The organism is Pseudomonas sp. LBUM1678 (assembly GCF_059695575.1).
In genome coordinates this window covers 3779471-3837141 of sequence record NZ_CP166775.1, presented here as the reverse complement: position 1 = coordinate 3837141, position 57671 = coordinate 3779471, and the positions used below count along the sequence as shown (strand labels likewise).

Annotated in this window: 46 protein-coding genes and 15 pseudogenes (2 of these 61 running past the window's edge); 43 read left to right on the top strand and 18 right to left on the bottom strand. The window is 55.7% G+C overall.

Annotated elements, in window-relative coordinates:
- The 6 genes from ACA070_RS17405 to ACA070_RS17380 all read left to right on the top strand — a co-directional run.
- On the top strand, nt 1-813 hold the 3' portion of the coding sequence (locus ACA070_RS17405) for an MFS transporter (protein WP_497447626.1). It extends 477 nt beyond the left edge of the window; only the last 813 of its 1290 coding nucleotides appear in the window; the start codon falls outside the window, past its left edge; its stop codon occupies nt 811-813.
- Between the two features lie 53 nt (nt 814-866).
- A complete protein-coding gene (locus ACA070_RS17400; RefSeq protein WP_497447625.1) occupies nt 867-1676 on the top strand; it encodes an NAD-dependent epimerase/dehydratase family protein in 810 nt (269 codons plus the stop codon).
- Nucleotides 1673-2764 (top strand): mandelate racemase/muconate lactonizing enzyme family protein, encoded by a 1092-nt coding sequence (locus ACA070_RS17395; protein WP_497447624.1) that lies wholly within the window; start codon nt 1673-1675, stop codon nt 2762-2764. Before ACA070_RS17400 ends, ACA070_RS17395 begins: the two co-directional genes overlap by 4 nt.
- Nucleotides 2765-2853: 89 nt before the next feature.
- Nucleotides 2854-3723 (top strand): aldose 1-epimerase, encoded by an 870-nt coding sequence (locus tag ACA070_RS17390; RefSeq protein ID WP_497447623.1) that lies wholly within the window; start codon nt 2854-2856, stop codon nt 3721-3723.
- A 49-nt stretch (nt 3724-3772) separates the two neighbouring features.
- Nucleotides 3773-5053 (top strand): OprD family porin, encoded by a 1281-nt coding sequence (locus tag ACA070_RS17385; protein WP_497447622.1) that lies wholly within the window; start codon nt 3773-3775, stop codon nt 5051-5053.
- A gap of 70 nt (nt 5054-5123) precedes the next feature.
- A complete protein-coding gene (locus tag ACA070_RS17380) occupies nt 5124-6050 on the top strand; it encodes an alpha/beta hydrolase (RefSeq protein ID WP_497447621.1) in 927 nt (308 codons plus the stop codon).
- A 136-nt stretch (nt 6051-6186) separates the two neighbouring features.
- Here the strand turns inward: ACA070_RS17380 and ACA070_RS17375 are convergent, their stop codons facing one another.
- A complete protein-coding gene (locus ACA070_RS17375; RefSeq protein WP_497447620.1) occupies nt 6187-7050 on the bottom strand; it encodes an SDR family oxidoreductase in 864 nt (287 codons plus the stop codon).
- 89 nt (nt 7051-7139) lie between these two features.
- On the opposite strand from ACA070_RS17375, the gene ACA070_RS17370 reads away from it, so the two are divergent.
- Entirely contained in the window at nt 7140-7550 is a 411-nt protein-coding gene (locus ACA070_RS17370; RefSeq protein ID WP_497447619.1) for a winged helix-turn-helix transcriptional regulator, read from the top strand.
- A 333-nt stretch (nt 7551-7883) separates the two neighbouring features.
- Here the strand turns inward: ACA070_RS17370 and ACA070_RS17365 are convergent.
- A pseudogene (locus ACA070_RS17365) lies at nt 7884-8012 on the bottom strand (GntR family transcriptional regulator); the annotation flags it as partial.
- Between the two features lie 43 nt (nt 8013-8055).
- Nucleotides 8056-8361: pseudogene (locus ACA070_RS17360) on the bottom strand (LysR substrate-binding domain-containing protein); the annotation flags it as partial.
- 187 nt (nt 8362-8548) lie between these two features.
- Here ACA070_RS17360 and ACA070_RS17355 point away from each other — a divergent pair.
- The 5 genes from ACA070_RS17355 (at nt 8549) to ACA070_RS17335 (ending at nt 13488) form a co-directional block, all read left to right on the top strand.
- A complete protein-coding gene (locus ACA070_RS17355) occupies nt 8549-9508 on the top strand; it encodes an AraC family transcriptional regulator (protein ID WP_497447618.1) in 960 nt (319 codons plus the stop codon).
- A gap of 168 nt (nt 9509-9676) precedes the next feature.
- Nucleotides 9677-11041 carry a benzoate 1,2-dioxygenase large subunit gene (gene benA / locus ACA070_RS17350; protein ID WP_497447617.1) on the top strand — a complete coding sequence of 455 codons (1365 nt, stop codon included), beginning with the start codon at nt 9677-9679 and terminating at the stop codon, nt 11039-11041.
- A complete protein-coding gene (gene benB / locus ACA070_RS17345) occupies nt 11038-11526 on the top strand; it encodes a benzoate 1,2-dioxygenase small subunit (protein ID WP_497266193.1) in 489 nt (162 codons plus the stop codon). Before benA ends, benB begins: the two co-directional genes overlap by 4 nt.
- 10 nt (nt 11527-11536) lie before the next feature.
- Nucleotides 11537-12550, top strand: coding sequence for a benzoate 1,2-dioxygenase electron transfer component BenC (gene benC / locus ACA070_RS17340; RefSeq protein WP_497447616.1), 1014 nt, complete (start codon nt 11537-11539; stop codon nt 12548-12550).
- Nucleotides 12551-12714: 164 nt separating this feature from the next.
- Nucleotides 12715-13488, top strand: coding sequence for a 1,6-dihydroxycyclohexa-2,4-diene-1-carboxylate dehydrogenase (locus tag ACA070_RS17335; RefSeq protein ID WP_497447615.1), 774 nt, complete (start codon nt 12715-12717; stop codon nt 13486-13488).
- 315 nt (nt 13489-13803) lie between these two features.
- On the opposite strand, the gene ACA070_RS17330 is transcribed toward ACA070_RS17335, so the two are convergent.
- Genes ACA070_RS17330 through ACA070_RS17320 form a run of 3 tightly spaced genes read right to left on the bottom strand, consistent with a single transcriptional unit; the run spans nt 13804 to nt 15771 of the window.
- A complete protein-coding gene (locus ACA070_RS17330; protein ID WP_497447614.1) occupies nt 13804-14712 on the bottom strand; it encodes a pirin family protein in 909 nt (302 codons plus the stop codon).
- Between the two features lie 16 nt (nt 14713-14728).
- The gene (locus tag ACA070_RS17325) at nt 14729-15136 is read right to left on the bottom strand and encodes a DoxX family protein (RefSeq protein ID WP_426119103.1); all 408 of its coding nucleotides are present in this window, start codon (nt 15134-15136) and stop codon (nt 14729-14731) included.
- A 26-nt stretch (nt 15137-15162) separates the two neighbouring features.
- On the bottom strand, nt 15163-15771 hold the full coding sequence (locus ACA070_RS17320) for an FMN-dependent NADH-azoreductase (RefSeq protein WP_426119101.1): 609 nt from the start codon (nt 15769-15771) through the stop codon (nt 15163-15165).
- 94 nt (nt 15772-15865) lie between these two features.
- Between ACA070_RS17320 and ACA070_RS17315 the strand changes: the two genes are divergently transcribed.
- Entirely contained in the window at nt 15866-16285 is a 420-nt protein-coding gene (locus ACA070_RS17315) for a winged helix-turn-helix transcriptional regulator (protein ID WP_426119100.1), read from the top strand.
- 74 nt (nt 16286-16359) lie between these two features.
- The gene (locus tag ACA070_RS17310) at nt 16360-16662 is read left to right on the top strand and encodes a winged helix DNA-binding protein (protein ID WP_497447613.1); all 303 of its coding nucleotides are present in this window, start codon (nt 16360-16362) and stop codon (nt 16660-16662) included.
- Between the two features lie 133 nt (nt 16663-16795).
- Here ACA070_RS17310 and ACA070_RS17305 read toward each other — a convergent pair whose 3' ends face one another.
- The 4 genes and pseudogenes from ACA070_RS17305 to ACA070_RS17290 all read right to left on the bottom strand — a co-directional run bounded on the left by ACA070_RS17305 (nt 16796) and on the right by ACA070_RS17290 (nt 20667).
- Complete coding sequence (locus ACA070_RS17305; RefSeq protein WP_497447612.1) at nt 16796-18265, bottom strand: amidase; 1470 nt, start codon at nt 18263-18265, stop codon at nt 16796-16798.
- 59 nt (nt 18266-18324) lie between these two features.
- Nucleotides 18325-18714, bottom strand: a complete 390-nt coding sequence (locus ACA070_RS17300; protein WP_497447611.1) for a YybH family protein — start codon at nt 18712-18714, stop codon at nt 18325-18327.
- 27 nt (nt 18715-18741) lie between these two features.
- Nucleotides 18742-19317, bottom strand: coding sequence for a transporter family protein (locus ACA070_RS17295; RefSeq protein ID WP_497447610.1), 576 nt, complete (start codon nt 19315-19317; stop codon nt 18742-18744).
- Between the two features lie 376 nt (nt 19318-19693).
- Nucleotides 19694-20667: pseudogene (locus ACA070_RS17290) on the bottom strand (IS5 family transposase).
- Nucleotides 20668-20997: 330 nt separating this feature from the next.
- Between ACA070_RS17290 and ACA070_RS17285 the strand changes: the two are divergent.
- The 5 genes and pseudogenes from ACA070_RS17285 to ACA070_RS17265 all read left to right on the top strand — a co-directional run bounded on the left by ACA070_RS17285 (nt 20998) and on the right by ACA070_RS17265 (nt 25761).
- Nucleotides 20998-21393: a PAS domain-containing protein gene (locus ACA070_RS17285; protein ID WP_497447609.1), complete on the top strand. Its 396-nt coding sequence runs from the start codon at nt 20998-21000 to the stop codon at nt 21391-21393.
- Between the two features lie 47 nt (nt 21394-21440).
- On the top strand, nt 21441-21818 hold the full coding sequence (locus ACA070_RS17280; RefSeq protein WP_497447608.1) for a PAS domain-containing protein: 378 nt from the start codon (nt 21441-21443) through the stop codon (nt 21816-21818).
- Between the two features lie 59 nt (nt 21819-21877).
- Nucleotides 21878-22069: pseudogene (locus tag ACA070_RS17275) on the top strand (methyl-accepting chemotaxis protein); the annotation flags it as partial.
- Between the two features lie 419 nt (nt 22070-22488).
- A complete protein-coding gene (locus tag ACA070_RS17270) occupies nt 22489-24315 on the top strand; it encodes an amidohydrolase (protein WP_497447607.1) in 1827 nt (608 codons plus the stop codon).
- A gap of 414 nt (nt 24316-24729) precedes the next feature.
- Nucleotides 24730-25761: a helix-turn-helix domain-containing protein gene (locus ACA070_RS17265; protein ID WP_497447606.1), complete on the top strand. Its 1032-nt coding sequence runs from the start codon at nt 24730-24732 to the stop codon at nt 25759-25761.
- Nucleotides 25762-25776: 15 nt separating this feature from the next.
- Here the strand turns inward: ACA070_RS17265 and ACA070_RS17260 are convergent, their stop codons facing one another.
- Complete coding sequence (locus ACA070_RS17260) at nt 25777-25950, bottom strand: hypothetical protein (RefSeq protein WP_426119704.1); 174 nt, start codon at nt 25948-25950, stop codon at nt 25777-25779.
- A gap of 350 nt (nt 25951-26300) precedes the next feature.
- Between ACA070_RS17260 and ACA070_RS17255 the strand changes: the two genes are divergently transcribed.
- The 4 genes and pseudogenes from ACA070_RS17255 to ACA070_RS17240 all read left to right on the top strand — a co-directional run bounded on the left by ACA070_RS17255 (nt 26301) and on the right by ACA070_RS17240 (nt 30429).
- On the top strand, nt 26301-27665 hold the full coding sequence (locus ACA070_RS17255) for a DUF1329 domain-containing protein (protein ID WP_497447605.1): 1365 nt from the start codon (nt 26301-26303) through the stop codon (nt 27663-27665).
- A 384-nt stretch (nt 27666-28049) separates the two neighbouring features.
- Nucleotides 28050-29099: pseudogene (locus ACA070_RS17250) on the top strand (methyl-accepting chemotaxis protein); the annotation flags it as partial.
- 24 nt (nt 29100-29123) lie between these two features.
- Nucleotides 29124-30005, top strand: a complete 882-nt coding sequence (locus tag ACA070_RS17245; RefSeq protein WP_497451970.1) for a methyl-accepting chemotaxis protein — start codon at nt 29124-29126, stop codon at nt 30003-30005.
- 130 nt (nt 30006-30135) lie between these two features.
- Nucleotides 30136-30429 carry a hypothetical protein gene (locus tag ACA070_RS17240; RefSeq protein WP_497447604.1) on the top strand — a complete coding sequence of 98 codons (294 nt, stop codon included), beginning with the start codon at nt 30136-30138 and terminating at the stop codon, nt 30427-30429.
- A 154-nt stretch (nt 30430-30583) separates the two neighbouring features.
- Here the strand turns inward: ACA070_RS17240 and ACA070_RS17235 are convergent, their stop codons facing one another.
- The 5 genes from ACA070_RS17235 to ACA070_RS17215 form a co-directional block, all read right to left on the bottom strand.
- On the bottom strand, nt 30584-31195 hold the full coding sequence (locus ACA070_RS17235; protein WP_497447603.1) for an IS4 family transposase: 612 nt from the start codon (nt 31193-31195) through the stop codon (nt 30584-30586).
- Nucleotides 31185-31754 (bottom strand): DUF4372 domain-containing protein, encoded by a 570-nt coding sequence (locus ACA070_RS17230; protein ID WP_497447602.1) that lies wholly within the window; start codon nt 31752-31754, stop codon nt 31185-31187. Before ACA070_RS17230 ends, ACA070_RS17235 begins: the two co-directional genes overlap by 11 nt.
- A 347-nt stretch (nt 31755-32101) precedes the next feature.
- Nucleotides 32102-32899, bottom strand: a complete 798-nt coding sequence (locus tag ACA070_RS17225; protein WP_497447601.1) for an SDR family oxidoreductase — start codon at nt 32897-32899, stop codon at nt 32102-32104.
- A gap of 61 nt (nt 32900-32960) precedes the next feature.
- Nucleotides 32961-34013: a phosphotransferase enzyme family protein gene (locus tag ACA070_RS17220; RefSeq protein WP_497447600.1), complete on the bottom strand. Its 1053-nt coding sequence runs from the start codon at nt 34011-34013 to the stop codon at nt 32961-32963.
- A 9-nt stretch (nt 34014-34022) separates the two neighbouring features.
- Nucleotides 34023-35300 (bottom strand): aspartate aminotransferase family protein, encoded by a 1278-nt coding sequence (locus tag ACA070_RS17215; protein ID WP_497447599.1) that lies wholly within the window; start codon nt 35298-35300, stop codon nt 34023-34025.
- 419 nt (nt 35301-35719) lie between these two features.
- On the opposite strand from ACA070_RS17215, the gene ACA070_RS17210 reads away from it, so the two are divergent.
- The 9 genes and pseudogenes from ACA070_RS17210 (at nt 35720) to tnpC (ending at nt 46361) form a co-directional block, all read left to right on the top strand.
- A complete protein-coding gene (locus tag ACA070_RS17210; RefSeq protein ID WP_497447598.1) occupies nt 35720-37342 on the top strand; it encodes a DUF1302 domain-containing protein in 1623 nt (540 codons plus the stop codon).
- Nucleotides 37343-37499: 157 nt separating this feature from the next.
- A complete protein-coding gene (locus tag ACA070_RS17205; RefSeq protein ID WP_497447597.1) occupies nt 37500-38570 on the top strand; it encodes a WD40/YVTN/BNR-like repeat-containing protein in 1071 nt (356 codons plus the stop codon).
- On the top strand, nt 38567-41032 hold the full coding sequence (locus tag ACA070_RS17200; protein ID WP_497447596.1) for an efflux RND transporter permease subunit: 2466 nt from the start codon (nt 38567-38569) through the stop codon (nt 41030-41032). Before ACA070_RS17205 ends, ACA070_RS17200 begins: the two co-directional genes overlap by 4 nt.
- A 132-nt stretch (nt 41033-41164) precedes the next feature.
- On the top strand, nt 41165-41563 hold the full coding sequence (locus ACA070_RS17195; protein WP_497447595.1) for an amidohydrolase family protein: 399 nt from the start codon (nt 41165-41167) through the stop codon (nt 41561-41563).
- Between the two features lie 26 nt (nt 41564-41589).
- On the top strand, nt 41590-42027 hold the full coding sequence (locus ACA070_RS17190) for an amidohydrolase family protein (protein ID WP_497447594.1): 438 nt from the start codon (nt 41590-41592) through the stop codon (nt 42025-42027).
- A gap of 89 nt (nt 42028-42116) precedes the next feature.
- Complete coding sequence (locus ACA070_RS17185) at nt 42117-43202, top strand: aromatic ring-hydroxylating dioxygenase subunit alpha (protein ID WP_497447593.1); 1086 nt, start codon at nt 42117-42119, stop codon at nt 43200-43202.
- A gap of 32 nt (nt 43203-43234) precedes the next feature.
- Nucleotides 43235-44182 carry a PDR/VanB family oxidoreductase gene (locus ACA070_RS17180; RefSeq protein WP_497447592.1) on the top strand — a complete coding sequence of 316 codons (948 nt, stop codon included), beginning with the start codon at nt 43235-43237 and terminating at the stop codon, nt 44180-44182.
- Between the two features lie 258 nt (nt 44183-44440).
- Complete coding sequence (tnpB, locus tag ACA070_RS17175; RefSeq protein ID WP_497447591.1) at nt 44441-44800, top strand: IS66 family insertion sequence element accessory protein TnpB; 360 nt, start codon at nt 44441-44443, stop codon at nt 44798-44800.
- Between the two features lie 16 nt (nt 44801-44816).
- A pseudogene (gene tnpC / locus ACA070_RS17170) lies at nt 44817-46361 on the top strand (IS66 family transposase).
- 535 nt (nt 46362-46896) lie between these two features.
- On the opposite strand, the pseudogene ACA070_RS17165 reads toward tnpC, so the two are convergent.
- A pseudogene (locus ACA070_RS17165) lies at nt 46897-47208 on the bottom strand (MaoC/PaaZ C-terminal domain-containing protein); the annotation flags it as partial.
- Between ACA070_RS17165 and ACA070_RS17160 the strand changes: the two are divergent.
- From ACA070_RS17160 to ACA070_RS17110, 11 genes and pseudogenes are all read left to right on the top strand, one after another.
- Nucleotides 47209-47280, top strand: a pseudogene (locus ACA070_RS17160) (hypothetical protein); the annotation flags it as partial.
- 4 nt (nt 47281-47284) lie between these two features.
- Nucleotides 47285-47462, top strand: a pseudogene (locus ACA070_RS17155) (PaaD-like zinc ribbon domain-containing protein); the annotation flags it as partial.
- A pseudogene (locus ACA070_RS17150) lies at nt 47454-47585 on the top strand (1,2-phenylacetyl-CoA epoxidase subunit PaaA); the annotation flags it as partial. The pseudogenes ACA070_RS17155 and ACA070_RS17150, both read left to right, overlap by 9 nt.
- A 28-nt stretch (nt 47586-47613) precedes the next feature.
- Nucleotides 47614-47895: a 1,2-phenylacetyl-CoA epoxidase subunit PaaB gene (gene paaB, locus ACA070_RS17145; protein ID WP_007943393.1), complete on the top strand. Its 282-nt coding sequence runs from the start codon at nt 47614-47616 to the stop codon at nt 47893-47895.
- Nucleotides 47896-47903: 8 nt separating this feature from the next.
- A pseudogene (paaC, locus tag ACA070_RS17140) lies at nt 47904-48427 on the top strand (1,2-phenylacetyl-CoA epoxidase subunit PaaC); the annotation flags it as partial.
- 57 nt (nt 48428-48484) lie between these two features.
- Nucleotides 48485-48673: pseudogene (locus ACA070_RS17135) on the top strand (transposase); the annotation flags it as partial.
- Between the two features lie 2 nt (nt 48674-48675).
- Nucleotides 48676-49008, top strand: a pseudogene (locus ACA070_RS17130) (helix-turn-helix transcriptional regulator); the annotation flags it as partial.
- Nucleotides 49009-49092: 84 nt separating this feature from the next.
- Nucleotides 49093-49532: pseudogene (locus tag ACA070_RS17125) on the top strand (IS5 family transposase); the annotation flags it as partial.
- A gap of 657 nt (nt 49533-50189) precedes the next feature.
- On the top strand, nt 50190-52022 hold the full coding sequence (locus ACA070_RS17120; RefSeq protein WP_497447590.1) for an amidohydrolase: 1833 nt from the start codon (nt 50190-50192) through the stop codon (nt 52020-52022).
- Nucleotides 52023-52807: 785 nt separating this feature from the next.
- A complete protein-coding gene (locus tag ACA070_RS17115) occupies nt 52808-56263 on the top strand; it encodes an adenylate/guanylate cyclase domain-containing protein (protein ID WP_497447589.1) in 3456 nt (1151 codons plus the stop codon).
- 7 nt (nt 56264-56270) lie between these two features.
- Entirely contained in the window at nt 56271-57302 is a 1032-nt protein-coding gene (locus tag ACA070_RS17110) for a patatin-like phospholipase family protein (RefSeq protein WP_497447588.1), read from the top strand.
- A gap of 67 nt (nt 57303-57369) precedes the next feature.
- Here the strand turns inward: ACA070_RS17110 and ACA070_RS17105 are convergent.
- Nucleotides 57370-57671 (bottom strand): annotated as a pseudogene (locus tag ACA070_RS17105) (IS66 family transposase); its annotated part runs 88 nt beyond the window's last position; the annotation flags it as partial.

Genomic DNA, 57671 nt, shown 5'->3' with positions numbered 1-57671 from the left:
TGGTTGGGCTGGCGCGTTGCCTTTGTGGTCATTGCCGTGATCGGCTTGGTCTGGGCGGTCGCCTGGTACCGGTTGGCCACGTCGACGCCGAACGAGCACCCTAAGGTCTCGCCCCAGGAACTGGCCGAGATCAACGAAGGCCGTGAGGCGCCCGTCTCCACCATAGAAAACGCGCCACGCACGCCTGTCTTGGAGATCATTCTGCAGCGTTCGGTGTTGGTCACTGGTGTTTCGCTGTTTTGCTACAACTACATCCTGTACTTCTTCATGACCTGGTTTCCCAGCTACCTGATCGACGCCAAGGGCATCGACCTCAAGGCCATGAGCATCGTTACCGCCTTGCCTTGGCTGGTGGGCACCGTTGGTTTTGTCTGCGGCGGCCTGCTCATTGACTGGGTGTTCAAGCGCACCGGCAAGCAGTTGTTCTCGCGCAAAGTGGTTCTCGTCACGTGCCTGTTGATTGCGGCGGTGTGTATCGGGTTGACCGGTCAGGTTCAGAGCGTGACAGCGACCGTGGCGGTAATGACCGTCGCCATCGGTTTCTTGATGCTCACCGCGCCGGCCTACTGGTCGCTGATCCAGGATGCGGTACCGGATCACCAGGTCGGCACAGCGGGTGGGTTCATGCATGGGCTGGCCAACCTGTCGGGCATTGTTGCGCCAACGGTCACTGGCTTTATCATCCAGTCCACCGGCACTTACAGCAGTGGTTTTGCCTTGGCCGGTGGCCTTGGCATCCTCGGTGCGCTGATCGTGGCGTTCTTTGTTGGCCAAAAGCCGCAGAAACGCGAAATGGCTATCGCCGCCGCCTGACCCTGTGAAACGCCGGCGAAAGTCGGCGACCGTAACGAATTTGGGAACTTGTCATGCCTACGCTGCTTATCACCGGCGCTGCCGGTATCGTCGGAACCGCGCTGCGGCCCTTTCTTCGTCAGCGCTATGCGCTACGCCTGCTTGATCGTAAACCTGTTGAAGGTCTGGTGGCAGGCGAGACGGCAGTGGTCGGTGACCTGACCGACCCGGCCTGTGTGCAACAGGCCGTCAATGGGGTAGATGGCATCCTGCATCTGGCCTGCGCTCACGGTACCGACATTGAGTTCATCAGCACGGTCGAGCCCAATTATCACGCCACCTTGTACCTGTTGGAGGCTGCGCTGCAGCATGACGTAAAGCGTTTTGTGTTCGCCAGCAGCCATCACGTGTTGGGCCAGCACCGCAGTGACGCCGCTGAGTACTTTGACGACATGCCTGTGGCGCCCGACAGTTACTACGCGTTGAGCAAGGTATTTGGCGAAGCGGCGTGCGCCATGACCTCCCAGCGCAATGACTTGGCCACGTTCATTGTGCGTATTGGTAATGCTGACCCTAAGGTGTCCGATGCCCGCCGTCTGCGCATGTGGACCAGCGCCCGCGACTTGGCGCAGTTGCTATTGATTGGCCTGGAGCACCCGGACGTGCATCAGGAAATCGTCTACGGCGTCTCCGAAAGCCCCAATCCGCTGTTCCACAACCGGCGCGCTCGCGCCTTGGGCTACACGCCGCTAGATAACGCCGGTGAACATCTTGCCGAGCATTATCTGCCCTACGAGGCCATGGCGCCCGAAGGGTCGGGCCGCGACCACGTGGGCGGTGCCTATGCGGGTGTGCCGCTGGCCAGTGTGTTGGAGCGTGTATGAAGATCGTCCGTGTCGATACGATAGTGGTGGAGATTCCGTTCCAGGATGGTGGCAAAGGGCAGGGCGGTACGCCTTCTACCTGGCGCACCCTGGAAAACGTACTGATCCGTCTTGAAGACGAGCAGGGCAATATCGGCTGGGGTGAAGCCTTCGGTTACTTCGTTGCCGACGCAACCAAGGCGCTGATCGATCGTCTGATTGCACCGCTGTTGCTGGCGCAAGACATCACTGATATCGCCGCATGGAACATGGATTTGCAGCGACGTCTGCACCTGTTTGGCCGTTATGGGTTGACGATGTTTGCCATCTCGGGGATCGACATCGCCCTGTGGGACCTGGCCGCCAGGCGGCAGGGCGTGCCGTTGCATCGACTGTTGGGGGAATCCTGTCGCGACCAGGTACCGGCGTATGCCAGCCTGGTGCGTTATGGCGATGACAAGATTGCTCCGGCTACCTGCGAAAAAGCGATGGCGATGGGCTTCACCGACCTCAAGCTGCACGAGGCCACCCTGCACGACATCGCCGCCTGCCGACGCGCCGTGGGCGATTCGGTGCCACTGGCCACCGATGTCAATTGTTCGTGGAGCGTGCAAGACACCCGCGATTGGCAGCCGGCGTTGGCGGATCTCAACCTGGCCTGGCTGGAAGAGCCAATCTTTCCGCCCGAAGACTTCGCCACGCTCGCCAGCCTGCGCGGTCAGGGAGTACCGATTTCCGCCGGGGAAAACTGGTGCACGGCGGTACAGTTCGAGGAGGCCTTGACGAGGGGCGCGGTCGATTCGATCCAGCCCAGTGTGACCAAGGTCGGAGGCATTTCCGAATGTTTGCGCATTGCCGAGTTAGCGCGCGAGCACGATGCCGTGGTACTGCCGCATTGTCCGTACTTTGGTCCCGGGTTGATCGCCACTCTGCACTTGGCGGCGGTCCAGCCTTGGGTTCCCCAAGTGGAGTACCTGTTTGTGGAACCGGCGGACTGGCTGTACCCGGTCGAGTCGCTACGCCAGGGCAACCAGTTACTGATTCCCCAGGATGCCGGGCTTGGCGTGGACATTGATCTGCAGGTGATCGAGCGTTTCCGGCGTAGTTGACGTTTCATCCTTTTGTGAATTGATAAACCGTCGTCGCCGCGCAACCGGCGGCCGGGTTTGCCGTGCCTGATCCAGGCGCAGGAGGTCCCATGCAACCTGTCGTACTGAGCAATGCCACTTGGACATTGAGTTTGCTGCCCGCCTGGGGCGGTCGTATCGCCGCCCTGCGCGCGAACGGGCTGGATGTGCTGGTGCCGATCGACAGCGAAGGTTTCGATCCGCTGAATTGGCCCAGGGCGGGCGCTTATCCACTGATGCCGTACTCCAACCGCCTGCGTAACGCGCAACTGAGTTTTAACGGTTGCGTGCACAGCTTGCCGGCCCATCCAGCGGCTGCCCCGCATACCTTGCACGGCGTGAGTCACACACTGGCCTGGGACGTGGTCAGCGCAGCTGCCGATCAGGTGCTGATTGCCTGTGATTATGAAGGTGAGCATTGGCCGTGGGCGTTTCGTGCCGAGCAGCATTTTGCCTTGTCCGGCAATTGCTTGCGTATCACGTTAGCGTTGACGAACAACGGCGAGCAACCCATGCCCGGCGGACTCGGTTTGCACCCGTATTTCCAGCGCCACCCCGGCCTGCGCGCGCACTATGCGGTCGGCCGTGATTGGGCCATTGATTGCGACTACCTCGTCACTGGCGAGTACCTCGACCAACCGCGCAACGTGGTGTTCGAGGCGGACGATGCGCGAGCACTGGCCCATTACCAGTCGCGTTGGGATGGGCATCTGCAATTGGCGTATGACAGCGGCCGGCTCGACCTGCATGCATCGGCACCGCTGAGTCATTTCGTCGCCTTCGCCCCGGCCAATGCCGACTACCTTTGCCTGGAGCCGGTGTCGCACCTTGCCGACGCCTTTAACCAGCCGCGTCCAACTTGGTACGACGTGGGCACTCATGAACTGGAACCAGGGCAAGGCCTGAGCGCAACCCTTGATTTCACCTGGCACGACACCTGACGTCATCCACTGACCGCTAAACCGAAACCCACCATCGAGAACAACAATAATGAAAAGATCCTCACATGAGGCGGGCTTCGCTCGCGCTGCAAAACCTTTGACACTGCTGCTCAGCCTTGGCCCCCTGGCGGCCCAGGCCGATCTGATCGATGATGCTCACGGCAACCTGACCTTGCGCAACTTCTACTACAACCATGACTTGCGGGACTCGATCAAGCCGGCACAGTCAAAGTTGGAGGAGTGGGCACAGGGTTTCATCTTCAAAGGCGGCTCGGGTTACACCGACGGCACTGTTGGCGTCGGTGTGGATGTCTACGCGGGCCTAGGGCTCAAGCTCGACTCGTCGCCCTCGCGCAGTGGCACCGGATTGCTGCCTGGCGCATACGACCGCGCCGGTGGTCCGCGCAATGCCGACCCGCGTTCGGTCGACAATTTTTCCGAGGCCACCGCTGCGCTCAAATTGAAGTATTCCAAGAGCGAACTGAAGGTGGGTGGCCTGTTTCCGAAAATTCCGCTGGTCACTTCCGGGGATTCCCGACTGCTGCCGCAGTTTTTTGAAGGCGCGATGCTCGACATCCGCGAGTTCGATAATCTCGATATCAGCCTGGGCCAGATGCGCCGCGTCAATCAGCGCGAATTCGCGGGCAGTCGTGAGATTCAGGTGGGCAATTACTACAGCGTGTTCAGCGACCGCTTCAATTACCTGGGCGGTACCTGGCGCATCAACCCGCAATGGACCGCAGGCGCGTGGGGTGGACGTCTGGAAGATGTCTATCAGCAAAATCTGTACACCGTGACCCATACGCACAAGGCAGGTGAGTTGAACCTGTCGGGTACGCTCAATTACCTCGACACCGGTGAGTCCGGCGCTGAACAGGCAGGCAAACTCGACAGCCGCATGGCGTCCGGGATGCTCAGCGCCAACCTGCGTGCGCAGACTTTCCGCATCGGCTACCAGTACAACGCCGGGGACAGTGCGCTGCCGTTTATTCACGACACCGATCTGCCAGGAGTGGCTAACGCGGTTCAGGTTCTACGTTTCGACCGTGCCCAGGAGCGCTCGTGGCAGGCGCGTTATGACCTGGATTTTGCGCCGCTCGGCGTGCCCGGCCTGACGGCTTTTGCTCGTTACGTGAAAGGCGACAATTTCAAGGTTGCAGGTCAGGACGCCAGCGAATGGGAGCGCAACCTGGATATCACCTATGTGATTCAGGACGGCCCACTGAAAAACCTTGCGCTGCGCTGGCGCAATGTCCAGTTGCAAGGGGATGCAACCGGGCGCCGGGATGAAAATCGGGTGATTCTGGCCTATACCTTGCCGCTGTTTTAGTAGCCGTAATTGATCACGTTGCCGCACTGCATGCAGTGCGGCAGCTTTGTTTTATGGAGGTGCATTCATCATGACTCAAACCTACCGGCTCGATGCCGCCATGCAAGCCTATGTCGAAGCCAGCCAACGCTTCTCCCCAGCAGATGGCAGCCTGGCCGCTCGGCGGGAAGCGTTCTTGCGTGCCTGCCGAGCGTGTACGCCGCCTGCGCCCGACGACTGGCGGATTGATGATCTCCAATGGCAGGGATTGCGCTTGCGATGCTACCGACCCGACGACATCACCCCCGTGGGAGGCTGGCCAACTCTGCTTTACATCCACGGCGGCGGCTGGGATTTGGGTAGTCTTGATACCCACGACTGGTTTGCATACGCCTTGGGCCAGCGGCTGCAGGTGGCGATCGTTGCGGTCGATTATCGGCTTGCACCTGAGCATGTCTATCCTGCTCCACTGGAGGATTGCCTAGGAGTTTGGCATGGGCTGCGGCAGGGACTTGTCGATCCTGATCTCAGTACTGAACGCTTGATGGTCATCGGTGACAGTGCCGGAGGTACGCTTGCGGCGGGTTTGTGTATGGCCTTGCGAAGAGATGGATATCCTCAGCCGTTGGCCCAGGTACTGATCTATCCGGTTTTGACGGTTGCACATCAACTTCCATCCATGCAAGAACACGCCAATGCACCGATGATGACAGTGACCGGTCTGGCGAAGTCTCTTGAGGGGTTCCTGCCGAATGCGCAAGACCGACTGGACCCATGCGCCATGCCTTTAGAAGCGAAAGACTTTCGTGGGCTCGCGCCGACGTTCGTCGCCGTGGCGCAAATTGATCCCCTGCGAGATCACGGAGTGTCCTATCACGATGTGTTGGTGGCTGATGGCGTGGACACACAATTACACATCGCGCGAGGCATGGTGCACTCAGGGTTGAGGGCTTTCGGAGCGCCAGTAGTGGAAGCCGCTTGGGATTCCATAGCAATGTTCGTGGAGAAAAAACTGTAGTCTCAGCACTGCCAACGATGCATTCCAAGCCTGCTCTGATCAACTCGCGGCCCTGGTTTGATGTGCTGGATCCATGGGTGGATGCCAGCTTCAGGGCCACTGTCGATTATTAGTAGATATTTAGCTCAGTTGCGAATTACAGGGTTCCACTGCCGCTACTCTTAAGGGCTGCAGCGACTGCCGCTGAAAGTGAGGTGGTGGTCCTGCCGATCAGCTTCGACAGCTGGTGGCTGTCATCGAAGAGTGCACCCTCAGATGCGCTGACATCGTACCCCGCGACGGCGCGCGCCAGTGGTTCGGGCAAGCCAAAACCCGTTAGTGCATTGGCGTAGTCCGCCTCAGGCAAATTCTTGTACGGAATGTCTTTACCGATTTGTCGTGAGATTTCTGCAGCAAGCTCAGAGAGTGTCCATGCGGTATCGCCAGCCAATTCGTAAATTTTGCTCTCCTGGCCTTCACTGGTGAGCACTACTGCAGCGGCTTGCGCGTAGTCTTCGCGTGTCGCCGCCGCAATCTTGCCAGCACCTGCGCTGCCAATAAAAGCGCCGCCAGCAAGCGCTCCAGGGATAAAGCCAGTGTGATTCTCGGCGTACCATCCGTGACGCATGATGGTGAATTCAAGGCCCGAGCCTCTGAGCTCTGCTTCCGTTTGGCGGTGCTCTGCGGCGAGGCTCAATGATGAGGTGTCTGCATGGAGAAGACTGGTGTAAACGATGCGCTTCACGCCTGCCTGCTTTGCCGCATTGATGACGTTTCGATGCTGCTCCACGCGCTTGCCGATTTCGCTTGATGAAATCAAAAGCAGCGTATCAACTCCCGTGAGGGCCGTAACAAGGGTCTCAGGTTTAGAGTAATCTGCTGTTCGAGCCGCTACGCCCAACTCGCTTGCCTTGGTCGGGTTGCGAACGAAGGCGACGATATCGGACGCGGGTACTTTCTGTTTGAGTTTCTCAACAACGAGTCGGCCGAGTTGGCCAGTCGCACCGGTGATGGCAATCATGAAGAAGCTCCTTGTACAAAAAATGTGTGCGCCGGCAGAATATTGGCTTGGCAATCTTTTTGTAAGTACGCACCTGAAGGTAAGTATGTATGTCTGATTCTGTTCCTTATGAAGTTATTGAACGGCCCACGACCGTGGCTAACCAATTACGTGAGGGGCAGCTGTTTGACGCAGGCTGCCCTTTAAGGATAATCCTTCAACACGTCACGAGCCGTTGGGGAGTATTGGTACTGGTAGCGTTAATTGCAGGCACGCACCGCTTTAGCGATCTGCGTAGAAAGATTGGAGGTGTAAGCGAAAAGATGCTTGCACAAACACTTCAATTTTTGGAATACGATGGATTTGTTATACGTAAATCATACCCGGTGGTACCACCTCATGTTGAGTATAGCCTTACCCCTATGGGGCTTGAGGTGGCACGCCATGTGGAAGTCCTCGCAGATTGGATTGAAGCGAATCTACAAGAAATCATGAATGAACGTCGCTCGCGCCAAGATTAATAGGCACCTTTCTTAAAGCATTTAATCATAAGATAAATTTGTTTTTTTTTTGCTTGTGAAAAAAATGATCCTCGCATTCTTAATATGCTCGAGCGGATAATAACTATTACTGATTTACTGTGTGCATCCTTAGCCGAGTCTGCAGTCGAAACTAAAGCATAATATTTTTGACATTATCATCTCGGATTAACGAGTGCTCTCTAAGGCGCATGCACACTAGCGGGGTTGGACTTGAAAACTCTGCTGAGGATGAAGGCATAGCGTTCCGTCCGGATAAAAAACGTCGTGTGGTCACAGCAGCGTCCGTAGGCAAAATAAGAGGTGCGCTCCATTACCAACATCGACCCCGGAGGGCAGTTTGCCGCTGGGTTCGAAATCGCCGCGCTGGATCTCTTCCAGCAATCGATGGGCAATCTGCTCGTAGAGCGAGGTGGTGCTGTCGCGAAGAATAGACGTGGGCACTGTCGGTCCATGAGCACATAGGTTGGGTTAAAAAGCGTGCCCGTTAGTCTTTTGGTAACAGCTCACCAATCATCTGCAAACAATGATTCAACCCCGGTGATACATCGCCCACGCGTCGGCTGAGGATGATTGGCGAGGTGGCGTTGTCTTCCAGCACCGGGGTGAAGCCAATGTCGTCGCGGTGCAGCAACTGCACTGAGGCCGGCACCAACGTCACCCCGATTCCCGCACCCACCAGACCGATCGCTGTTTGCAGCTCATTGGTCCATTGCGCCACGTTGATGTGCACGCCATAGGATTCGAATAACGCGATCACATGGTCGGCGTAGCTGGGCCGCGGGTTGCCGGGGGCTGCAGTCGTCTGCCCAGCCTGAGGAGCAGCAACGCCCCGAACGGGTTCGCGCGCTCGAGGACTGATACCCTCGACCAGCCGAACCGGGCCACGAGATAACCGACCGTTTATCTCGTGGTCTTCTGTGTTTCGGCCAGCACACTAGAATGGCGGCGCAATCAACAATAACAATGAGAGTGATCCGATGATGCAAGCGCAATTGTTGAGTCATCGCAGCAGAGTCTTCGACCACGCCGACCCTTACGCGGTATCGGGCTACGTCAATCAGCATGTCGGCAATCATTGCCTCCAGATGCCCAGGGCCGGCCGACCGCTGGCCAGCCTCGATCATCGCAAATTCGCCAGCCTCGACCTGTGCCGCATCAGTTACGGCGCCAGCGTGCGGGTTATATCCCATGCGCTGGACAGCATCTATCACTTGCAAGTGCTGCTGCGCGGCAACTGCCTGTGGCGTGGTCATGGCCAGGAACATTACTTCGCGCCTGGCGAGTTATTGCTGATCAACCCCGATGATCCGGTGGATCTGACCTATTCCAGTGATTGCGAAAAATTCATCCTGAAAGTCCCCTCGCGGCTGCTGGAGTCGTTGTGCGAAGAGCAGCGCTGGCGGTATCCGGGGCAGGGCGTACGGTTTCTGGAGAACCGTTATCAGCTCAATGAACTGGAAGGTTTCGTCGGTCTGCTGGCGATGATTTGCCAGGAGGCGGAAGCCACCGAGCAGATTCCCCGGGTGCAGGAGCACTATGCGCAAATCGTTGTCAGCAAGATGCTTGGCCTGATGAAAACCAACGTCATCCGCACCGATCCCGGCTCACCCTCGGCCACGTTCGAGGCGCTGGTCGATTACATTGCGTGCAACCTCAAGCAGGACATCGACAGTGAAGAGTTGGCACGCCAGGCACGGATGAGCCTGCGTTCGCTGTATGGGTTGTTCGAACGCAACGCGGGGGACACGCCGAAAAATTACATTCGGCAGAAAAAGCTCGAACGCATCCACGCCAACCTGAGCGACCCGACCTGCAACGTGCGCAACGTCACGGAAGTGGCCATGGATTACGGCTTTCTGCACCTAGGCCGGTTCTCCGACAGCTACCGAAAACAGTTCGGCGAATTGCCATCGGATACCCTAAAGCGCCGCCACTGAGATCAATGAGTAACCTGTGGCGAGGGAGCAAGCTCCCTCGCCACATTGGCAAGCATCCACCACTGACCGCTCTGCACAAAACGGATACAGGTCTGCACCCCGCGGATAGTCCGCCCCATCCCCTCGTCCTAGCATGGCCCTGCCTGAATAAAAACAATGGAGGCGGCCATGACCCTGCGACCCGAATACCTTCACTCCCTGCTTGAAGAAGACCCTGAGCAGGGCATCTATCGCTGCAAGCGCGAGATGTTCACCGATCCACGGCTGTTCGATCTGGAGATGCAGCACATCTTCGAAGGCAACTGGCTGTACCTCGCGCACGAAAGCCAGATCCCCAATATCAACGACTTCTACACCACCACCATGGGGCGCCAGTCGATCTTCATCGCGCGCAATAAAGACGGTGAGTTGAACGCCTTTATCAACGCATGCAGCCACCGTGGCGCGATGCTCTGCCGGCACAAGACCGGCAACAAGAGTTCCTACACCTGCCCCTTCCATGGCTGGACCTTCAACAACTCCGGCAAGCTGCTCAAGGTCAAGGACCCGGCGGCGGCCGGCTACCCCGCGAGCTTCAATTGCGAAGGCTCCCACGACCTGACCAAAGTCGCGCGTTTCGAATCCTATCGCGGCTTCCTGTTCGGCAGTCTCAAGGCCGATGTCGTGCCATTGGTAGAGCACCTGGGCGAGTCGGCGAAGATCATCGACATGATCGTCGATCAGTCCGCCGATGGCCTGGAAGTGTTGCGCGGTTCCTCCAGCTACATCTACGAAGGCAACTGGAAACTCACCGCCGAAAACGGCGCCGACGGCTATCACGTCAGCTCCGTGCACTGGAACTACGCCGCCACCCAGAACCAGCGCAAGCAGCGCGAGGCCGGCGATTGCAACCCGACCATGAGTGCCGGCAGTTGGGCCAAGCAGGGTGGTGGTTTCTATTCCTTCGACAAGGGCCACATGCTGCTCTGGACCCGTTGGGCCAACCCTGAAGATCGTCCGCTTTACGAGCGTCGCGATGAACTGGCCCAGGACTTCGGTAAGGCCCGCGCCGACTGGATGATCGAGAACTCGCGCAACCTGTGCCTGTACCCGAACGTGTACCTGATGGACCAGTTCAGTTCGCAGATTCGCATCGCCCGGCCGATCTCGGTCGACCGCACGGAAATCACCATTTACTGCATCGCCCCCAAAGGCGAAAGCGACCACGCCCGTTCGAGTCGGATTCGCCAGTACGAGGATTTCTTCAACGTCAGCGGCATGGCCACCCCGGATGATCTGGAAGAATTTCGTTCCTGCCAGACCAGCTATCAGGGCAGCGTGACCGCCTGGAACGACATGTCCCGTGGCGCCGAACACTGGATCGAAGGCGCCGATGAGGCGGCCAAGGAAATCGACCTGCATCCGCTGCTCAGCGGCGTGCGCACCGAAGACGAGGGTTTGTTCGTGCTGCAACACAAGTATTGGCAGCAGACCATGCTCAAAGCCTTGGCCGCCGAGCAGTCCGACCTGATTCCTGTGGAGGCCGTGCAATGACCATCACCTATGACGCCGTACGCGATTTTCTCTACCGCGAAGCGCGCTACCTCGATGACCGACAATGGGACGAATGGCTGGAGTTATACGCCCCGGATGCGACGTTCTGGATGCCGTCCTGGGACGACAACGACGAGTTGACCGAAGACCCGCAGCGGGAAATCTCGCTGATCTGGTACGGCAACCGCACTGGCCTGGAAGACCGCGTCTTCCGCATCAAGACCGAACGTTCCAGCGCGAGCATTCCGGACACCCGCACCTCGCACAACATCAGCAACATCGAGCTGCTCGAACAGGCCGACGGGCTGTGCAAAGTGCGCTTCAACTGGCACACCCTGAGCTTTCGCTACAAGACCGTCGACAGCTATTTCGGCAGCAGTTTCTACACCCTCGATGTGCGCGGTGAAAACCCGCTGATCAAGGCCAAGAAAGTGATCCTGAAGAACGACTACGTTCGCCAGGTCATCGATGTCTACCACCTGTGAGGCAGCGGTCATGACTCATTCCATCGCATTCAATTTTGAAGACGGCGTCACCCGATTCATCGACGCCAATGTCGGCGAAACCGTGGCCGATGCCGCGTATCGCCAAGGCATCAATATTCCACTGGATTGCCGCGACGGCGCCTGCGGTACCTGCAAATGTTTCGCCGAGGCCGGCCGTTATGAGTTGGGCGAGGAGTACATCGAAGATGCGCTCAGCGCGGAAGAAGCCGAGCAAGGTTTCGTCCTTACCTGCCAGATGCGCGCCCAGAGCGATTGCGTGATACGCGTGCCGACCTCTTCGCAGGTTTGCCGCACCCGTCAGGCGAGCTATGACGCCACCATCAGCGCCGTGCGCCAGTTGTCCGACAGTACCATCGCGTTGTCGCTCAAGGGCGAAGCCCTGAGCAAACTGGCGTTCCTGCCGGGGCAATACGTGAACCTCGGAATTCCCGGCAGCGAGCAGACCCGCGCGTATTCGTTCAGCTCGTTGCAGCGTGACGGTGAAGTCAGTTTCCTTATTCGCAACGTGCCCGGCGGCCTCATGAGCAGCTTCCTCACCGAAGTGGCCAAGGCCGGCGACAACATGAGCCTGGCCGGACCGCTGGGCAGCTTCTATCTGCGTGATATCCGTCGGCCGTTGTTGTTGCTAGCCGGCGGTACGGGCCTGGCGCCGTTCACGGCGATGTTGGAGAGAGTCGCCGAGCAAGGCAGTGCGCATCCGCTGCATCTGATCTACGGCGTGACCCACGATCGTGACCAGGTGGAGATGGATCGCCTCGAAGCTTTCGCTGCGCGGATTCCCAACTTCAGTTTTAGTGCCTGCGTGGCCAGCCCAGACAGCCGACACCCGCTTAAGGGCTATGTGACCCAGCACATTGAGCCAAGACATCTGCACGATGGTAACGTCGACGTCTACCTTTGCGGGCCACCGCCGATGGTCGAAGCGGTCAGCCAGTTCATTCGCGAACAAGGTGTCGCGCCGGCGAATTTCTATTACGAGAAGTTTGCCGCCAGCGCCGCTTAGTCGTGCGCTAGAACTGCGCGATACAGATTGCTTGTAGGAGTAGCCGGTCGAGGCCCGAACGCTCGCGAAGAACGCTCGTACGCCGCATCTGTTCAGAATGCCCACGTCACCGTTGACGGCCATCGCGGGCCCGCTCCTACAAAACGCTCCGTCATGAGGTACACATGGATAGATTTCGAGACAAAGTCGCACTGATCACTGGTGCCGCCCAAGGCATCGGACGGCGTGTCGCCGAGCGAATGGCTGGGGAGGGCGCGCGGTTGATCCTGGTCGATCGCTCTGAGCTAATCTACGACGTGCGACAGCAGCTAGCGCAGAACAGCGAAGTGCTCGCACTCACTGCAGATCTTGAGCAGTACGACGAATGCAACCGGGTAATGCACACCGCCATTGAGCGTTTCGGGCGTCTGGACATTCTCATCAATAATGTCGGTGGGACGATCTGGGCCAAACCTTTCGAGCACTACGACCCTCAGCAGATCGAGGCTGAAGTCCGACGGTCACTGTTCCCGACGTTATGGTGCTGCCACGCTGCGTTGCCATTCATGCTCGCGCAGGGCAACGGGGCCATTGTCAACGTGTCGTCGATCGCTACCCGCAGCATTAATCGCGTGCCTTACGGTGCGGCAAAGGGTGGCGTGAATGCGCTGACGGCGTGCCTGGCGTTCGAAACCGCGGGACGGGGCGTGAGAGTCAATGCGACGGCGCCTGGTGGAACTGAGGCGCCACCCCGGTTGATTCCGCGTAACAGCGCCGAACAAAGCACCGAGGAGAAACAGTGGTACCAGCAGATCGTCGATCAGACAATCGACAGCAGTCTGATGAAGCGCTATGGGACATTGGACGAGCAGGCGGGCGCGATACTGTTTCTGGCGAGCGATGAAGCGTCCTACATCACAGGTCTGACCATGCCGGTAGGAGGAGGTGATCAAGGATGAGAAACCATACTAGCGATACTGATAAGCGTCGTCGCTGACTCTTTTAGGTGCTCTTTGCTCTGCGGCCGCGTGAGGTAGGCTTCACCGGCACGCTTTTCCCATACCATCGTTTTCAAGCTCCCGCAGTGCGCCGTGCGCATATCATGTCTTCGATATGAATCAAATCTTGCGTTTGCAGGTCAGGCGCGCCTGGATGGTGTCGCCGATGCCCACAGGGTTGATAAAGCGCAGGGTGTCCAGGCCGTAGTTGGCCAGAGCCGGGCCCGGTTCGTCGGCGGCCCGGCACGGGAATTCATCGCCGATGCCGGATGATCGTCAGCGAAATACCGGAATCGTCCCTGAAGCCGTGCGCCGATCCCCGGCTTCCTTGAGCTTGCGGCCTAGTTCGGCGATGCGACACTCTCCGGCTTCCAACGCCTGCGCGGAGGTATGCACCGAGTAGTAACCCATGTGCAGTGGATAGGGATGCGGCACGGCCGATCCAAGGACGAATACGGCGTCGTCCTCGCTGGATGCTTCGAGCTCAATGGTTGTTTCGCCCGGCTCGAACACCACCATTTCTCCTGCCTCGACTGGGTCACCGCCACCTGCATCGAGCCTGCCCTTAGCGAGTGCCAACCAGCCCACGGAATGGCCAGCCGGCGGCTGGTACGTCCAGCGCTCGCCGGCACGCAGGGTAACGAGCAAATAATTGATGCCTTCGGGCGCAGGCACGGGGCTTTGCACGCCTTCGTGGTTGCCGACAATGATGTGTGCCGGGCCGGCTTGGCGCATGTGTTGGGCTTCGATATAGCGGCTTTCCTGTTCGCCGTTTTCCTGTTCGGCGGGCAGGGCCAGCCAGAGTTGGAAGCCCTGGAGGCGTGGCACGTCGGCGGCGGACAGTTCCTTGCCATGCCACATGCCACCGCCGGCACGTGCCCATTCCACGGCACCGTAGCCGAGCGTGCCAGACGTGCCATTGGCCGGGTCTTCGTAATGGACGGCGCCTTCGACTGGCACCGTCACGGTCGCAATGCCTGAATGCGGGTGCAGCGGCATGTCGGCCATCGCCTGGATGGTGCTCTTGTCCGCATCGAACAGGTCGAGGAACACGAAGGGCTTGGCGAACTGGCCAAGGTCGGAAGGACTCATCAACCGAATGATCGGTCCGTGCCCATGGCCTCGCGTGCGATGCGTGATGGGCCGCGCTACAAGTGCGCGCTTGTAGCCGAGAACTGCGCTCATTTTTCTTACTCCTCTTTCAGCCCCGACCCAACCGATTCAACATCGGCACACTGGTCCGGTGCTGCCACGCGATCGTTGCCGTGATGAGCAGTAGCACGATGGCAGGAACGGGGCTGCCACCAATGACAAACAGGTGAACCAGGATGGCAGCTGACATGGTGGCAGCCAATAGCAGGCCCGCCAAGCCTGCCATGGCTGGTACCAGCAAACCAATCGCGCCGATGATCTCAATCAGCCCCGTAACGATCCGGAACCATTGACCGATTCCAATGTGCTCGAATATTTCTACCATCATCGGCACTCCAGCGAGCTTGGCACCGCCGGCAGCCAAGAAAACCAGAGCGGCGAGAATCCGCAGGCCCCAGGAAACAAATTTGCTCGTTCGGCTCTGCGCGGTCGGTGAAATTGAAGTTGTCGTGTTCATGGCATATTTCTCTTGAGTAAGGGATATCAGGCTGCGAGTTGCTCAACCTGTGCTATGGCAGTCGCAACGGCCGCCTTTCGGGTCTCATCACCCAATGCCAAGCCTTCAGCACGAACGAAGGTGACGTCATTTATTCCGACGAAACCAAAAATGCCGCGCAGGTAGGTTTCCTGATGATCAAGGGAGGCGGCAGGTGCGCCCTCGCTGAAAAGCCCGCCGCGTGTCGACGCAACGATGACCCGCTTGCCGCCAGCGAGCCCTTCAACACCAGTGGCGGAGTAACGGAAGGTCTTGCCAGCTACCGCAATGCGATCAAGCCAAGCCTTGAGCTGGGTCGGCAGCGAGAAGTTGTACATGGGAGCACCAATGACGACGATTTCGGCGGCGAGGAAATCGGTCAGGAACTGCTCGTTGCGCGCGACTTGCTGCTTGGTGGCTTCGTCTTGAGGTTCTACGCCCTGGAAGGCCAAGAACTCGGCTGCGGACAAATGCCCGATGGGGTCGGCTGCAAGATCGGTGCGAACGACCTGGATGCCAGGCTTGCCTTCAGTCAGTCGCTCGACGATGGTGGCCGTGAGCTGTCGGCTGACCGATTGATGATCCAGAATGCTGGCGTCGATATGCAAAAGCGTCATGGCTAATTCCCGTGGTATACAATTGTGATTCGAGCTAACAATGAACCACCACGCCTATCACGCACAATACGGCACATAAAGAGAACCCAGTATCATGGATGTAACCGTACCGCCGCACGATTTGCAAAAGTCCGACTGCCAGAAGATCAGTCGGGTACTGGCTCGTGTCGGCGAAAAGTGGAGTGTCCTGATCATCATGTTTCTGGAAGGCGGCCCTCGCCGGTTTACAGAATTAAAGCGCTCTATCAATGGCATATCTCAACGCATGTTGACGCTTTGTCTGCGAGGCTTGGAACGAGATGGAATCATAAAGCGAACGGTCATTGCAGTCATGCCACCACATGTCGAATACGAATTGACGCTGCTTGGACGCTCTCTGACAGAACCTGTTATCGCATTGGGAGCATGGGCAAATAATCATATTTCCGACATCGACGCAGCCAGAGAGGCATTCGATAAGCAAGAAGGCGGTGACGAAAACGTGTTGGGTGGAATCTCGTCCCGAAGCAAATAGCCAGTCCTGAGCCGTAGGTTGCCCAAGCGTGGCGAAGAGAACGCCCCGACCTCAATCACGACGGATTGGCAACTTTGCGTATTCGCAGTCTCTCCATGCTCATCGACCGACATATTTCGCAAGTGGCACAACGTATTTATGATCCTGAAGACCGACGTAGCCAACTCATCCAGCTGAGTGACGAGGGGATGCGGTTGGTTGATATTGCGATTACCCGACTAGCCGAGACGAGCCTTGAATGTCTGGAACAATTGACCCAGGTGCCGGGTGAACTTGATCAGCTCGGCCACCTGCTGCATGCAGTTGAAGCGGGATGGTTGCAGGCGACGCCCGCAGACAGCAATCCACTGGCACGTTCCGAAAAGCCGGTACTCTAAGGCCCAGTAAAAGCAGGAGTAAAGAAGAAGATACTCGTTGGGGGGAGGGGACAAGATTGAACATCGCGGTGCGCTCACGACGGTCAGGTACACCGCGATTTTTTTCGCGGATGTACCCGATCGTGTCACCTGCTCAGCGCGGGTCGATTGGTGTTAGTCGACCTGCCCGTGCTTCGATGATCTCCGCGGCGTCAAACAGGTCTCCCTCGCGATAGCGCCGGCCGAGTAATTGCACTCCGCAGGGTAGCCTGCTCTCGATACCAACTGGAACTGACATTGCCGGGAAGCCCAGGTTGGCGATCCCCATCATGGACCAGTTGGCTTTTACCGCTCGTCGCATGCCTTCAAGACTTTCGATGTCCAGATTCTGCGGAAAGGCCTGTTCGGCAGATACTGGAAGCAGTATGACCGGATAGGACTCCAGAACTGCTTGCAGTTGGGCTATCAAGCTGCCGCGCCGTGCATAGCCGTGCATGTAGTCTCTTAAAGTGGGCTGCGTGCCCCACCAATCGGCTGCTACTTCAAGGGTGAACTTCATAGCCGTCAGCGCTCCTTGATCTCCTGCTTGCTCCATGAGCGGGAGCATTTCACGAAACTCCTCTATCGCAAGTAGATACCAGAGACGATAGGCTTCCTCTAGGAAGGGTAACTCTATTTCTTCGACGATGTAGCCCGCGTCTGACAGATAAGTTGCAGCACGATCTAGAGCTTCCAAGACCTCCTTTGAGGTAGTTGTCGCAGCGGATGTGCGCAGAATTCCGACTCGCATCGGGCGTTCGGCGTTTTTCGTGTTGCCGGGCATGGGCAGCGACAACAGATCCCTTGAGTCGAAGCCACTCATAGCCGAAAGAGCCAGTCGCAGATCCCCGACGTTCCGAGCAATAGGCCCGTCTGTTGCCATGACTTGCACGCAAAGAGGTTGATCTAGGTTTTTAGGGCCATACCAGCGAGGAACTAATCCAACCGTCGGTCTGATTCCTGTCACTCCACAGCAGTATGCGGGGTACCGGATCGACCCGCCGATGTCATTACCGATTGCAAGCGGCATCATGCCTGCTGCAATGGCTGCCGCGGCACCACCACTCGAACCGCCAGGTGTGTGGTCCTTGCTCCATGGATTGAGGGTCACTCCGTGTAGGTTGTTGCTGGAGAACCAGCGTAGCGAGAACGCGGGTAGATTGCTTCGTGCAGTCAGTATGGCCCCGGATTGCCGCAACTTGGCAATCGATGGTGAGTCCTCGGTAGCGATATTGCCGGCGAATAGAGTTACCCCATTGGTAGTTGCGCGGCCAGATTGGTCGATGTTGACCTTGGTCGATAGAGGAACGCCATGTAGAGGCCCGAGCAGTTTTCCAGAGGCGACGGCGCGGTCGGCCTCATCTGCCGAGGCTAATGCTTCTTCGTGATTGACCTCGGTGAAGGCGTTAATGATGGGGTTTATCGCATCGATACGGTCAAGGCAGCTTTGTACAACTTCACGAGAGGATAGTTGTCGAGTTCTGATCGCTTTGGCCAGATCCACCGCACTCCAGGTCCAGGGTTCGTTTGAGGTAAGTGGGGTATTGTTCTGCTCAAATGCTGATGTGATTGGCTCGGTTTTCATCTGTTTCTACCTTTTGTATTTGATCTAAGAGCGCGCGCGCGCGACGAAAAGCTTTATGTTCAGTCGTCGCTTTTATCCCGACTGACTACGTCCCTATGCAGCTGCCAGGCTCCGTCGATACGTTTCCAAGTGACCAGATAGCGTCCCGCCACAGCAGTGATGCGTTGACCTTGTGGGGATTGAGCAAAGAGTTGATAGGCGCCTATTTCGGTTGCTGCTTTCTCATCTCCATCGACTTCCAATGTTGTGAATTTCCCAGCGACGATGCCTTTCCTAAAAATGTCTTCGAAGAAGCCGGCGATCTCAGTTCTGCCTTTGAGCGTTGGTGCGCCGTCGGGAAGAAAACGAGCGTCATCGGTATAAAGCTCAGCCACGATTTGGCTGTTCTGGCTAGCAATGGCGTCAACCAGTTTTTTCTCTGCGAGTTGTATTTGGTCCTTTAGGGACATGAGTGGCTCCATCTATTTCAGCGGATGTTAGTAAGAGATCCAATCAGCATTGCTGAAGGATTCATGCTCTATTGAGGCGCAACCATGAAATGCTGGCCGCATGTGTGGGTATGAGGTGCTCAATCCCGAGTTACTGTCGTTACCTATAGGGGCGGTGTGGATGAAAAGATGGTGGGGCAGGTTCCACTGAAGGATCAGAGGAATTAATAGAGGGAGGGGATCGGCGTTGATGGTCTGTGCGTCTGCAGAAGTTTGTACGTCCTCCTCTAAACATAACTTGAGCAAAGGTAGTACTCCACCAGAACCATGGCTGGCTCGAAATACGGTAGTGCCGATTATCCGCGGGTAAAATATGGCGATGCGCAGTAGGTTCTGGCTGAAGGCGTTATCTGAGGGCGCTCCTCGATAGCCTTTCAGCTCATTGGCGGTGTGATTGCATGTGCGAATTCCCAACGTCACATCTGGAGTGGGCGAAGGACTGATGCCTGCACCGGTATCGTAAACCCCAGGCATTGTGGTCGGGCTACCATATTCGGTAGCGTCTGCCGCCGGAGACCTGCCGAGCAAGCCGAGGGGCAGTGTATAGTTGGTCTCGGTATGCATGGCGCCCCCCTGATCGAATCGACGATATGGGGCATCTTATGGGGCGATAAAGGTTGAACCTATCCGTTTTCAGCACAGTTTCAGCGGTGTGATGCTTGTCTGCGTAATTGCATTCGAATTGACCTGCTCGCACCGTATCGACGACCGGCAGAGAGCGGCCAAATACGGAAGTTCGTTTTTTTGTAGCTGAGAGTTTTATATCTCGCATGAAGAATCGACCTGGATTATCTAGGGAAGGTCTGAAGTACCCACCGATTTTTCATGCCCTCGCTACTTGAGGCTGAAAAATCATAAGTCGGTCGAAAATCAGACCTTTCTTGCCCTTAATTCATGGTTCTTTCCTCTGATCGCGCTGTTTCAGGGCGATCAGCCTGCATTACAGACGCACCTCGCCCATCCCCATCAACCGTTTTCGCACCATCCACAGATTCGACAAAGCGAACAAGGTTGTCTGTTGAGCGATGTTTTTCGACAAGCCACGAAAGCGCACTTTCGTATAACCAAACTGGCGCTTGATCACGCGAAACGGATGCTCAACCTTGGCCCGCACCTGCGCTTTCGCGTCTTCGATTTTGCGACGCACCTGAGCGATCAAGCTCTGCTTGCCGTGCTTCTTATACGTGCTGGGCCGCGCGGCAATCGACCAGATCATCTGGCGATCCTGATGCTCGGGACGTTTGTCCACGCCGGTGTAACCGGCGTCGCCACACACGTAAGTTTCCTCACCGTGCAGCAACTGATCGATCTGCGTCACGTCCGCCACATTGGCCGCCGTGCCCACCAGGCTATGCACCAAGCGGGATTCGGCATCGACGCCGATGTGCGCTTTCATCCCGAAGAAATACATATTCCCCTTCTTCGTCTGGTGCATTTGCGGGTCGCGTTTGCCGTCCTTGTTCTTGGTCGAACTCGGCGCGTGAGTGATCGTCGCATCGACCACCGTGCCGTGACGCAACAGCAGGCCACGGTCGCCCAGATAGCCATTGATGACCTGCAAAATCCCGCCTGCCAACTCATGTTTTTCCAACAAGCGGCGGAAGTTGAGGATCGTGGTTTCATCGGGAATCCGATCCAGATTCAAGCCCGCGAACTGGCGCAGAATCGTCGTTTCATATAGTGATTCTTCCATCGCCGGATCGCTGTAGCCGAACCAGTTCTGCATCAAATGAACGCGCAACATGGCCATCAACGGATACGCCGGACGGCCCCCTTCGCCCTTTGGATAATGCGGCTTGATCAAAGTAACCAAGCCCAGGGCACCACCTGATCCATCTCGATCAGGAAGCGCTCGCGGCGGGTCTGCTTACGTTTGCCGGCGTACTCGGCATCGGCGAAGGACATCTGTTTCATCGGGACTCAACCGTCGTGTTCGTGTCAGGCGGGGTTTTCACCAGATTTGGAAGTCTTCTTCAGAGTTTCCCTTACCCTGTAGGTGCTTTAGAACTCATCCAATAAGAAGAGCATGCCCACAATGTTCAGTCTTCCAGGTTCGCGCGGTGATCGAAAAACTCGCCTGCAGCTCATAGCTGCCTTAGAGGGAAAGCAAGACCAACCCGAGTTCCGCGCAAGCGCCAGGGATCAAGAACTCAAGCGCGCATGGGAGAGCGCAGCCAATAGAGAAAAGGGACTGACGGCACACGTCAGTTTATTGGAAGCCGAGCTTGAGGCAGCTCGTGCGCATTGTCAGCAGCGGAGAACAAGATTGAAGCCCAAAGGGAGCGTTTTGACCTTATCAACCGTGCGTCCAACGAAGGTCTGTGGGACGTGGAGGTGGTCGGTGGTGATCCAATGAGCCCGAACAACATCTGCTGGATGTCACAGACTTTGCGTGAGTTGCTGGGTTTTAGCGACGAGCGCGAATTTCCCAATGCCATATCCAGCTGGTCCGATCGCATGCACCCAGATGACAGACTAACCGCGTTTGAGGCGTTTGGCCGACACTTGAATGATAAGTCCGGGAAGACACCGTATCGCGTGGATATCCGCATGGCATTGAAGGGCGGTGGGTACCGCTGGTTCTTCTCACAAGGAGAAACGCTGCGCGACCTGCAAGGCGTGCCTATCCGGATCACCTGATCGATACGGGATATTCATGATGACTGGAGCGCGAAAGAGCGCTGGATGTGACCCTTACCCGGTTCGAGCTTTCCCGCGAGTTGCTAACCGATGGTCTATGGGACATGGAAGTGATTGCTGGCGATCCGGTTAACCCACGAAACCCTATATGGTGGTCTCTGCAATTCCGGCGCCTGCTTGGTTTTGAGACAGTCGAAGAATTTCCGGATGTACTCGAAAGCTGGACTTCACGCCTGCACCCCGAGGATAAGGAGCGCAGCCTGACGGCATTAGCTGAGCATTTGAATGACCGCTCCGGCAGAACCGCGTTCGACATTCAATATCGGCTCAAGCTCAAGAGCGGTGAGTTCCGCGGTTCCGCGCCCGTAGCCAAACCCGTAGGGATGAGCGCGGCACACCACTGCGAGCGGTTGGTGCGCTGGTAGACATCCATTTCCAGCACGAACAAGAACAGTTGCGCGAAACCGAAGCCAAGCATCAGCAGAATCTGGAGCAGAACATTGCTCAGCTGACGCAAATTGTGGGCACTATCCAGGGCATTGCCAGCCAAACCAATTTGCTTGCACTCAACGCTGCTATTGAAGCAGCCCGAGCGGGCGAGGCTGGGCGCGGATTTGCGGTGGTGGCCGATGAAGTCAGGAAACCTGCTACCCGAACCACTGAAGCCACGCAGGAAGCGACCAGCATGATGAGCAAGTGATTCTGCTTCGAGGGGAAGCCGCGGCGGGGCGATGCGCGGTTGGTTTGTTTCTCTCACCAGCTGCTTTATAGGGCGCTGACTGCCAAAGCATCAATTGAGCAGCGGTCTGGCTGTTATTGCTAAACAGACAGCAATTAGTCACCTCCCGATCAGGCAGGGGCCCAACCAGGTTGCACAACATCGCTCACGATGGAGGCAACTGCTTCTATTGCACTGATGAAGATCATCTGCGCAGTACGCATAGGCTGTGCTGTGAAGACGCGATGCCAAAACTGGATAACGGGCACTTTTGCCGCGCTCGTACTCTCATGAGAATGACCTGCAACCCTCTTGGGTGGCCGCATGCTGGCGGACAGGTTGATTAAATCCAGAAAGACCTTCTTCGAGGACCAGAAATGGAAAGTTCAACTCGTCGCACGCTGATTTTCGGTGGCCCTGTCTTAACTCAGAATCAGGGGAGGGAAACTCACGAAGCCATCGTTCTTGAGGGGGACTCGGTGGTTGCTACCGGAGCGTTGGCGGACATGCGTAGTTTAGCGGGGCCCGCAGCACACAAAATTGATGTTGGTGGCGCCTGTGTTATTCCGGGCATCATTGACAACCACCCACATTTTCTTCACCTCGCCAGTTTTGATGCGATGTGTGTCGATCTGTACGATGCACGCAATCACGATGATATACGTGCGCGGATTCGAGAGCGTGCGGCAGTTACTCCCGTCAATGGTTGGATTGTCACCACACCCGTGGGTGAACCCCATTACTTTATTCGCCGCTCTTGGCGCGACTTGCCTGAAGGACGTCTGCCAAATCGATATGAGCTCGACGCCGCTGCGCCTGATCATCCGGTCTGGATTCAGGCCTACGCGCCGCAAGTGCCGAACATCAGTGTTCTGAACTCCAAGGCATTGCAGATCCTGGGACTCGGACGAGATTTGCCCGATGTGGTGGACAATGTCTGGATTGAAAAGGACGATTCCGGTGAGTTGACCGGTATCTTCCGGGGTAGCGTGATCAATTACTACAACGACAGCGCGTTCTGGATGACCCGAGTGGTTTCGCAAATGCCACTGCCGCCCGCAGATCTTTGGTATCACGGTGCGCTGGCGGGTCAAATCAGGGCGGCCAATCAAGGGGTAACCGCATGTTATGAGGCGCATGTGATGGACGCTTCCCATATCGCTGCTTACCAGCGCGTACGTGATGAAGGCCTGCTGAGTATGCGAGTCATGTCCGCTCTTGATGTCGCACCAACGTCCTGGGATTTAGGGCTCGGCCTAACTGACGAGAATGTGTACGAGAATTTCGAGCTGGCGATGAAACTGTCGCAAACCAGCGATCCCTTGTACCGAGTTAATGGTATGTCGCTGGCAAGAGGGGGAGGCGCCTGGTCTGGTTTTCTTAGAATCGATCAGACTTACAAGGATCCCTATGGACGTCCAACTAATGGACGTACATTCGTACCACAAAGCATCGAGCGCAACGCCATTGAATATTGCCTGCGTAACAATGTTCGATTGAACATGGTACAGGGCGGCTATCAGGATCACAGAGAGTTTCTCGAGTCCCTTGAGCCTTTCCTCTCACAATGGAATGTGCGGGAGAGGGAGTGGATCATGCAGCACAATATCCTCATCGATGAGAAAACTATCAAGCGTTATGCCGAACTGAACTTCCATCTGACCAGCAGCTTGAGCTTCTGCTGGGGCAAGGGAGATTTGTATCAGGAGCGTATTGGCGAACATGTGCTCCCTGATCTGGTGCCGATTGGTAAGATGATGGCTTCCGGTGCCAACGTCGGGCTGGGTTCTGACTGGGGGCCAACCAGTCCATTCGAGCACATGGCGCTTGCTGAGACGCGCGAATTTTCAGGTTCGGGGCGCAAGCATTCCGGCCCTGGTAACACAATCGATCGGCAACAAGCATTCGACGCCTGGACGATAAACAATGCCCGACTGATGCAATGGCAAGGTATAGGTGCGCTGATGCCGGGATATAAGGCCGATATTGCCATCATTGATCAAAATATTCGGACATGCAGCCTCGACCAATTAGCTAACACGCAAGTCCTGCGTACGGTGATGGGGGGGAAGGATGTTTTTGATGCTGGTGTCATACCTCGCTTAGACGGGGGCGAGTTATCCCTGGAGCGTTCGCGGCCGATAAAACGCAGCGCGATGAAAGGTCATATTTGCGGTGCTAACTGCGGTTATGCACATGAATAGGGCGCATTTTTAGAAGACGATCATTTTAGAGGCAGATCGGTCGTAACTTTTCTTTATAAGGACTCGGCCGATCTTTCACCTTTTACTCTTTTTTCTTCTTTATCAGTGATATGGCGAGCCCGAATTCTGGATGGGTGTACTTTGGTTGCACTGCATTAAAAACGCGAATTTCCGTTACGTTTTGAGCGTGGGTAGCCGGCCGAAATGCTCTCGATATCAAAGTCGAGTCTGTTTTGGATGTTATCAATATACCTGGATGTTTTTAGGAGTGGTGTTTTTTATAACCATGCTTCGGTTTTTTTCGTTTTGATTAGCAGTTCGTCACATTAATAAATTTAGTGATGATGTTATTGAGTTTTTCAGCATTCTGGAACGTATTTTGCTTGTTTTTTAGTGGCCGGATTTTTCGGTGCGTTGGCAAAAGTCGTATCTTTCGAAGGCTATAACAATATGAAATCAGAGAGTGTTTGCCGTACTAGTGATTACTATGTTCATGCGGGTCATCATTCAGACCCGTTCACCAATTCTGTAGCGTTTGATGGCTGGGATCTGGAGTACATTCAACTTTCTTCAGGGCAATATCAATGTAATACTAAGGAATTGTGGCTTTCTGGATTACAGATTTATACAGAGATCGGAAATGTAACGAGCCACCAACATGGTATTGCGTGGGCTGATTCATTTGTTTTTGCCCTGCCTTGGTGCATGGAGCGCGAAGGACGAATAAATGGTCGAAGCTGGATGGCAAGTGACCTCGTCATTTTTAGAGGCGATAATGATTATGATGCATTGGTTCCCCCGACCAAATTGCTGATTGTGGCAGTCTCTCGTAAAGTGGTTGCTGAATATATGGAGGCAGTCGAACATGTGTCGGTAAAAGACTGGCTGAAACGTGGGATGTTCCTGGTCGACGACTCGACATGCACGGCAAGCATGACCAAAGTGTTCATTGGTATGCTCGACGTCTGTCATGATGATCCGGAGATGCTTAGTCATCCTGAGGTACGCTCAGCCTTGATGCAAAAGGCGATGGAGACACTGGCCCCTGTTATCCTAAAGAATTTTACAGTACCAGCGATTGTCCATCGAGAGTTCAATCATGTGCAGATCGTGCGCCGGGCACGCGAATTTTTAGTTGATAATATTTCAGAGCCCATGCAGATTATTGATGTCTGTCGTGAGCTTCGTGTTTCTCGACGAGTATTGCAATACAGTTTTCAGGATCTGTTGAATATCAACCCGGTGAGTTACCTTCGGTTGCTCAGGCTGAATGGAGCTCGTCGTGATTTGGTGAGTGCGGGTGATGGTGCGGTGCAAGTAAAAGATGTTGTGGCGAGTTGGGGGTTCTGGCATTTGAGTCGTTTCAGCTCTGAGTATAAAAAAATATTCAATGAACTTCCTTCGGAGACACTAAATCGCGTAAAGCGGGACATACGCGCTCTGTAGCGCGTATATAAAATATCAAAGCGTCACTGCGGGTTGCGATGTCTTCGGCAACCTCCTGCAGCTTATCGCCTCGGTATCGACAGTCTGGCCGATACCAATATAGATAGCCTTCTCGATACCGATCAGAATCGGCATTGATGGGAGATCCAGCTTGGTCATCGCCTTCATCGCCCGGCATCGATTATCCATTGCAAATCGCCCTCTCTCTCGGGTGCATAATTGTGATTGTACGGAAATCAGATAAGAGGTTCGGTTTGTCGTTCAATCAGTTCCGACAGCCAGCTTGGCTGGTGATGCAGTCGCCACTTTCCGTTATCGATGGGGGAAGCCTCTGCCTTCTGACGGATGGCACGAGTTGTTTTACCTTATGCCAAATCTGGCTAACACTACTCTTTTGCGCTTCGTACTCTTGCAGGCATCAGTATTGCCATGAGGTGCAATTTACTGAGTAGTGAAAGATAAAACGCTTCTTATAAAAATCGCTCAGGGGCGCTTTCAATATGCCGCTCCACCGCAAGTTAAAACACAGGAGCACACAAATGAGCAAACAAATGAGCAAACTATTATTCCCCCCGCTGCTAGTAGCTTTGCTAGCGTGTGGTCCTGAGGCGTTTGCAGCCGTCTCTGCCCAAGAGGCTGCGAAGCTGAACAACGAACTCACTCCGTTAGGAGCCGAAAAGGCCGGGAACAAGGATGGCACAATCCCGGCTTGGACGGGTGGCTATACTAAGCCAATTCCTGGGGACGAGCCGGGCGGGCGTCGTGGCGATCCGTTCAAGGATGAGAAACCGCTGTTCTCAATTACGCCGGCGAATGTCAGCCAGTATGCCGATAAGCTCACCGAGGGGACCCAGGCGTTGTTGAAGAAGTACCCGGAAAGCTTCCGGGTCAATGTTTACAAGACCTATCGAACCGCAGCCGCACCACAGTGGGTGTATGACAACACCTTCAAAAATGCGACCAATGGCAAGATGAATGGTGACATTCCGCAAGGTGTCTATGGCGGTATTCCTTTCCCCATTCCGCAAAGCGGTGCGGAGTTGATGTGGAATCACGTGCTGCGCTGGCGTGGCACTTCAACATCGCAAATGATCAAGACCTATCAGCTGACCGCCAATGGCGACGCCGTACTGGTTTCTGACTTTGTTCAAAACACCGAGATGCCTTACTACTTGCCAGACAGTAATCTTGAAGAACTGGCCAAGACCAATAATTATTGGCGCTCCCGCCTGGATACCATGGCACCGGCAATCCGTGCAGGAGAGGCGCTTGCCGGCATCGAAAACCTGGACGGTGACAAGTCACAATACTGGATATATCTCGTTGGCCAACGTCGGGTGCGCAAGCTGCCAAACACCTGTTGCGATACACCATCGACGGCCACTGCCGGGGTGATGAGCTACGACGAAATCTCGACCTTCTCGGGTCGGCTCGATCGGTTCGACTGGAAAATTATCGGCAAACAGGAAAAGTATGTCCCTTACAACAGTAACGGTGCGCTTCAGGTAAAAGATGACAAAGAGTTGCTGTCCAAGCATCACCTCAATCCTGAGCACGTACGTTGGGAATTGCACCGGGTTTGGGTGGTGGAAGCCACCTTGCGCAATGGCAAGCGCCACCAAGCGGTGAGAAGTCGCTATTACTGTGACGAGGACAGTTGGACATGCTTGTTGGGCGATCGCTGGGACGCTAATGGTCAACTCTGGAAGACACTTCATGCGGACGCTGTTGTTGCACCTGACGCTCCGGCAGTGGTGATTACAAGTTTTGGTTTTAACGACCTCATATCGGGTACAAGCTTTGAGACTCTCATTAATAACAAACCGAAACAGTACGCGCTCACCCCACGCTTCGACAAAGATGCGTTCTCGGCCGACTCGATGGTCGGCGACAGTTTGCGCTAGATAATCTATCTATATTTGGCACTGTCACCTGTTAAAGGCCGCTAAACCGGGAAATGGTGTCCACTTAGTTAAGTGCGCACCATTTTTTAGGTGTAATTTCATGCAGCTGAAAATTTTGCGGTGCTCTCTTTATCTGTCCTCCAATTGTTACCCAATCGGCTTTGCCAGTCATAAGGCGTATGGAGGTCGATTTGCCGATGTGAGTAATTGTCAGTCTGTCTGATAGCTGCAGGACTGGCATTTTTTTTGCGATTTTTCAAAGTGTGCCATAACCCCCATATTCGTACGGTCGACTTGCACGAGGCCGGGAGTGCACCTGAAAGGTTTTAGCTTTTACCAAGAAGTCCAGCGCATCGCGCCATCCAAAAAAATGGAGTGCTCAAAATGTTTGAGTTTGTCAGGCGCTTATTAGTTGATCTTTCTGTGGGCAAGAAATTGCTCTGTGGCTTCGGGTTGGTTCTTTTCTTGACAATAGCGGTGATGGGCACAGGTTTTTTTGCCCTAAGCTCGGTGCTCGGGCAATACCGGCAGGTCGTGCAACTGTCGACCATTGATACGCTGATCTTGCAAGCACGGCGCAGTGAGCGGGACTTTGCCATCAGCCGTGCCGAGGTTGACGCCCAGGCGGTACGCCAAGGGCTTGCCCGTGTGCGTGAGCTGTTCGGGCAATATTCGGAGTCGGTGGACGGGGACGAGAAGGCTCGTCTGCAGGCTATGGATCAGGCTGCATCGGTTTATCTCGAACAATTTGAGGCGTTTGTTGAGCAGCATGCTAAAGCCCTCCAGGCTCGACAGCAAATGACCCAGACAGCCAACGAGGCACGCAGGCAGTTCGAGACAATTGAGTTGGATATATACGATGCTCTGCGTGAGAAAAACTATGAGGGCGGTCAGTCCAATGATAATAATCCACTGGATTTGGCCGAAAAAGTGTCTGGGATGAGCAAACGCATGCTCGACCTGCGTAGCAATGAAAGTCTGTACATAATCGATGGATCTGCCGAAGCTTTGGACGCTTGGCTCTCTATCAGCACAGAGCAGGGCGCACTCGCACGTAATCTGAGCATCTGGCTGGATGAGAGGCAGCGCAATAACATCGATGCAGCCCTTGCTGCACTCAAGAGTTACCAGGACGCTTTCTTCAATTATCAGCGTGTGGTTAAGAAGACTGCCGAGATTGAAGGAGTGATGCTTGACCGAGCCCTGACTGTGCTAACGCTGGCCGAAACGGCCAAAAAACTGCAAGGCCAAGCGATGAACTCTGGCAGTCACCGCGCGTTGTTTCTGCTCGGGTTGATGGGCTTTATAGCTGTGCTGATCGGATTGTCCGCCTCCTTGTTGATAACACGTCAAATCGTCCTGCCGCTGCGCCAGGCAGTGGTCTTAGCACAGCGCATTACCGGGGGTGATCTAAGCCAGGACATCACATCAGAGCGTCGTGATGAGGTTGGCCAACTAATGACGGCCATGCAAGGCATGACTCTCAATCTACGGAACCTGATTCGGCGCATAGGTGTGAGCGTTACTCAGATATCTGGCTCCGCAGAACAACTTTCCTCCATTACTGCTCAGACCAGTAGTGGAGTGCAGACGCAGAAGCTGGAAGTCGAGCAGACAGCTACAGCCATGCATCAGATGGCTACGACTGTGCAGGAGGTCGCCCGGAACGCTGAGCAGGCGTCGCAGGCGGCCCAACAGGCTGATTCGCAGGCGCAGCAAGGCAATTGGGTGGTGCAGCAGGCAATCGGCCAGATCGGTGATCTGGCAACTGAAGTGGCGCGCTCCTCTGACGCTATCGCCGCGTTGAATCAGGAAAGCATGCGCATTGGTAGCGTGCTCGAAGTCATTCGCGGGGTGGCTGAACAGACTAACCTGTTGGCGCTCAACGCGGCCATCGAAGCGGCCCGTGCGGGTGAACAAGGGAGGGGATTTGCGGTGGTCGCCGATGAAGTGCGCGCTCTGGCTCGCCGCTCTTATGACTCCACCGAGGAAATTGAAAGGCTGATAGTTGGCCTGCAAACCTTGGCGAGTAACGCGGTGCAGCAGATGGACAGCAGTTGTAAGCAAACTCAGCGCACCGTTGCTCTGGCCAGCGAAGCTGGCGATGCTCTGATCCGCATTACCCGTTCGGTTAGTACGATTGAGCAAATGAACCAGCAGATCGCCGCTGCGGCTGAGCAGCAGAGCGTAGTTGCAGAGGTCATCAATGGAAGCATCAGCCGGGTTCGTGGCATTGGAGAGCAAAGCGCCGATGCAAGTCAGCGAACTGCAGTTTCCAGTGCAGAGCTTGCACGATTGGGAAGAGAGCTCCGAGAGCTGGTTCAGCAATTTCGAACCTGATTTTTCTGACGAGCAATTTACGGCAGGGGGAGGGCTATGAGTTTCAGTTCATCAGGCCCAACTGTGGCCTGGGACGACTGGATGCGAGATATCAATCGCATCTGCGGGGCACTTGCCGGGCGCTACTTGAGTGAAGGTTTCTATGGGAAGATCGGGTCATTTTCCAATGGGCCGTGATGGCGAGGTTACGCTGGAGGCGCTGTTGGTGCTATTGCGCCCAGTCATTGAGGTAAGTGAGGGGCAGGACAGGCGCAATCGTCTGTTTCGAAAGGCTATTGCTTTTATCGATGCGCACATCCACGAAGCTTATCTGTGTCCGGAACTGATCGGTCGTCAGGTCGGTGTTTCTGTTCGGGGGGCTGTATCGGATGTTTGCTCGCCGCTGGCTGGTGGTCTCGCAGCATATCAAAGGCTGCTGACTTGAACGTTGTGCCGAGGTTCTACGTCGGGCACCAGTCGGGCAGCCCCTTTCAACACTCGTTGGTCAATGGGGCTCTGGCGATTACTTCTACACAGCCTTCAAGGCGCGCTTCGGCATGAGTCCACGTGAACGCCCACTAGTGTCCGGTAAACACGTTTCATAGCTGAAGGCTGTCTTGGGCAGCCTTCAGCTTTTCTCGCTCCAGCCTTCGTCGGTCCCTCAACGCTGGGGTAGCGGGCCGTTCATGCAGGACATGCGCTATGCGAACCGTCAGCTCGAACAACGAGCCGGTAAATCCTGAGCGACGATGGAAAAGTTGCAGTAACAAGTAGCTGATCAAGGCACTGTAAATTTGCAAGCGCACGGCGTTTTCAGAGAAGGCATAGAAGCGTTTGAGCTTCAGATGTTGTTTGATCCATTTGAAAAACAGCTCGATCTTCCAGCGATCTTTGTACAGGGCTGCGATTTCTTCAGCTGTTCTCGTGAAGTCGTTGGTCACCAGGATTAACGGTGTGGCATGGCCCTCACGCTCAACCACGACACGTCTTACCGGTGTTTCCCGGTAGGCATTCAGGCGTTTGCCGGCCAAATGCTTTTTGCCAAACTGGACGACTTCATCGGTCATGACCGGGCTTTGCTCGGCTGCGGTCGAGTGCTCGTCCAGCACTTTGATATTGGCGTTTTTCTTCAAGCGGGTGACGAAGAAAGCCCCCTTGGTCTGCAACTGGTGCCACCAGTTGTAATCGCAATAGCCCTTGTCAAAAAACATACGTCATGCCGGCCTTAATCGGCATTTCCAGTGCGTCGCTCATGTCGTTGATGTTGGCGGGAGTAATGTTCACGTACACCGAGGCCAACTGCGCCAGATCCAGCCCGACATGCACTTTGAGGCCTTGTCTAATGCGGGTTTTCGTCGCGGCTGTCAAGCCAACGAAGTGAAGTCCGCGCAAGGTGATCGAAGTGGAATCAATCAGGCTCACCATGGCGCCGACTTCCTTGCGCTGCTGGCGGCTGATGCTGAGCAACAGAAACTCGCAGAGGTTCTGGAATGGCCGGTAGTCGCGCTTATTCAAGGCATTGGACAGGGTCGAGCGGGCAATAGGGCCGGCTTTAAGATGGTAGCTATGCGGGCCTAGAGTTTCGGAGAAATTCGCCAAGGACCGCAGGCTTGGAGCTTGGGTCAAATGACCGCTGACCAGTGTCACCAGCAATTGCCAGGACGTGCAGCGTTTGACATAGCGATCCGCCCGGTGCCTTTCGGTGGATTGCCGGAAAAACTGACGCGGGATCGCACTGAGTAGGTGGGCTAAACGGGTGCTGGTAAACATGAGTCAAAATCGAGTCTGAAAAATCAGATTATGACTGACGGCCGCCAACAGCAAGGGGGAGCAAGCTCCCCCTTCGGTTTTTACCGGACACTAGTGACGTGAATGCCGCAAGTGTCACGGTTGATCTGGCGTAAGTGGGCTCTATCTCTGCCCTGGGAATGACGATCACATCGCCCCATCGTTATTTTCAGGCGGGGCAATGTTCTCCGGCCTTAGCGGCGCAAACACACTGACTTGGTTTCGCAGTAGGCGTCCAGTCAGTCGACTCGACTTAACCCCTCGATGACCAGCGCCGGATCGGTATCAGCCAGCGCAATGGCAGGACTCTTGCCCCGAGACATCACTACTTATCGGCCGCGGTCTGTATAGAAGCCTTGCAATTGAACTGAGCTTTCTGGCGTGCATGAACCGCCGTCGACGATGATGCTCTGCCCGGTAACGTAGTTCGCCTCATCGCTCGCCAGATAGAGCATGGCGTGAGCGATGTCGTGAGGGTGACCGAGTCTTCCGATCGGTACCTGAGTAGCCATTTCCGCTTGTTCCTCGTGGCTGACTAGTTGGTCCATGGCTTGGGTGAGGATGTAGCCGGGCTCAACGGCGTTAACAGTAATGCCGTCTCGTGCGTATTCGAGCGAAGCAGCGCGGATGAATCCGTTCAGCCCGGCCTTGCTGGCCGCGTAGTGAGCCAGCAGCGGCATCGCCACACGTGGGCCGGTTACTGACGACGTGAAGAGAATGCGGCCATGGCCGCGTTCGCGCATCGATGGTGACACTGCCTGAGTCAGCCAGAAGGCGGCCTTCAGGTTTACCGTCAAGGTTTCTTCCAGTTGCGCGTCGCTGAGGTCGTCGATCGTCGCCATCGGGAATACCCCAGCGTTATGCACGAGAACATCTAATGCACCGTGCTCTGCGAGTACAGCTTCGACCAGATGCCTGGCATTATCCGCTGTACTGAGGTCGGTCTGCTGCCATTGTGCCTGGCCGCCGCTGGCGATGATGTCGGCGACTACCTTACGACCTTTTTCAGCATTGCGAGCCGCCACCACAACGTGAGCTCCTGCTTTGGCGAACACCTCGGCGATGCCCTGGCCGATGCCCTGGCTGGCGCCGGTCACTAAGGCTACTTTTCCTTTCAATCTAAACATACATCACCCCTTTGATTGACCACGCCCTTGTATGGGCTGTCGTATATTGATGGTTGGCCATTTACTCGGCTTTGGCGGAACTGCCATAGGTCCTGACAAACTCGGCGGCGAGATCGCATGCCAGTTCGGTCAAGAAGGGAACGAGTTCCCTGGCGACGTCCGACCCTTCTCGGGTTTGCACCCAGCCCAAGTAGGTGAAGCCCCGTGCCATCATGAAGACCGGCAGTTTGGCCAGGACCTTTTCAGGTAGAGCTCGATATGCTCGGTAGCCTTCGATCAGAGCGTCGTGAGCAACCTTGAAATTCGCATCTCGGCGGACGAAGTAAAGCGCAGTGGCCAGTTCAAACAGATGCCATCCGAAACCAGCGTCATCGAAGTCCAGCAGACGCACGGTATCGCCCGAGATCATTAGATTCTCCGGCACAAAATCGGCGTGGATCAGGCCGTAGTAGTCGTCGTGCTCGGGGGCCTGGGTAATTGTTTGCAGCTCGGAGCGAACAATGTTTCGTGCCGTCAGGACCAGTTGCTGTTGCTCTTCGTTGAGGCTGCGCAGTTCCCAGAAGCGCCCCCAGAAAGGGGAGTCGCCGACCAGGCCTTCAGCGTCCCAGGCATGGCGATTGAACCCTTCGGGCCGACGCCATTGTCTGCCGTGCTCGTGGAGGCGTGCGGCGATGTTTCCAATGGTCCGGTAAGTATGCTGGATCTGCTGTATGTCATCGCCGAGGCCGCCTTCAGCCGTGCCGAGCTGGCGACCTTCGATCCACTCGAACAGGTCGATCTGTAAGGTTTCGCCAGTGGAGGGTAGCGTGGCCAGAATGAACAACTCACCTTTGTCGGTCGGTACCACTACGGGCACGTCGATTCCGAATTGCTGTAGTGCAGCCATCCATTGCAGCTCGGAGCGCAACGCTGCGTCCGAGTGATAGCCGCCACGGTGCACACGGAGGGCGTAGCGGTTTCCGTTTGTGGTCTCGATTTTAAATACTGCATTTTCGCGGTATTTGATCAGGGTGACGTCCAGACAGTCCATGTTCCAGTGGTGCAACGACGCCCGTGCCAGCCCTAGCAGATTGCTCAGCATCTGCTCCTGGCTAATTTCAATGTGTTCGCTCATGGGCGGCTCCTACAGGGTTGCCAGGCAATCGTCGAGGGTATTGATGAACAGGTCGGCGTGTTCGGTCGTGAAAGGCAGCGGCGGGCGCACTTTGAGTACGTTGTCGTTCGGTCCCAGGCGGCTGATCAGAACACCGCGGTCCTTCATCAGGTTGACCACCTGCTTGGACAAGTCCCTTGCGGGCTCTTTGCTGTTGCGGTCCAGCACCAGTTCGATGCCGAAAAACAGCCCTGAACCTCGGACGTCGCCGATGATCTCGTGGCGCTGCTGGAGTGCGATCAAACCCTTGAGCGTATGCTCGCCAACCTGGGCAACATGCTCCAACAGTCGTTCTTCCTGGATAACATCCAGCACCGCCAGTCCTGCTGCGCAGGAGACCGGATTTCCCCCGAAAGTGTTGAAGTACATCACCCGCTCGCGGAAGTTGTTGACCAGATCTGCTCGAGACACCACGGCGCCGATCGGATGTCCGTTGCCCATGGGTTTACCCATGGTGACAATATCCGGAACAACACCGACCTGATCCTGGCCCCACATATGTCCGGTGCGACCGAAGCCTGACTGGACCTCGTCAAAGATCAGCAAGCCACCGGCTTCGCGTACCAAGCGAGCTACTTTTTGGACGTAGCTGGAGGGAGCGCCAGGCAGGCCCTCGTTGGCGAAGATCGGACAGATCAAAAGCCCGGCGAACCCCAAGCCGTCTGCCTTCAATGCTTCGATAGCTTTTGCGACTTCAGCGACATAGGTGTCGATGAGTGCTTCGCCCTGTAGGCCGCCGAGCGGACGATAGTGGTCGGGGAATGGCACTGCACGTACATTGAGACTTCCGGTGACGCCACCGGTAAACATGGTCGACAGCTCATCCACTGCCGCCGTATTGCCATGATAAGTACAGTTCGAACAAATGATGCCCTTGGCGCCGGTTGTCATCCTGGCTATGCGCAAGGCCAATTCATTGGCTTCGCTGCCGGTGCAGGTGAAAATGGCCATATCCAGTGATCTGTCAAAAGTCGCTGTCAGGCGCTCGGCATAATTGACTACATTCTCGTGTAGGTAGCGGGTATGTATGTTGAGATCGGCTGCCTGTTTGCAAAGAGCCTCTACTACTTTGGGGTTGCAATGCCCCACTACCGGTACGTTGTTGTAGGCATCCAAATAACGTTTACCGTCGGCGTCAAATAGCCAGACGTCTTCGCCGCGCACAATGTGTAGCGGTGTGTCATAGAAAAGCGGTGCAGCCTTGCCTAACAGCTGATTTCTGCGCTGCAGCAATTCGATGTTGGTCACCGTTCGCTCCTTTTTATATCGTTTTCGCATGTACAGAGGGTTTCAGTCGACCACTGCTGTCCAACCTCTGCAAAAAGATTTGATGTCGATCTTAGTGCTGACGAACAAGATACAAAGAGAAGGAGGGGGGGGTGTTATCCAATATTGGCATGCACCAAATCGTTGGACTGCTCTGTAACTGGAGTCGACAGGATGGGACATTCTGCGAACTCTCATCGACTTCTGGATGAGTCAGGCTTGCCGCGTTGTATTTCAATGCTTCTGCGTTTGTGATGCCAAATTAGGCTAACGGACGCCGCGATGCCTTCGTAATCTAATTTCCGTCGGAATGCTCTGACACAACTCCGGCGTTTGTCGGTGAGTGACGGGTAGTTCCATTGGTCGATGACTATGAATCAGGCACTAGCGGAACCAATAAAATGAATAAAAATAAAGCCTTGCGTCCACTCGCTATCTCCATAATAGCTATCGTGTCGCCGAGTGTTTATGCATTCGTGATTGACACTGAAAATCCAGATTTCAAGCTTCGGTGGGACAATACGGTCAAGTACAACAGCGCTTTTCGTGTCAAGGGGGCGTCCGATAAGTTGACTTCCTCGGTCAACCAGGATGACGGTGATCGAAACTTCAGCAAGGGCTTGATTTCCAACCGGTTCGACGTTCTCTCAGAGTTGGATATGAACTACCAGGGTTTCGGCGCACGGTTGTCGGGCGCTGGCTGGTATGACACCGTTTATAACGAATCCAACGATAATAATTCGCCGAGCACGGTTAACTCCTTTTCCCGTCCCTATGACGAGTTCACCAGCGATACCGAGAAATTGCACGGGCAAAAGGCCGAGTTGCTGGATGCGTTTGTTTATGGCCGAGTGCCTATCGGGGATACCAAGGCCACCTTTCGAGCGGGCAGGCATGCCCTGGTTTGGGGTGAGAGCCTGTTCTTTGGTGCCAACGGCATTGCAGGTGGGATGGCGCCGATAGATGCAGTGAAAGCTCTGTCTGTACCCAATACCCAGTTCAAGGAGCTGATTCGCCCGGTCCAGCAGTTTTCCGGGCAGCTTCAGTTAACGCCGGACGTCTCCATCGGCGCCTATTACCAGTGGCAGTGGGAAGAAACGAAGTTGCCTGCTGCTGGCAGCTATTTCTCGACCCTCGATGTTATAGGAGATGGTGCCGAGCGATTGATCGCCGGCCCTCCTGTCATACCAGGAGGTGGGCCATTGGCGCTCTTCCGAGGGAAGGACATGAAGGCCAGGAATTCCGGACAAGGTGGCGTGCAAGTACGCTTCAGCGTCGATGAAACGGACTATGGCATCTACGCGATCCGTTACCACGACAAAACACCTCAGCTTTATCTGCAACCTGGTGCCCTCAATCCTGTCAGTGGACAGATCGGTGAATACCGATGGGTTTATCCGGAAGATATCACTGCTTACGGGGCGAGTTTCAGTCGCACGTTTGGCGACTACAACATTGCCGGCGAAGTATCTGTGCGTCGCAACACTCCTCTGATCAGCGGTGGCGCGGTCGATTTGACAGGCACCGGCGATAACGATGGCAATCCGCTTTATGCCGTAGGTAATTCCCTGCATGCGCAAGTGTCTTGGTTGGCGACCCTGGGTCCATCATTCATCTCAAATGAAGCCAGTTTTCTCGGGGAGGTCGCTTGGAATCGACGCACGAGTATTACCAAGAACCCTGATCGTCTAAGCCCCAATGCTGATCGAGATGCAGCCAACATACGCGTAACCTACGAGCCATCTTATCGCCAGTTTTTTTCTGGGGTAGATATCTCCGTGCCATTAGGGCTGGGCTTCGGTATTGGCAACTCGTCAGTAGTGGGGTCGTTTAACGGAGATCATGTCGGAGATGTCAGTATGGGGTTGAAGGCGACATACCTCAACGATTGGAAAGCGGGGCTTACCTACACCCATTTCTTTGGGCCGGAAGGTACGCTCCTGGATGACACGAGTTTCACGTCATACAAACAATCGATGAAGGATCGCGACTTCGTTTCTCTTTCACTACAGCGCACATTCTAAGAGAAAGGTTTGCCCACAGGTTCGCGCTTCGTCTGTTAGGACAGGCGCTTATCATTGGGTAAACAGTGGCAGTGAACTCAGGGTAAACGCGTTGAGTATCAAAGCTGCATGCTCAACGTTTTACTGGTGAGTTACTGAACGAAGTACGGAGTCAATTATGTCAAACATGAGTAACGTTTCTCGACATTTAGCATGGTGCCTTCTTTGGGGCATGGTTCTTATATCGACATTGTCGATTGCCAATGGGGCGCCGGTTGGAGCTGCGTTAGAAAGACCCTCAATTCCCACTGTAATGGCGGCACGCTCGTACTTGCTTGGCGTGGCGCAGGCGGGAAATCGCCTCGTCGCTGTGGGGGAGCGGGGAATTGTGGTGTTGTCCGATGATTTTGGAGCGAACTGGCGGCAGGTGCAGACCCCAGTCAGCGTGACGCTGACCGGCGTGCGCTTTGCCGATGCCAGGAACGGCTATGCCGTTGGGCATGGAGGTTGCGTGCTAGTGACCTCTGACGCTGGCGAAAGTTGGACACTTAGCCTCGACGGCCGGCGGATTGCCCAGATAGTTCTTGCTGAAGCGCAAAAAAAAGGCGAAGCCCGGCCAATCGCTTTCGCGCAACGCATGGTTGAGGAAGGGGCGGACAAGCCTCTTCTCGATGTTCTGGTGCGCGATCCTCTTAATGCCGTTGTGGTGGGTGCTTACGGAATCGCCCTATCAACCACCGACGGTGGCAAGACCTGGTCATCCTGGGGAGACCGAATTCAAAACCCTGGTACGCTTCACTTGAATGCAATACGCGGCGAGGGCCAGACGATCATTATCGTTGGCGAACAAGGGTTGGTTCGCACTTCAGAGGATGGCGGTGCGACCTTTTCCATCGCCCAGACACCCTATCGGGGCAGTTATTTCACGGTAGAAATTCTATCGAAGCATGAAGTTGTCGTCGCTGGTTTACGCGGCAATGCCTTGCGCTCTGAGGATGGCGGCAAGACATGGACATCACTGGTCTCGCCGGATGAAGCGTCTATTACCTCTTCTGCGATCCAGCCTGATGGTCACTTGATTCTGGTTAATCAGGCGGGATTGGTAATGCGCGAGCGGGGAGGAAAGCTCGAACCACTCAATACCCGACCTTTTCCACCCCTTAACGGTGTGCTGCTCACATCAAACTTGAGCACGGTGGTGCTCAGTCAGCTTGGCGTACATGTAGTCAAACCTGGAGATAAGCTGTGAAGATTCAATCGTCAGACCTCTCAGGGGATGCCGCCAATTTCGATCACCAGTCGGGCTCCCTGCTGGAACGCGCGTTATTCAACAATCGACTCGTGGTCATCATTCTTTGTGCCATTGTTACCGCTTTATTGGGGTGGCAGACGACCAAGCTGGAGCTCAATGCCAGCTTTGAAAAAACCATTCCGACGCAGCACCCTTACATCCAGGAGTTCAACAAATACCAGAATCAGTTGGCTGGTCTTGGCAACGCTGTTCGCGTTGCAGTGGAGAGTCCTAAAGGCACCATTTACGATCCCGGATACCTCGATGCGTTGCGCCGCATGTCCGATGAAATCTTCCTTTTGCACGGGGTGGATCGGGCGAACATGAAGTCACTGTGGACGCCATCAACACGGTGGACGGGCGTGACCGAAGAGGGTCTTGAAGGCGGCCAGGTGATTCCTGAAGGATACGACGGCAGCCCATCGAGCCTTGAGCAGTTGCGGGCGAACATCGCCCGCTCCGGTGAGATCGGCCAGATCGTGTCCACCGACGGCAGGTCATCGGTGATCTACGTTCCGTTACTGGCCAAGGACAGCGAAGGTCGCCCCTTGAACTATGCGGTATTCGCCGGATATCTGGAACAACTGCGTCACAAGTACGAAGCCGAAGGTAATGTGGTGCACATCACAGGGTTCGCCAAGATTGTCGGCGATCTTATCGACGGTGTGCGTTCGGTCTTGGTGTTCTTCGCCATAGCCGTCGGCATCGCCACTGTTACGGTGTTTTGGTTCACCCGTTGTGCCCGCTCTACGTTGCTGGTGGTTACAGCATCGTTAATCGCAGTGGTATGGCAACTCGGACTGTTGCCGACGCTTGGTTATTCCCTGGATCCCTATTCTATTCTGGTGCCGTTTCTGGTGTTCGCTATTGGCATGAGCCATGGCGCGCAGAAGATGAATGGCATCATGCAGGACATCGGGCGGGGCGTTCCGAAGTTACTCGCCGCACGCTTCACATTCCGCCGTCTGTTTTTGGCAGGTATGACGGCACTGCTGGCCGATGCTGTCGGCTTCGCAGTGTTGCTGGTGATCGACATTCAGGTTATCCGCGAATTGGCTATTGCTGCCTCGATCGGCGTGGCGGTACTCATCTTTACTAATCTGATCCTGTTGCCGATCATGCTTTCCTACACTGGCGTCAGCGCCTTTGCTGCCAAGCGTAGCCTGCATGCCGAGTCAGCAGATGATAAAGGGCAGGGCAAGCACCCGCTCTGGTCTTTTCTGGATCGCTTCACTCAGCGCAGGATGGCTGCCTTCGCATTGGTGGGGGCCACGATCATTGGTGTGGCCGGTTTTGTCGTCAGCACCCATCTGAAAATCGGTGACCTGGACCCAGGGGCGCCCGAGCTGCGTTCTGACAGTCGTTACAACCGTGATGTGGCCTTCATGAACACGAGCTACGGTGCATCAAGCGACGTTCTCGCTGTCATGGTCGCGAGCCCCGCAGGCCAATGCTCCCAATACGAAACGCTCAACAAGATCGATTCGCTGGAATGGCAACTACGTCAGCTCCCGGGCGTCGAGACGACCAACTCACTATCTCTGCTGAACCGGAAAATGCTGGTTGGTTTGAACGAGGCCAACCCTAAGTGGTACGAGTTCCTTCCCAATCAGAGCATGCTGAACACGATCACAGCTGGGGCACCGCGCGGGCTTTACGACGACAGCTGCAGCCTGTTGACGCTTTACATCTATTTGCGCGATCACAAGGCTGACACGCTGTCTTCCGTGGTCCGGTTTGTCGAAGCATTTGCCCGCGAGAACGATACTGACGATACCAAGTTCCTGTTGGCTGCCGGGAATGCCGGTATCGAAGCGGCCACTAACATTGTGGTCAAGCAAGCCTGGTGGCAAATGCTGTTTCTAGTCTATGCCGCTGTTGCGGTACTAAGCCTGATTACCTTCCGTTCCTGGCGGGCGGTGGTAGTAGCGGTATTGCCATTGATGCTTACCTCGATACTCGCCGAGGCGTTGATGGTCACTCTCGGCATGGGCGTTAAGGTTGCGACATTGCCTGTCATCGCCTTGGGGGTGGGAATCGGTATCGACTACGCCCTGTACATCCTGTCCGTCACTTTGGCTCAGTTGCGAGAGGGTAAGAGCTTATCCGAGGCCTACTACCGAGCCCTGTTGTTTACCGGGAAGGTTGTGATGCTGACGGGTATCACGCTGGCCATTGGTGTTGTCACCTGGGTGCTAAGTCCTATCAAGTTTCAGGCGGATATGGGACTGCTGTTGGCCTTCATGTTCCTATGGAACATGTTGGGAGCACTGATCCTGCTACCGGCACTAGCACATTTCCTCCTCAGGCCGAGTGATATAGCCGCCGCTGCCGATTCGCAACAGCCTGAGCAGTCGTGTGCAGCGAAGGGCGAGGTAGATCACGGCCAGCTAAGCCACAACTTGAAAATACCGGTTTGATACCGGAGCTCCAGGCGTGGGCGACATGTCCGGACGGCGCTCATAAATCAATACATTGTCGAGAGGGGGGGCTGGCACTTGTTCCAAGTGTTTGACCCTCGAACTCACTAACTTTCAAAGAAGATGTTTGTCATGGCATATCAAGGAAATGAACTTGTTTTGGTAAACGCTTCGATCTACACGATGAATGCTGATACTCCATGGGTTGATGCCTTGGCGGTGCGAGACGGTCGGTTGGTTGAGGTGGGTAGCGAGGAAGCTGCAAGGGCTGCCGTAGGTGCCGATGCCAGCGTGATCGATCTGCAAGGGAAAATGGTGATGCCCGGCATGATGGACGTCCATAGCCACTTCGTCCTTGCAGGTCGGGCCGAGCTATACGAGGTGAATTTTCTGCCAACTGCCAGTCTCGACCAGATCATCGAATCGTTTCGCGGTGCAGCCAAAGATCGTCCGCAGGATCGGTGGATCGTCGGTGGTATTTGGGGCAGTACGTTGCTTGATCAGTTGCCTACGAGGCGCGCCTTCGTCTAGATGAGGCATCCGCTGGTCGTCCGGTCATGCTGCGAGATGATTCCCATCACAACCGCTGGCTTAACCTTGCAGGATTGAAGGCTTGTGGTATTGACGACAACACCCCCAATCCTCCCAACGGAACCATTGCGAGGCATCCGCAAACCGGTGAGGCTACCGGCTTGTTGCTGGAAACCGCTTCCGCTCTGGCTGAGGCTACGGTGTCCCGGTCATTGGCAAAAGAGCCGGAACTCGACGTCGCTGCGGCCGTTCATGCGATCAAACGCATGAATGCTCTAGGTGTCACCGGGCTTCAGGATGCTCTGACCGCGCGGATGATGATGGACGCAATCAAGACTGTGGCTGATCGCGGACAATTGACCGCCTGGGTCGTCGGCTCCTTGCCTGTATTGGAAGGAGGACCTCTTGCCTCCGAACAATGGGGAAAGGAGTTATTTGAACTGCGTGACCATCGCCACTGGTAGATCCGCTACTGCCATTTCAATCCGAGCGCATCTCGGGATGTCTGGGTGTACCGGTTGATTCCATAAAAACAAGAGATCTGGAGGAAACAATGTCCGACATTGAGCAAACCAAACCTACCTTCCCACTGAATGCGTGGTATGTCGCTGCCTGGGACTATGAGCTAGAGAATAAGCTCGCTTCTAGACAGATTTGCGGTCAGCGCATAGTTCTTTATCGGCAGAAAAATGGCGTCCCTGTTGCACTAGAGGATGCCTGCTGGCACCGGTTTCTGCCACTCTCCTCCGGTACTTTGATTGATGACGAAGTACGGTGCGGGTATCACGGGTTGGTTTACAACAATCAGGGTCGATGCACTCATATGCCATCTCAGGAAACACTGAATCCGGCAGCATGCGTAAAGACATACCCTGTGGTAGAAAAGCATCGTTTCGTTTGGATCTGGATGGGAGAAGCATCCAAAGCTGACCATTCACTTGTTCCCGATCTTCACCAAAATGAACACCAAGAATGGGCTGGCGACGGGGGGTATACAGATTTAAATTGTGATTATCGACTACTCATCGATAACCTAATGGATCTCACACACGAGACCTTCGTTCATGGCAGTAGCATCGGTAATGATGCTGTTGCTGAAGCTCCTTTTTCTCTTAAGCACAGTGACAAAGACGTCAAGCTCACGCGGTGGATGCTGGACATTGATGCGCCACCATTCTTCAAAAAGCAACTCGGCAAGCCAGGCAATGTGGATAGGTGGCAATTAATTACCTTCCAATCCCCCTCTACAGTGACAATCGATGTTGGCGTGGCTCCCACTGGCACAGGTGCTCCACAGGGAGATCGAAGCGAGGGAATCACTGGTTTTGTCCTACACAGCGTTACACCTGTTACTAAGAACTCTTGCCGTTACTTTTGGGCGTTCCTCAGAAATTACAATCTTAGTTCGCAGCGTTTAACAACAGAATGGCGCGAAGCAGTACGAGGTATTTTTGCGGAAGATAAAGCAGTTTTGGAATTGCAGCAGCTTGCCGTCGAGCGCCATCCGGAGCGAAGTTTTTACTTTCTAAATATTGATACCGGTGCAATGTGGGCTCGAAAACTTATCGAAAAACAAGTAGATGCTGAATATGTAAAATCACTCCCAAAAAGCATTCCACTCCGCCAAGTAGGCATCTAAATATCTAAACATTACTACTTGAGAAAATAAAAATGCAGCTTTATGAAACCGCAATTAAAAAAGTCGACGACTGTTGCTCAGATGTAAAAACCTTGCACATTTCGTTCATTATGACACTACCTCCGTTTGAGCCTGGAAGCCATATCGATGTAAAAGTGCACGTAGGAGACCGGGTAGAGATTCGCTCATATTCTGTAGTCCGAATAATCGATGATAGTACAGTGGTAATCGCTGTGCGGCGCTTGGTGAATAGTCGGGGCGGATCAGAATACATGCATTCTCTATCGATCGGAGACAGGCTTGAGTCTACACTCCCATCAAACCACTTTCAGCTCTCACTGCAAGCATCAGAATACTTACTCTTTGCCGGAGGTATAGGAATCACCCCAATTATCAGCATGGCACGCCTATTGAAAAAGTGCTCTTTATCGTTCCGTCTTATTTATTTGGGACGGTCACGAAACTCAATGCCATTCATTGAGGAAATGGAAAGCGAGTTTTCGGATCAACTGAGCGTATTCGCCGATGATGAATCTGGCCATGCGGATTTTTATTCGCTTATCGCGCCACTGCACGAGAACGGTGAGGCCTACATGTGCGGCCCAGTGCCGATGATGGAAGCAGTAAGAAAATCCTGGAATTTGGATAACCGAAAAGCTGACAAGATTCGTTTCGAAACCTTTGGTGGCGCGGGGGTTAGACCGTCTGAGTTATTCAGAGTGGTTGTCCCATCAAGGGGGCTCGATATAGAAGTTCCTGCAAATAAAACACTCCTAGATGTCCTTGACGAGCAAGGTGCTGAACCTTTATACAGTTGCCGTCGAGGTGAGTGCGGGGTTTGCCTAGTCGATATTGTCGCTCTTGAAGGTGAGCTCGACCACCGTGATGTTTTTTTGAGCCCACGTCAAAAAAATGATAAAAAGCAATTGTGCGCATGTGTTTCCCGAGTAACTGGCAGTATTACGCTTGAGCTCCCATAAAATATAAATGACCTAAACTGTTTGACTTAAATTCGGCGGTTTAGGTATTTTCTCGAAGTGCGTAGCTATCACATCGAAACCAAAATTTCATGCAAAGCTTGGGGGAAATTGATTTATATAGATCAGTTTTGGCAAGCTTTATTCTAGAAACTGATCAGTCAGGTATGGTGTTGCGTAACCGCTCCATGATACCCACATTCAAAGCCGCCCTCTGATCGCCGATGCTGTGCTCCCGATTTCAATCAGGAGCCCATCACCATGATGCGTCCCAATACCAGCGTTGAAAAAGTGTACCTCTACCCAAAGCCGGTAGATTTTCGAAAGTCCATTGATGGCCTAGCTGCGCTGGTCGAACTCGATATCAAGGTCGCGGTGTTTGACCCCGTGCTCTTTGTTTTTCTGAATCGCCACCGTAACCGGGTCAAAGTGTTGTACTGGGAGCGTAACGGCTTCTGCCTTTGGCTCAAGCGCCTGGAGTCCGAGCGTTTCAAGACTTCACCCGAAGAGGTGGACGAGGCTATCGTGCTGACCGTCCAAGAACTGAACTGGCTACTGGATGGATTTGATCTCTGGCGCAACCGTCCACACAAGGTTTTAACGCCAAGATTCGTCGCCTGACGGGTATAATCCGGGCATGAATTTGACGCCCGAAGACCTCCCTGACGACCCTGTTCTGCTCAAGCAAATGTTGCTTGAGGCACTCAGTCGTTAGCAGGTAACGGCTGAGGCATACCAGACTCATATCGTCGATCTGAAAGAACAGATCAAGCTGCTGCACGACCGTTTGTTCGGTCGCAAATCCGAGCAGGCCGTTGAACCCAATACCCCTCAACTGGCGTTGTTCAACGAGCCCGAAAGCGAGCCGATGCCTTCAATCGGCGACGCTGACGAAGAAGTTGTTGCTCCGACTTCACGTCGTGGCAAGCGCAAGCCTCTGTCTGCTGATCTGCCGCGCATCGAAGTCATCCACGAACTTCCCGAGCACGAATTGACGTGTGCCTGTGGTTGCCGCAAGCATGTCGTCAGCGAAGAAACTAGCGAGCAGCTGGATATCATGCCGATGCAAATCCGCGTGATCAAACACATCCGCAAAGTTTACGGGTGTCGTGGTTGTGAAGCGTCGCCGGTCACTGCTGACAAACCGGCTCAGTTGATCGAAAAGAGCATGGCCAGTCCGAGTGTCTTGGCGATGTTGTTGACCGCTAAATACGTCGACGGCCTGCCGCTCCACCGTTTCGAAACGGTACTTGCCCGGCATGGTGTGGACATCCCTCGCCAAACCTTGGCGCGCTGGGTCATCCAGTGCGGCGAGCACTTGCAACCGTTATTAAATCTGATGCGGGATCGGTTGCTGGAAAGCCCGGTCATCCACTGTGATGAAACCCGCGTCCAGGTACTTAAAGAACCGGATCGAGACCCAACCAGCCAATCTTGGATGTGGGTGCAAGCCAGCGGGCCGCCGGATCGAAAAGTCGTGCTGTTTGACTACACCTCCAGCCGTGCGCAAGAAGTGCCGTTGCGCCTGCTGGAAAGTTATCGTGGCTACGTCATGACCGATGATTACGCGGGTTACAACGCCTTGGCATTACAGCCCGGAGTGGAACGTCTGGCGTGCATGGCCCATGTGCGGCGCAAGTTTGTCGATGCTCAAAAGGTACAGCCCAAGGGCAAGGCGGGACGTGCCGATATCGCCCTGACGATGATCAACAAGCTGTACGGCATCGAACGTGAACTCAAGGACGTCAGCGATCACCAGCGTTTTATGGGCCGTCAGGAAAAGAGCCTGCCAATTCTGACTCAGCTGAAAAGATGGCTGGAGAAAACGCAGTCCCAAGTCACACCACAAAGCGTGCTGGGCAAAGCCGTTAATTATCTGGCCAGCAACTGGAGCCGGTTGGAGCGTTACGTGGAAGCTGGCTTTTTACCGATCGACAACAATGCGGCGGAACGCGCGATAAAACCGTTCTTTATCGGTCGCAAGGCGTGGCTGTTCAGCGACACGGCCAAAGGCGCTATCGCCAGTGCTCAGATCTACAGCCTAGTGGAGACCGCCAAGGTCAACGGCCAAGAGCCTTATACGTGGCTACGCCACGTACTGGAGCAGTTACCACATGCGCAGTCGGTGGCAGCCTATGAGGCACTGTTGCCGTGGAACTGCTTGCCAGAGATATCACGTTAAACCTGAACCCTAACGTGGGGTGAGTGGATCGAATCGTACGCTAGGGAAGCCTCGACATCCTTTGGTGTACCGCCAAATCCACCAACACGTAATAGACTGCGGACACTTTTAGAGCTTCCAAACCCCACTAAAACTGAGCGTTCCACCCCCGATACAAGAAACGTCCCACCGCAGGTACAGATCTGAAGTGGCTCCCATAGGCAGAGATAGGGCGCAATTCTGTATTTATGTGGCATAGAAATGGGCCGATTTTCTATTTTTGTGCCACCGAAATAGCTGGGCTTGGCATTCTTGTGCCAGCTAAATAGGAAGTGGACTATTTATGTGCCACATGTTCCTGGCAGTCCACTGGCTACTAGCTAAGTCACGAGTAGAAAATCTCGATACAGTGGATGGCTCGGCTGATGATGCTAGAACACAATTCTCGCTCCAGCCTAAGCTGTCGGCGTTGGATGTGGGGTTAATGGAGCGGTTACGGTCTTTTGATAGACCCGCTTTGAACATTGCGCTCTTGTTGGGGGTGCGAAAGCGGGCTTTACCGTTTGGTTTTTTTGAGGTGAATTACTTCTCGCATTTCACCTGCCAAAGTCAAAATTTCATAGCTCGCCACCAATTCACCCAGCTGGATGGTGACTTCCACATCCCACGCCACCACCCCTTGCGGGATGCCTTGCGGACTCTTCTTGCCCTGGTCGATCTTGCGCTTGCAGGTCAGGCGCGCCTGGATGGTGTCGCCGATGCCTACCGGGTTGATGAAGCGCAGGGTGTCGAGGCCGTAGTTGGCCAGTACCGGGCCAGGAGCTGGCGACACAAACAGGCCGGCCGCTGCCGACAGCACGAAGTAACCCAGAACGGCCTGGCGATTGCCGGCGACATGATCTCGGCGGCGTCCTTCCTCGGCATTTCCGCGATGATGTTCCTCAATCAGCGCAGGCGGCCGCGAACGCCTGCACGCCTACGGCATCGCCCCACCCGAAGGCAGCACCAGCAAAGCGCAGCCTGCTCGGCGAAAGCCCGGTGATCGTCTGCCCGCAATGCGGCAGCGCCCACACCGAGGTGCTCAGCGAGTTCGGCTCCACCGCCTGCAAGGCCGTGCTCAAGGGCAATGGCCCGTGCAACCAGGAGCGCGTCGCCACCCGCCGCAAGGCGATTGAAGACGGTGCCTGGGTTCGTGAAGCCGCCGTCGCCCACGCCCAAAAAAAACAAAACAAGAACGCCGCCTGATCCGGCCACCTGATGTGGAGTCACTGAAATGTCTGAATGGACCCTCTTCGAAGTCTTCGTGCGCAGCAAGCACGGCCTGAACCACAAGCACGTCGGCAGCGTGCATGCCGCCGACACCACGATGGCGATCGAAAACGCCCGCGAACTGTACACCCGCCGCAGTGAAGGCGTAAGCCTGTGGGTGGTGCCCTCGGCGCTAATTACCGCTTCGTCGCCGGATGAGAAAGACCCGCTGTTCGACCCGTCGGACGACAAGGTTTACCGCCATGCCAGCTTCTACGAGCTGCCGGCCGAAGTCGGGCACATGTGAGGTCGACCATGGACAACAAGACTGATCTGATCGAATACCTGCTGCGCCTCGGCGACAGCGCCCTGATCCAGGGCCAGCGCCTGTGCCAGTGGTGCGGCAAGGCACCGGCACTGGAAGAAGAACTGGCGCTGATGAACGTCGGCCTCGACCTGGTGGGCCAGGCGCGCAACTGGCTGGAGTATGCCGCCGAACTGCTGGACGACGGCCGCGATGCCGATCATCTGGCGTTCCGCCGCGACGAGCGCGCCTACCGCAACCTGCTGCTGGTGGAACAACCCAACGGCGATTACGCGGTGACCATCCTCAAGCAGTTCCTCTATGACGCCTGGCACCTGCCGGTGTTGCAGGGCCTGAGCCAGTCCAGCGATGAATCGCCGGGATCGCCGCCAAGACGGTGAAGGAAGTCACCTATCACCTGCGCCGCTCCGGCGAGTGGGTCGAGCGTCTGGGTGACGGCACCGAGGAGAGCCACAAGCGCATGCTCGCGGCGATCCCCGAGGTCTGGCGTTTCACCGTTGAGCTGATCGCCGCCGTTGTCGGTAGCAAGCTGCTGTCGCTTATGAAGACCAACGTAAGTCGCGAATTCCGCCGTTGGTTGTTGGCCGACAAGGGCTATGACACCGAAGCCCTGCGTCGTTACTGCGACCGCTACCGGATGCAACCGGTAATCCCACTGCGCAGCATGAAGCGCAAACCCAAGCCGGGTTTACCGAGACTGTTTGACCATCCCAAGTATCGGCAGCGCAACATCATCGAGTGTATGTTTGGCTGGCTGAAGGCTCTCCCATTGGCAGCTTTGAACGGATTCTTGATTACGTTGAGAGCAACCTGAAGCAGGAGTTGAGTGGTGAGGATTTAGCGGAGCGGGCACACATGAGTTTGCGCTCGCTCTATGCGCTGTTTGAGCGTCAATTGGGCATCACACCCTTGCAGTACATCCGCCAGCGCAAGCTGGAACGTATCCATAACTGTCTAAGTGATTCGAATTGCCAGGTGCGCAGCCTCACCGAAGTGGCGCTGGATTACGGTTTCCTGCACCTCGGTCGCGTCTCAAAAAGCTACCTTTTGCAGTTCGGTGAACTTCCCTCCCAAACCCTTAAGCGCCGCTCCTGAGTACTTCTCTCATCCGTTCCCTGCTCATGGCTCTAGGCTCTGTACGCAAAGTAATGTCGTAAACACCGCATGGCACAAGCCACGCTCAACGGCATACTCTGGGTGCTCTGCTCGGGAGCCGCCTGGCGCGATATACCCGAGTACTTTGGCCCATAGCCCACGGTCTATCAGCGGTTTCGAGATTGGAGTAATCGGGGCATTCAACCTGATGCTCAAGCGGCTTCACATCAGGTTGAACGAGCAAGGGTTAATCGATCTAGATACCTGGATGACTGACTCCACAGCGGTACGCGCAACCCGGGCCTCTTCTGGTGCAGGAAAAAAAGGGGCCTGAAGAACCGCAAGATCATGCGCTCGGACGTAGCCGGGGCGGTCTGACGACGAAGATCCACATGCTGTGCGACGCCAATGGCGTACCGCTGAGTTTTCTACTGTCGGGCGGGCCAGCCAGCGACATCGCCTATGCCCAACCGTTGTTGGATGGCGCTTACATCCCAAGCTTGCACGGGCGTCCCCGCAAACGCCAGGCGATCATCTGCGCGAGGCCGGCCGTTTCGACGACTTTCCATAAAGAGATCAGCGACCAAATCCCAGGCCGCATCGGAGAGTTCATACCGCTTTGCCATCCATGGATTCCTTTCCTTCGATGACTGCGAACTCTACCGAATCTCAGCTCCCAAGAGCCCTCTGTGAGATTTCAAGGGATTTCGTACAGAACCTAATGTAGGGAATCGAATTCTTTCCCCGGGCGCCCCCAAATAGGGGATACCCCAGTAGTTATTGCTCCGCCGGTTCTGGCCCTATCTGACGCGGTGCGACCAGGGCCAGGGCAGTTGCTCTGGCAGGTCGCGGTCATTGACTCTGCCCTCGATTTCTGACCAGAAATCCTGAATCAAGGCACCCTCAATCCAGTGTTTTTGGCTGTGCCAAAATCGGCTAACGCCATGCGTTCATCACGATTAACTTAGCATTATCGTTAGTCAATCTGAGCCCCAGAAACCAAAGTGTCTGCACGTGCACTTCGTGATTGGCTTGTCTGCGATCTCCCTGCACCTTCTTCGGCTCGCAAGGCCGCGCCGACATATTAACCCTGCGTGCTTAGGAAATGGCTTCAGCAGGGGGCTGGAAAACCTGGGGTCTCGAGCCCCAAACAAAAAACGATTACTCACGGAGGCAATAGCATGTCCCAATCATTGCAACGTACCCTGATTTTCGGCGGTTCTGTTCTAACCCAGAACGAACGGCGTGAAACACATGAGGCCTTGGTCCTCGAAGGCGATACCGTGCTGGCCACTGGTTCGCTCGAAGATATGCGGGCACTAGCAGGTTCTTCGTCGAGGAAAATCGATGTTGACGGGGCCTGCGTGATGCCCGGGTTGATCGACAATCACCCGCACTTTCTGCATTACGGGAGCTTCGATGTGTCGTGCGTCAAGCTGTACGATGCTCGCGACCACGACGACATTCGAACTCGCCTCCGCGAGCGTGCTGCTGTCACTCCGCGTGGCGAATGGATTGTCGCCACGCCGGTAGGCGAGCCGCACTATTTTATCCGCCGCTCCTGGCGTGATCTGCCTGAAGGCCGCCTACCTAACCGCTATGAACTGGACGCCGCTACCCCGGATCACCCCGTTTGGATTCAGGCCTTCGCGCCGACTTTGCCCAATGTCTGCGCCATGAATTCGAAGGCGCTACAGGTGCTAGGGTTTACGCGCGATCTGCCAGATGTCATCGACGATGTGTTCGTCGACAAAGACGCGAACGGCGAACTGACGGGCATCTTCAGTGGCTACGTGACCAATTACTACAATAGCAGCCAATTCTGGCTGACGCGCGTGCTTGCGCAGGTGATGCGTCCGAGCGACGACCTCTGGTACCAGGGGGCGATGGCGGGGCAGTTATCAGCCGCGCAGCGAGGCATTACCTCCGCCTACGAGGGCCACGCGATGGAGCCGGAGCACATCTCCGCTTATCAACGCGCGCGGGATGAAGGAAGCCTGAACATGCGTGTCCTGGCGGCGCTGGAGGTAGAGTCTGTCGCGTTCGATTTCGGCATGGGGTTGACCGACGATGGCATTCGGGCCCGGTTTGCGCTGGCAGCGAGTTTGACACAGACCGTCGATCCGCTGTTTCGTGTCAACGGCATGACGCTCGGTGTCGGCGGGCCCGGCTGGACGGGCCACATGCCGACCGACCGCACCTACAGCGACCCCTTAGGGCGGCCAACGCGCGGACACTCGTTTATTTCAGGGGATATTGAGCGTGAAGCGATCGACTATTGCCTGCGCAATGATCTCCGCTTGAATCTCATACCGACGAGCGGTCGCGATCATCGGCGGTTCCTCGAGAATCTCCAGCCATTCCTCGCCGACTGGAATGTAGGTGCAAGGGAATGGGTCATGCAGCACAACATTTTCATTGATGACGCCACGATCGAGCGCTATGCCGAGCTGCAATTCCATTTTTCCGGCACCACGAGCTTCTGCTTCGGAAAGGGCGATATGTACCGGCAGCGCATGGGAGAGCAAGTACTCAAGGAACTCTCTCCCCTCGGAAAGATCTTCGCTTCAGGCGCCAACATCGGTTTGGGCAGCGACTGGGGACCTGCAAGCGTATTCGAGCACCTGGCGCTCGCGGAGACACGCGAGTTTGCGGGCTCTGGATACCGGCACGACGGCCCAGGCTATTCCATCACTAGGCAACAGGCGCTGGACGGTTGGACGACCAATAACGCCAAGCTGATGCAGTGGGCCGGTATTGGAGCGTTGAGACCTGGGTTTAAAGCGGACTTGGTCATTGTCGATCAGAATCCGCTCACCTGCGCCCTTAATGCGTTGCCCAAGACGCAAGTGCTACGAACCGTGCTGGGCGGGAAGGATATATTTGATACGAGCATTCTTCCTCGTCTAGACGAGGCCGAGCTGCCTCCGGAGCGTTTGCAATCCCTGAAGAGGTCCACGACTGTCCGCTCAGCGGATCACGAGTGCGGCCCGCACTGCAATCACCAGAAATAGATAGCCTCTCGGCGGCAGCGCCATGCGGGGGATCCCGCTGGCAAGCTAGTTCGCAGCACGGTGTTGTCGTCGAGGTTTAGCAAGTAGTCAATGGACTTTCAGTTTGCCGTCTTTTCCTGATACGCAAGGCGCATCCTTGCGGTAGTGAGGAAATAGCTGCGAGTTTGGCAACCCCATCAATGGGTGTGGATGTATTAAGCTCGAAGCGACGATGGTTAACTCATCCATACGAGTGCGCGGCTGACTGAGGGAGGCCTCATATGCATATATGCGGAGCGAAAGTTTACGTGGCTCTACTCTATTCTGAAGTTTTATTGGATGTTCCGATCTGTGACGGGAGCTGTTGCCGCGGAAGGTGTGCGGCAGAAAATAGGGCCTTGCTCAAGGTCAAGACCGTTAGTGCCAAGTATGGTGGGCTCTGCAGGTAATGCTTTACCGCAATGTAGTTACTAGGGATGGTCTGAAGTAGCCACCGATATTTTGATACCCATCCCATTTGGGACTGAAAAAAATCGGTGGCCTGCCAAAAATCAGGCTTTGGCTCTTCTTAATTTATTGTTTTTCTTTGAACAGCACCTGTTCTCCGTGCGCACGCCATTCGCAGCGGGGCGCATTCGGGGGTTATATGGAGGCAAAAAAACTAAACCATCGTCATCAGGTCGGGGGCTCTTGCATTTCCGACCGACGTCTTGCCGAGGAAGAGAGCCTCATCCGGTCGCGTCTTGCGGCCAGAGGGTCCGGCGCCTAATGTTATGAAATAGGCACTAGGCAGCGGAGGAGGTCGTATGCTCTGTGCAAACTGCGGATTCGAAAATCCTTCCGGGGCCAGCTTCTGTGACGCGTGCGGCGCCAAGCTGTCTCGCAGTTGTACGCGCTGTGGTCACGAGGCGGGCCTATCCGCCAAATTCTGCAGTGAATGCGGCGCGCCGCTGATCGATGCGTATGCTGCACCATCACCGCGCTCCAAGCCCGTTTCAGGGCCTTCTCCAGCGCCTATTCATTACACGCCCCACCACCTTGCCGAACGCATTCGCGCCGAACAGGCAGCCATGGAAGCCCGGGGCGAGACCGCCGGCGAACGCAAGACCATCACGGCGCTGTTTGCCGACATGGCCGGCTCTACGGCGCTGATCCATGACCTCGATCCAGAGGAGGCCCAGCGCCTGATCGAACCCGTCGTCGCGCTGATGATGGAAGCCATCCACTACTACGAAGGCTACGTGGCCAAGACGATGGGAGACGGCATCCTCGCGCTGTTCGGCGCACCCATCGCCCATGAGGACCATCCGCAGCGGGCGCTGTATGCGGCGTTGCGCATGCAGCAGGCGATACAGCGACATAGCGACCGCATTCGTCTGGAGAAAGGCATTCCCTTGCAAATCCGCGTCGGCATCCACACTGGAGAGGTCATCGTGCGTTCTATCCGCACGGACAATTTGCACACCGATTACGATCCGGTCGGGCACACGATCCACATTGCATCCCGGATGGAGGGAGTCGCCGCACCATCGACGATCTTGGTAAGCGAGTCCACCCACAAGCTGGCGGAGGGCTATTTCGAATTCAGAACGCTGGGGGCCACCCAGGTCAAAGGCATTCCCGATCCGCTCGTCGTGTACGAGGTGCAGGGGCTCGGCGCTCTGCGCACGCGCCTGCAGATCGCGGCACATCGCGGGCTGGCCAGGTTTGTCGGCCGCCAGATCGAGCTGGACCAGTTGCATCAGGCGCTCGAGCAAGCCAAAGCGGACCATGGGCAGATTGTCGAGGTGGTGGGGGAGGCAGGGGTCGGGAAGTCACGGCTGTTCCATGAATTCAAGGAGTGCTCGCGGCACGGCTGCCTGGTGCTGGAGACGTTCTCGGTGTCGCACGGCAAGGCCTTTGCCTATTTCCCGCTCATTGAGCTTCTGAACAACTATTTTCAGATTACCATCCAGGATGACGAGCGGCGATGCCGAGAAAAGGTCATGGGCAAGACACTTACGCTCGAGCGAAACTTCGAGGATCTCGTGCCCTACCTGCTCTACCTGCTGGGTATCGGCGAACGCAGTTCAGCACTCGCGGAAATGGATCCTCAGATCCGGCGCGTTCGCACCTTCGACGCGATCACGCAACTACTGGCGCGTGAGAGCCGCAATCAACCGATCGAGCTGCTGTTCGAGGATTTGCAATGGCTGGACTGCGAGACCGAAGCCTTCCTCGTGTACTTAATCGACCACTTGGCGAGCTCCCCGATCCTACTCCTCGTGAACTACCGGCCCGAGTATCAGGCTGTGTGGACGCACGCGGGTCATTGCAGCCAGCTGCGGCTCGAACCGCTGGGCCCGGCCGAAGCCCAGGGACTGCTCGCGGCCCTGCTTGGCAGCGATCCCTCCCTCGCCCCCCTCAAACAGCTCATCCTGGAGAAGACGGAGGGCAACCCTTTCTTTATCGAGGAAGTGGTCCAAACGCTGGTCGAGGAGAAATCGCTGCTCGGTGAACCTGGCCGTTACCGGATCGAGCAAACTCCGACTGCGCTGCATATTCCCACCACTGTGCAGGGTGTGCTTGCCGCCCGTATCGACCGGCTCCCCGTTGCGCAGAAGGAGTTGCTGCAGACACTCGCCGTCATTGGCAAGGAGTTTGCGTTCAGTCTGATCCAGCGCATCTGTGATGGACGGGGCGCTTGGATGGACGAACATTTACGCGATCTGCTGGCCCGACTGGAGGCCGCGGAGTTCATTTACCAGCGGCCCGCATTTCCGGATGTGGAATATTCGTTCAAGCATGCGCTGACCCAAGAGGTCGCGGGCAGCTCACTACTTACGGAGCGACGTAACGCGCTGCATGAACGCACGGCGCAGGCCATCGAAGAACTGTTCCCCACCCGCATAGCGGATTATTGCAGCGAACTGGCGCACCACTACAGGCTGAGCGGCAATGTCCCGAAGGCCGTGGAATACCTGCACCGTACCGGGCAACAGGCCCTCCAGCATTCTGCCAATATTGAGGCGATGCGTCACCTCGGCGCGGCGCTGGAATTGCTCGAGCATTTGCCTGACACGCCCGCGCGTGCTCATCAGGAACTGACATTGCTACTAGCCTTGGGCCCGGCTTTGATGGCCGTGCGAGGCTATGCTGCGCCCGAGGTGGTGACCACTTACACCCGCGCACTGGCGTTATGCGCGCAACAAGTAGGCGACGACTCAGTGCTTTTCCCAGCGCTGTTTGGGCTGGGGACTTACTACTCGTTGCGTGCGCAATACGCAACTGCATGCGAACTGGCTGAACGATTGCTCAATATTGCGCAAGCTGCGCAGGATCCGGATTTGCTCGTGGATGCCCATGCTGCACTCGGGGCGACATTGTTTTTCCAGGGTAATCTGCGCGATGCCCATGAGCACCAGGAGCTGGCGCGTGTCCTCTACATCCCGGACCGTCATCGCACACATACCATTACCTACGGCATGGATCCGGGCTACGTCCTGACATTTTCGGCCTGGAGTCTTTGGTACCTGGGTTTTCCCGATCAGGCAAGCACGCGCAGCCGGGATATCCTTGCTCTGGACAAGAAGATTTCTCACCCAATTAGCTTGGCCTTCACCCTGTCCGCTACGTCGATTTTGGGACAGTTTCGGCACGACGTACAACTCGCCGAAGAGTGTGCTGATGCCGCCATCAAGCTTTCACTCGAACGAGGATTTCCGTTTTATTGGGCATGGGGGACTATCGTCCAGGGTTGGGCTCGCGCCGAGCAGGGAAACATTGACGAGGGAGTCGCCCAAATAACCGAGGGTATCGCTACTTACCAGGCCGCCGGAGCAGAGCTTGGATGCTCCTATTTTCTGGCCCTGCTGGCCGCAGCGCACGGGCGTGCCGGGAATCCGCAGGCAGGATTGGATGCCGTGACCGACGCTCTGGCTATGGTGAACAGAACAGGCGAGCACTTTTACGAAGCGGAGCTGTACCGGCTTAAGGGAACACTTATTCTCCAATCTTTGGGCGAAGCCAGACTGGATTCTTCCATGCAGCAGGAAGCGCAAGGATGTTTTCAAAAGGCGATCTCGATCGCTCGACAACAAGGGGCGAAGTCACTCGAGCTACGAGCCACAGTGAGCCTTGCTCAGCTATGGGCAACACGAGACAAAGAGGCGGCCAGGCAAATGCTGGCCGACATTCACAGCTTTTTCACCGAAGGCTTCGACAGCGTCGATTGGCTACAAGCCAAGGCGCTGCTCGATGCATGGGCATCAAGCAAGGGGTGAGCGATTGATGACTCGGGGCAGTGACGAGCGCAAGTCGGTCGCGCTGGCTTTACAGGGCGGCGGGATGCACGGTGCGTTCACCTGGGGCGTGCTCGATCGGTTGATCGAGGATGGCAGGCTTGCCATTGAAGGGGTGAGCGCAACCAGTGCCGGCGCGATGAATGCAGCCGTGCTGGCCTATGGCATGCTCCAAGGTGGCGACGTCGGCGCGCGCCAGGCGTTGCACGATTTCTGGTACGCCGTGGCGGAGTCCGCTGAGCGTTACAACCCATTGCGCTGGATGCCATGGCTGAAAGGGACGCACAGCTTCGGGCTGGACTATTCGCCCATGTATACGTTCGCGGACATGACGCTTCGTATCTTCTCGCCTTACCAGTTCAATCGCCGCAACTTGAGTCCGCTGCGGGAGGTGCTGGAGAGGCAGGTAGATTTTGCCGCCTTGCGAAGCCAATGCCCGTTCCACCTCTATCTGTGCGCGACCAATGTCGAGACGGGGAAGATACGCATCTTCACGGGCGATGACATCTGCGCTGAAGCGGTGCTTGCTTCGGCCTGTGTGCCGACATTGTTCCAGGCGGTCACGATTGACGGGCAGAACTACTGGGATGGCGGCTATATGGGGAACCCGGCTATTTTCCCGTTGATCTACCACTGCAATACACGTGATGTGGTGATCGTCCACATTAACCCGCTCGTCCGCCCAGGCGTGCCCATTACCGCTGCCGGCATCCTTAATCGCATCAGTGAAATCAGCTTCAATTCGTCGCTGATGCGTGAACTGCGTACCATCGCTTTTGTCACCGACCTCATCCAGCAAGGCAAGGTCGATCGCAACGAAATGAAGGAGATGTTGATCCACTCCATTAAATCAGACGAGGCGATGTGTGCGCTCAGTGTGTCCAGCAAGTACAACGCGGACTGGGACTTCCTTTGCAGACTGCGCGACAACGGACGCCGCGAGGCCGAGGCGTGGCTCACGGAGAACTACCGGAACATTGGCGAACGGTCGAGTATCGACATCCGGCAGGAGTTTCTATGAGCGTCGTCATGAGTCGGGAAAGGTGGCTGCATCGGTACGAACGGTCCGTCCAGTGCTTGTGGCTTTAATCCATAGCTTTGGCGATAGCCGAATCTTCGGGCACAAGGTCGCGCTGGGCCAACATCTTGGTATGCAGTGCGTCGATATGGGGTGCCGCTTTTTCCTGGCGTATTAGCCATCGATCTTCGTCGATCATCTCCAGTGCTTACCGTTCAGGTTCGTACAACCCGCCAATTGAGTGCGGCGTCTGCTCGGCCAGTTGGCTTTTGTTCGTCGCGTGCAAATCGAAAAACTTGTGGCGGGCTTGGGCCATGCAGTCGATTTCGGCGATGCCTTGCCGGAAGCTTGCTTTGTAGCAGGCGAAATCGT

Bases quoted from the DNA above. Each gene is read 5' to 3' on its own strand.
- ACA070_RS17300 (WP_497447611.1), bottom strand. From the start codon at position 18,714: ATGTCCCTAAAGGACCAAATACAACTCGCAGAGAAAAAACTGGTTGAC.
- ACA070_RS17375 (WP_497447620.1), bottom strand. From the start codon at position 7,050: ATGATTGCCATCACCGGTGCGACTGGCCAACTCGGCCGACTCGTTGTT.
- ACA070_RS17390 (WP_497447623.1), top strand. From the start codon at position 2,854: ATGCAACCTGTCGTACTGAGCAATGCCACTTGGACATTGAGTTTGCTG.
- ACA070_RS17225 (WP_497447601.1), bottom strand. From the start codon at position 32,899: ATGTTTAGATTGAAAGGAAAAGTAGCCTTAGTGACCGGCGCCAGCCAG.
- benC (WP_497447616.1), top strand. From the start codon at position 11,537: ATGACTCATTCCATCGCATTCAATTTTGAAGACGGCGTCACCCGATTC.
- benA (WP_497447617.1), top strand. From the start codon at position 9,677: ATGACCCTGCGACCCGAATACCTTCACTCCCTGCTTGAAGAAGACCCT.
- ACA070_RS17185 (WP_497447593.1), top strand. From the start codon at position 42,117: ATGTCCGACATTGAGCAAACCAAACCTACCTTCCCACTGAATGCGTGG.
- ACA070_RS17380 (WP_497447621.1), top strand. From the start codon at position 5,124: ATGACTCAAACCTACCGGCTCGATGCCGCCATGCAAGCCTATGTCGAA.
- ACA070_RS17395 (WP_497447624.1), top strand. From the start codon at position 1,673: ATGAAGATCGTCCGTGTCGATACGATAGTGGTGGAGATTCCGTTCCAG.
- ACA070_RS17270 (WP_497447607.1), top strand. From the start codon at position 22,489: ATGGAAAGTTCAACTCGTCGCACGCTGATTTTCGGTGGCCCTGTCTTA.
- ACA070_RS17330 (WP_497447614.1), bottom strand. From the start codon at position 14,712: ATGAGCGCAGTTCTCGGCTACAAGCGCGCACTTGTAGCGCGGCCCATC.
- ACA070_RS17115 (WP_497447589.1), top strand. From the start codon at position 52,808: ATGCTCTGTGCAAACTGCGGATTCGAAAATCCTTCCGGGGCCAGCTTC.
- ACA070_RS17320 (WP_426119101.1), bottom strand. From the start codon at position 15,771: ATGACGCTTTTGCATATCGACGCCAGCATTCTGGATCATCAATCGGTC.
- ACA070_RS17325 (WP_426119103.1), bottom strand. From the start codon at position 15,136: ATGAACACGACAACTTCAATTTCACCGACCGCGCAGAGCCGAACGAGC.
- ACA070_RS17400 (WP_497447625.1), top strand. From the start codon at position 867: ATGCCTACGCTGCTTATCACCGGCGCTGCCGGTATCGTCGGAACCGCG.
- paaB (WP_007943393.1), top strand. From the start codon at position 47,614: ATGTCTGAATGGACCCTCTTCGAAGTCTTCGTGCGCAGCAAGCACGGC.
- ACA070_RS17305 (WP_497447612.1), bottom strand. From the start codon at position 18,265: ATGAAAACCGAGCCAATCACATCAGCATTTGAGCAGAACAATACCCCA.
- ACA070_RS17235 (WP_497447603.1), bottom strand. From the start codon at position 31,195: ATGTTTTTTGACAAGGGCTATTGCGATTACAACTGGTGGCACCAGTTG.
- tnpB (WP_497447591.1), top strand. From the start codon at position 44,441: ATGATGCGTCCCAATACCAGCGTTGAAAAAGTGTACCTCTACCCAAAG.
- ACA070_RS17315 (WP_426119100.1), top strand. From the start codon at position 15,866: ATGGATGTAACCGTACCGCCGCACGATTTGCAAAAGTCCGACTGCCAG.
- ACA070_RS17190 (WP_497447594.1), top strand. From the start codon at position 41,590: ATGCTGCGAGATGATTCCCATCACAACCGCTGGCTTAACCTTGCAGGA.
- ACA070_RS17355 (WP_497447618.1), top strand. From the start codon at position 8,549: ATGATGCAAGCGCAATTGTTGAGTCATCGCAGCAGAGTCTTCGACCAC.
- ACA070_RS17195 (WP_497447595.1), top strand. From the start codon at position 41,165: ATGGCATATCAAGGAAATGAACTTGTTTTGGTAAACGCTTCGATCTAC.
- ACA070_RS17255 (WP_497447605.1), top strand. From the start codon at position 26,301: ATGAGCAAACAAATGAGCAAACTATTATTCCCCCCGCTGCTAGTAGCT.
- benB (WP_497266193.1), top strand. From the start codon at position 11,038: ATGACCATCACCTATGACGCCGTACGCGATTTTCTCTACCGCGAAGCG.
- ACA070_RS17210 (WP_497447598.1), top strand. From the start codon at position 35,720: ATGAATAAAAATAAAGCCTTGCGTCCACTCGCTATCTCCATAATAGCT.
- ACA070_RS17110 (WP_497447588.1), top strand. From the start codon at position 56,271: ATGACTCGGGGCAGTGACGAGCGCAAGTCGGTCGCGCTGGCTTTACAG.
- ACA070_RS17205 (WP_497447597.1), top strand. From the start codon at position 37,500: ATGTCAAACATGAGTAACGTTTCTCGACATTTAGCATGGTGCCTTCTT.
- ACA070_RS17180 (WP_497447592.1), top strand. From the start codon at position 43,235: ATGCAGCTTTATGAAACCGCAATTAAAAAAGTCGACGACTGTTGCTCA.
- ACA070_RS17230 (WP_497447602.1), bottom strand. From the start codon at position 31,754: ATGTTTACCAGCACCCGTTTAGCCCACCTACTCAGTGCGATCCCGCGT.
- ACA070_RS17245 (WP_497451970.1), top strand. From the start codon at position 29,124: ATGACGGCCATGCAAGGCATGACTCTCAATCTACGGAACCTGATTCGG.
- ACA070_RS17295 (WP_497447610.1), bottom strand. From the start codon at position 19,317: ATGCATACCGAGACCAACTATACACTGCCCCTCGGCTTGCTCGGCAGG.
- ACA070_RS17385 (WP_497447622.1), top strand. From the start codon at position 3,773: ATGAAAAGATCCTCACATGAGGCGGGCTTCGCTCGCGCTGCAAAACCT.
- ACA070_RS17120 (WP_497447590.1), top strand. From the start codon at position 50,190: ATGTCCCAATCATTGCAACGTACCCTGATTTTCGGCGGTTCTGTTCTA.
- ACA070_RS17220 (WP_497447600.1), bottom strand. From the start codon at position 34,013: ATGAGCGAACACATTGAAATTAGCCAGGAGCAGATGCTGAGCAATCTG.
- ACA070_RS17370 (WP_497447619.1), top strand. From the start codon at position 7,140: ATGTCTGATTCTGTTCCTTATGAAGTTATTGAACGGCCCACGACCGTG.
- ACA070_RS17335 (WP_497447615.1), top strand. From the start codon at position 12,715: ATGGATAGATTTCGAGACAAAGTCGCACTGATCACTGGTGCCGCCCAA.
- ACA070_RS17260 (WP_426119704.1), bottom strand. From the start codon at position 25,950: ATGGATAATCGATGCCGGGCGATGAAGGCGATGACCAAGCTGGATCTC.